The following is a 57,671-nucleotide window of genomic DNA, read 5'->3' as shown; positions in this document are numbered from 1 at the left end:
AACGTCTTCGCACCGCGCAACGGGCCGGAGATCCGCCGGGTGCTGCGCCCCGGCGGCACCCTGCTGCTGGTCTCGCCGACCGCCCGCCACCTGCGTGAACTCGTCGGCGCTCTGGGGCTGTTGTCGGTGGACGAGGAGAAGCAGCGGCGGATCGACGAGAAGCTCGGGCCGTACCTGGAGCCCGCCGGGCGGCGCGAGGTCGAGTTCACCCTGCGGCTCGGCCCGCAGGACGTGCGCACCGTCGTCGGCATGGGGCCGAGCGCCTGGCACACCGACCCGGAACGGCTCGCCGCCGCGCTCGCGGAACTGCCGGAGCCGGTCGAGGTGACGGCCTCGGTGACGGTGGCCGCGTACCGGCGCTGAGCCCCACGTTGGGATGAATCTGCCGCGCAGGCACGTTTCTGCCGGTCGGCCTGCGGCTAACGTCCGACAGGTGAACCGCGACGCCACCGTGCCCGCAGGGCCGTCCCACCTCCGACCGGGCGCCTCGGGGCCCGACCGGCCGCCCGTGCCGCGACCCACCGTCGAGGAGCTCCGACTCACCTCGTTCAAGTCCTACCGGCGCGCGGTGCTGCCGCTCGCGCCCCTCACCGTGCTGCACGGGCCCGCCGGCGTCGGCAAGTCCAACGCCCTCGACGCGCTGGCCGTGCTGTCCCGGCTCGCCCTCGGCGAGGAGATCGCCGACTCGCTGGACGGACTGCCCGAGCGCACCGGCCCGCTCGCCGCACCCGTCCGCGGCGGCCTCGACGGGTGCGTCCCGCACGGGCGGCACGCGATCAACCTCGGCTGCACCGTCCGCTCGCCGCACGGCCTGATCCGGCTCGACGTGGTGGTCCGCACCGACGGCCCGGTCCGGATCGCCCGGGAGTCGCTCACCCTAGACGGCCGGACCCTGATGGACACCGGCGAGCAGGACGTCCGCAACCGGCGGGTCAACGTCTGCTGGCACAACGACACCCGCCAGGGCGACATCCGGGCACCCTTCCCCAGCGGCACGATGATCACCGCACAGCTGCCGCTGCGGGTCGCGGGCTCCTCGGCCGGGGAGTGCCTCGTCCTCGCCGCCACCGAGGACCTCCTCACCGCGCTGCGCGAGGTCTTCCCGCTGCACCCCGTCCCCGCGCTGATGCGCGGCTGGGCCCGGGCCGACCCGCAGGCCCGGCTGCGCAGCAACGCCGCCAACATCTCCGCCGTCGTCGCCCGGCTGAGCAACGAGTGCCCGCGCCGGTACGGGCAGCTGCTGCGCGCCGTGCAGGCCGCCGCGCCGCACCCGCTGCTCGGGCTCACCCTGGCCGAGCGCGAGAGCGCGGGCGTGAAGCGGGTCCTCGCCGTCTTCGACGAGGGCGTCCTCGGACGCACCGGGGCCGACCAGGCCTCCGACGGCATGCTGCGCCACCTCGCCTTCGCCGCGGTGCTGCTGACCGGGGCCGGGGTGCTCGACCTCGACGTGGCCGCCGAGGTGCCCTGGGCGCACCGGCAGCTCACCGTGCTGGCCGAGGACCTGGGGGCGGGACTCTCCGCCGAGCAGACCGGCACGCTGCTGCGGCTGGCGCGGGAGATGGCGGAGCGCAGCCAGCTGCGGGTGGTCGCGGCCCTGCAGGAGCCGGCGGCGGCGCGGGAGGTGCTGGGTTGCGGGCCCGGGGGCGGGGTGGTGCTGGTCGAGTGCCGGCGGGACCCGGACTCGGGGTTCACGGTGCTGCGGCCGGAGACGGCGCGGGTGCCGGTCCAGGGCGGGCGCGGGGAGGCGGCCGGGGGCGCGGCTGGTGCGGTGGACGGGGAGGCGGTCGGGGAAGCGGTCGGGGAGGCGGTCGGCCTGGGGGCGGAAGCGGGCGGGGGCGGGTCGGAGGAGCCGGCGGGGGCGGCGGGGGTGGCCGGATTCGCGGTGGGCGGTGGGGCGGCGGGCCGGGATGCGGTAGACCTGGAGGGGTGAGCGAACGAGTGACGGGGCCGGCAGAGCCCACGGTGGATGTCCTGCGGCAGCGGTTGGTGGACTTCGCGTCGGCCCGGCGGTGGGAGCCCTTCCACACCCCGAAGAACCTGGCGGCGGCGCTGAGCGTGGAGGCGGGGGAGCTGCTGGAGATCTTCCAGTGGCTGACGCCCGAGCAGGCGGCCGCGGTGATGTCCGACCCGGAGCGCGCGCACCGGGTGCACGACGAGGTCGCGGACGTGCTGGCGTACCTGCTGCAGTTCTGCACGGCGGTCGGGGTGGATCCGCTGGAGGCCCTGGCGGCCAAGATCGAGCGGAACGAGCTCCGCTTCCCGGTGCCGACGGACGCGGGCGCCGCCAGCCAGGACGCGGGCGGTGCCGACCCAGGGGCGGGTGAGGCCGCCGGGAGCGTGGCCCGCGCGCCCGAGAGGGCGACCTCTGTCAACCCGGACGTGGACGACCAACCCGTGTGAGGGACGAAAGTTATCCACAACCCCGGACTTGTCCACAGCTTCTGACAACGTGGATGCGCGCTCGCGCACTTCCTCGCACGCTTTCGCCGTGACCAGCCGTCACCACGCGGACCGCCCCTCCCGGCGGCCCGGGTCGACGGCGACAGCGAGCGGGAGGAGCGGTGGCCATGGAGGCGCTGCGACTGATCAAGACGGCCCGGTACGCCCTGGCCGAGGCCAGGCACGTACCGGACGTGCTGGCCGAGGCGCGGCAGGCCGCGCTGCTCACCGAGGCGGTGGGCGCCAGGCTGGCGGAGTCGGAGGACGAGGATCTCACCGGGCTGGGGCAGCAGCTGTCCGAGGCCGGGGCGCACGCGGCGGTCTGCCTGGACCGCTCCGTCGTCCGGGCCGCCCTGGTGAGCGGCGGCCGGGCCGCGCGGCTCACCGACCTGGGGGACTTGGCGCCGGCCCTGGGGGCGCTGGACGGGCTGCTCCAGGAGGTCGGCGAGACGCTGGTGGTGCTGGCCTGCGGGGCGGACACCGAGAGCCTCTACTGGACGTGCATCGACGGCGTGGACGCGGTCTCGGAGTGCAAGGACCTGACGGTACGGCTGCGTGCGGCGGCGCTCCGGGCCGGGGCGGCGGAGCCCGCCGCGCTCGGCGGTGCGGAGCGGGAACGCGAGCGGGCGGGTGGCGGGGCGCCATTACTGGTGGTCCGGCTCGGCCCTCCGGGCGAGACCGGTCCGCCGGGCGGTGACGGTGGCGGTGCGGCGAGCGGCGGTCCGCCCTCCGGCGGCGGCCCGCCCGGTGCGGGCGGGCCGGCCGAGGAGGACCGGGTGGTCGGCTACCGGGCGCCCGGTGCGTCCGAGGCCTCGGACGCACCGGAGGTGTCCGTGCCGGTCGGATAGGCGGTGGAGTCGGCGCCCCCGGGGACGGAGCCCTGGAGTTCGGCGAGGTCCGCGCTGACGGAGGCGAGCAGTTCCTGCATCTGCTCCAGCAGGCTCTTGGGGGTGGCGGGTCCGGCCGAGGTGCCGTCGGCCGAGCCCGTCGGGCTGCTCGGGAACTGCGGCGTGGCAGATGGTTCGGACATTGCGGGACCTCTTCGGATCGGTGGTGCGGTGTAGGGCGGCCGACGGTGGCTCGGACCGCACGGCGGGAGGCGGAAGTGCCCGCTACCGGGGCACCCACCCCCGCCGTAGCACCCAACGAACCGGTCCGGATGCCGTCACCCGGACACCACCCGATGCGGTCCAACTCCGCTGTGCGGTAAGCCTCCCGGGTGAGCCGGGGTTGCCGTCGCGGCGCCGCCTCGGCTAGGCGCGGCGCGGCCCGGGGAGCCTGAGCGGCGCGGACGGTGCGGGTGGACCGGGCGGCGCGGAGCGGGGGCGTGAGCGGCGGTGCGGAGCGCGGCGCGGTCGAGCGCGCCCGGAAAGGAGCCGGGGATGATTCGGAGACGAGTAGGAGACGAACCGGAGACTGGCCGGGGGAGAACCCACCCCTTGCCACTCTCAACGTATAGCGCATGGGGGGTCTTGCGGCAAGGCCCCCGTGGTGGCGCACAATCGCAGGCCTCAGATCGGAGCTGATGCCATGAACAGCCGCACCACCAGCGCGTTCGACCTGCCCGCCCGCCTCGTCGCCAAGGCCGACCCGGCGCTGATCGGTGAGGACGAGCGGCACTTCGCGGCCGTCGCGGAGAGCCTGGAGCAGTCGATCGCGGAGCTGTCCGACCGCCTCGACGCGCTGCGCCGCGCGCCGGGCGGCCTCGGCCGGGAGGCGATGGACCGGGACATCGAGGTGCACAAGCTGACCGGTCGGCTGCGCGCCCTGCGCCGCTTCGGCCTGGACCTGTGCCTCGGGCGGGTCGTCCACGCGGACGACCCGGAGCCGGTGTACATCGGGCGGCTCGGCCTCACCGACAGTGGGGGGCGCCGACTGCTGGTCGACTGGCGCTCGCCCGCGGCCGAGCCGTTCTTCGGGGCCACCCACGCCGACCCGATGGGCCTGGTGAGCCGGCGCCGGTACCGCTGGACCGGCGGCCGGATCGGCGACTACTGGGACGAGGTGTTCAGCGCCGAGGCCCTGGAGGGGCACGCCGCGCTGGACGACCAGTCCGCGTTCATCGCGAGCCTGGGCGGCAACCGGTCGGCCCGGATGCGGGACGTGCTGGCCACCATCCAGGCCGACCAGGACGCGATCATCCGGGCGGGGTCCCGGGGCGCCCTGGTGGTGGACGGCGGCCCGGGCACCGGGAAGACGGTCGTCGCGCTGCACCGCTCCGCGTACCTGCTCTACTCCGACCCCCGGCTCGGCCACCGGCGCGGCGGCGTGCTGTTCGTCGGCCCGCACCAGCCCTACCTGGCCTACGTCGCCGACGTCCTGCCCAGCCTCGGCGAGGAGGGGGTGCGCACCTGCACCGTGCGGGACCTCGTCGCAGAGGGGGCGAAGGCCGGGCCCGAGAGCGACCCCGAGACGGCCCGCCTGAAGTCCTCGGCCGACATGGTGGGGGCGATCGAGAAGGCCGTCCGGTTCTACGAGGAGCCGCCCGCCGAGGGGATGGAGGTCACCACCCACTGGGCCGACCTCTGGCTGAGCGCCGAGGACTGGTCCGACGCGTTCGACGCGCCGGACCCGGGCACCCCGCACAACGAGGCCCGCGAGCAGATCTGGGAGGAGCTGGCCACGATCCTGATGGACAAGCTGGACGAGGACGCGGGGGTCTCGCCCGAACTGTTCCGCCGGTCGCTGCGGCAGGACCGGGAGCTGGCCGAGACGCTCAACCGGGCCTGGCCGCTGATCGACGCGGCTGACCTGGTCGGCGACCTCTGGTCGGTGCCCGCCTACCTGCGGATGTGCGCGCCCTGGCTCGCCCCCGAGGAGGTCCGCAGGCTCCAGCGCAAGGACGCGCCCCAGGCCTGGACGGTGTCCGACCTGCCGCTGCTGGACGCGGCCCGGCAGCGGCTCGGCGATCCGGAGGCGGACCGGCGCCGGCGCCGTCGGGAGGCCGCGGCCGCCGCCGAGCGCGCGCGGATGGCCGACGTCATCGGCGACCTGCTGCAGGCCGACGACGACGGCGAGGGCGCGGTGACGATGCTGCGCGGGCGCGACCTCCAGGACACCCTGGTCGACGAGACGGCCCTGCCCGGCGCCGACCCGGAGCCGCTCGCCGGGCCGTTCGCGCACATCGTGGTGGACGAGGCCCAGGAGCTGACCGACGTGGAGTGGCAGATGCTGCTGCTGCGCTGCCCGTCCCGGAGCTTCACCATCGTCGGGGACCGGGCGCAGGCCAGGCACGGGTTCACGGAGTCCTGGCAGGAGCGGCTGGAGCGGATCGGGCTCGACCGGAGCACGGTGGCCTCGCTGAGCATCAACTACCGGACGCCGGAGGAGGTCATGGCCGAGGCCGAGCCCGCGATCCGGGCCGCGCTGCCGGACGCCAACGTGCCGACCTCCGTCCGCAGCAGCGGCATCCCCGTCGTGCACGGGTCGGTGGCGGAGCTGGACGCCGTCCTGGACGGCTGGCTCGCCGAGCACGCCGAGGGGGTCGCCTGCGTGATCGGTGCCCCCGGCTTCGAGGCGCGGCCGCGGGTCCGGTCGCTGACCCCGGAGCTGTCCAAGGGGCTGGAGTTCGACCTGGTCGTGCTGGTCGACCCGGAGGCGTTCGGCGGGGGCGTCGAGGGGGCGGTCGACCGCTACGTCGCGATGACCAGGGCCACCCAGCGGCTGGTGGTCCTCAGGAGCGTGTGAAGCGTCAAGCGTCAAGCGTCGGAAGAGACGGCGAAGAGACGGCGAAGGGAGCGGGGTGCGGACGGAGGGAGCGGAGGGGCTGGAACGCGCGTCGCCCGGTCGGGTGACGCAGGTGTCGGGTGGCGGCGTCGGGAGGCCAGACTGGGGCGATGGACGAGGAGGAACCGCTGGCGTCGTGGGCGGCCAGGCGGGAGCAACGGCTGCGGCCGGTCGGGCAGTTGCGGGTCGTACGGCTCATGGTCGGGCGGCAGCGGGGCGCCCATGTGCTGCCGGGCGAACCGAGGCTGATCGTGCGCTGGGACGGCTACCAGTGGCTGCCGGAGACGGTGGCCGAGGACTACGCCACCGCCCAGCGGATCCTGTACGGGGCCGAGGGCGCGGGAGCGCCGCGGCCCGGGCGCCAGGCGCGGCGGCCGGGGAAGGCGCCGGGGCGCCACCGCAAGCCCTGAGGCCCGCGCGGGCCCGGGCCGCGACCCGGATGCCGGGCCGTAACGGGACCCCGGGCTGTAACCGGACCCCGGGCGGTAACCGGCCCCCGAGAGGCGACCGGACCCCGAGAAGCGGGCGGGGTCCGGCGCCACCCGGGCGCCGGACCCCAACGACCTCCGACCGGAGGTCAGTTGTGGGCGTGCAGGTCGGCGTTCAGGCCGCCCCAGGAGCCGGAGCGGGCGATGACCTCGACCGCGCCGCTCTGCGAGTTGCGACGGAACAGCAGGTTGTCCTGGCCGGACAGCTCGACGGCCTTGGCCACCGTGCCGTCCGGGGTGGTGACCCGGGTGCCGGCGGTCACGTACAGGCCGGCCTCGACCACGCAGTCGCTGCCGAGCGAGATGCCGATGCCCGCGTTGGCGCCGAGCAGGCAGCGCTCGCCGACCGAGACGACCTGCTTGCCGCCGCCGGACAGGGTGCCCATGATCGAGGCGCCGCCGCCGATGTCGCTGTGGTCGCCGACGACGACGCCCGCGCTGATCCGGCCCTCGACCATGGAGGTGCCCAGCGTGCCGGCGTTGAAGTTGACGAAGCCCTCGTGCATCACGGTGGTGCCGACGGCCAGGTGGGCGCCGAGCCGGACGCGGTCGGCGTGGGCGATGCGCACACCGGTCGGGGCGACGTAGTCGGTCATCCGCGGGAACTTGTCGATCCCGTAGACGGCCAGCTGGCCGCCCTGGGCGCGCACGGCGAGCCGGGCCTGCTCGACCTTGTCCACCGGGACGGGGCCGATGCTGGTCCAGGCGACGTTGGCCAGCAGGCCGAAGACGCCGTCCAGGTTCTGGCCGTGCGGCTTGACCAGGCGGTGGCTGAGCAGGTGCAGGCGCAGGTACACGTCGTGGGTGTCGAGCGGCTTCTCGTCCAGCGAGGCGATGGTGGTGCGCACGGCGACCACCTCGACGCCGCGGCGGGCGTCGACGCGCAGCGCCTCGGCCGCGCCGGCGCCGAGCTCGGCCTCGGCCTGCTCGGCGGTCAGACGGACGGTGCCGGCCGGGCCGGGCTCGGCGGCCAGCACGGGGGCGGGGAACCAGGTGTCGAGGACGGTGCCGTCGGCGGCGATGGTGGCCAGACCGGTGGCCACGGCGCCGTTCGCCGGGGAGGTGGATTCGAGCGAGGTGGATTCAGCAGTCACACCGTGCACGTTAACCAATGCGGGGCCCCGGTGCCGAACACGCCCACCGGGCGGACGCGCCCGGCGAACGCGCCGGTCGGCGGCCCGCGGGGCGGGAAAACCCGGTGCCCGGCGTTCGGGCGCTGGGCAATACTTCAGCGGGTGTTCATGTCGATCTCCACCACCGGCAGCGCCGAGGACCCGGCCACGGACCTCGGGTTCCTGCTGCACAAGCACCCCGACAAGGTCCAGCGGTTCACCACGTCGCACGGTGAGGCCCACGTCTTCTACCCCGAGGCGGGGGACGAGGTCTGCACGGCGGCGCTGCTGCTGGACGTCGACCCGATCGCGCTGGTCCGCAAGGGCCGGGGCGACGGCAGGGGGCGCGGCGGCTCGCCCGACTTCGCGCTCGCCCAGTACGTCAACGACCGCCCGTACGCCGCCTCCTCGCTGCTCGCGGTGGCGCTGCGGACGGTGTTCCGGTCCGCGATGAAGGGCGACTGCCCGGCCCGGCCCGAACTGCCCGGGCGGGCCCGCCCGCTGCGGATCGAGCTGCCCGCCGTGCCCGCGAACGGTGCGAACGGTGCGGGCGGGGGCGGCGGCCCGGCCCTGGTGGTCCGGCTGTTCGAGCCGCTGGGCTGGCGGGTCGAGGCGACGGCGGTCCCGCTGGACGAGTCGTTCCCCGAGTGGGGCGAGTCCCGCTACGTCCGGATCGCGCTCTCCTCCGGGACGGTCCGGCTCGCCGACGCGCTCCAGCAGCTGTACGTGCTGCTGCCGGTGCTGGACGGCGCCAAGCACTACTGGGTCGCCCCGGACGAGGTGGACAAGCTGCTCGCGGCCGGTCAGGGCTGGCTGGCGGCCCACCCCGAGCGCGCCCTGATCACCCGCCGCTACCTGGCCCGGCGCTGGTCGCTGACCCGCGCCGCGATGGAGCGCCTGGAGCTGGCCCGGCTGGCGGAGGCCGACGACCGCGAGGTCGAGGAGATCGACAACGCGGTCGACGACCGGTCCGAGGAGGAGGTGCGGGACGATCCGGAGCTCCGGCGGCCCTCGCTCGCCGAGCAGCGCCGCACCGCGATCCTCGCCGCGCTGCGCGAGACCGGTGCCGCCCGCGTCGCCGATCTCGGCTGCGGCCAGGGCGAGTTGATCGGCGAACTGCTCAAGGACGCCCGGTTCACCGGAATCCTCGGCGTGGACGTCTCCGCCCGGGCGCTGCGGTCGGCGAGGCGCAGGCTGGGCCTGGAGCGGATGCCGGAGCGTCAGGCGGCCCGGGTGACGCTGGCGCAGGGAGCGCTCACCTACACCGACGCCCGGCTCAAGGGCTTCGACGCGGCGGTGCTGTGCGAGGTGATCGAGCACCTGGACCTGCCGCGGCTGCCCGCGCTGGAGTACGCGGTGTTCGGCGCCGCCCGGCCGACGGCGGTCGTGGTCACCACGCCGAACGCCGAGTACAACGTCCGCTGGGAGAGCCTGCCGGCGGGCGCTGTCCGGCACGCCGACCACCGCTTCGAGTGGTCCCGGGCCGAGTTCCGGGCCTGGGCCGGGAAGGTCGCGGCCGCGTACGGCTACACCGTGGAGCTGCGCCCGGTCGGCCCGGAGGACGAGGAGGTCGGTGCCCCGACCCAGCTGGCCCTGTTCACCGCGACCACAGCACCCACCGCGACCGCGACGCCCACCACACCCACCACGACCCCCGCGCCGGACCCGACCGCGACGCCCGAAGGAGGCGAGCCCCGATGACCGATGACCCGACCGACACCCCCGGCGAGAGCCGGGACCAGGATCGCGCGGAGAGCACCGCCCCCCGCCGCCTCCCCGTCACCGACGTCTCCCTCGTCGTCCTGGTCGGCACCAGCGGCGCGGGCAAGTCCACCTTCGCCCGCCGCCACTTCCTGCCCACCCAGGTGGTCTCCTCCGACTTCTGCCGCGGCCTGGTCGCCGACGACGAGAACGACCAGTCCGCCTCCGCCGAGGCCTTCGACGTCCTGTACTACATCGTCGGCAAGCGCCTGGCGGCCGGCCGGCTGACCGTCGTGGACGCCACCAACGTCCAGCCCGAGGCCCGCCGCCGGCTGGTCGAGATCGCCCGCGAGCACGACGTGCTGCCGATCGCGATCGTCCTGGACGTCCCGCCGGGGGTGTGCGCCGAGCGCAACCGCTCCCGCCCGGACCGGCAGCTGCCGGCCCATGTGGTCCCCCGCCAGCACCGGGAGCTGCGCCGCTCCCTCCGGGGGCTGGAGCGCGAGGGCTTCCGCAAGGTGCACGTCCTGCGCGGCGAGGCCGAGGTGGCGGCCGCCGGGATCGAGCTGGAGAAGCGCTACAACGACCTGCGCCACCTCACCGGCCCGTTCGACATCGTCGGCGACATCCACGGCTGCCGCTCCGAGCTGGAGACCCTGCTGACCCGGCTCGGCTACACCCTGACCCGGGACGCCGGGGGCCGCCCGGTGGACGCCGTGCACCCGGCGGGCCGCACCGCCGTCTTCGTCGGCGACCTGGTCGACCGCGGCCCCGACACCCCGGGCGTGCTGCGCCTGGTGATGGGCATGGTGGCGGCCGGCCACGCGCTCTGCGTGCCGGGCAACCACGAGAACAAGCTCGGCCGGGCGATGGACGGCAAGAAGGTCAACGTCGCCTACGGCCTCCAGGAGTCGCTGGACCAGCTGGCGGGGGAGAGCGAGGAGTTCCGGGCCGAGGTCCGCGCGTTCATGCGCGGCCTGGTCAGCCACTACCTGCTGGACGGCGGCGCCCTGGTGGTCTGCCACGCAGGCCTGCCGGAGCGGTACCACGGCCGCAACTCCGGCCGGGTCCGCTCGCACGCGCTGTACGGGGAGACCACCGGCGAGACCGACGAGTACGGCCTGCCGGTGCGCTACCCGTGGGCGGAGGAGTACCGGGGCCGGGCGCTGGTGGTCTACGGCCACACCCCGGTGCCGGCCGCGAGCTTCGTCAACAACACCGTCTGCCTGGACACCGGCTGCGTCTTCGGCGGCAGCCTGACCGCGCTGCGCTACCCGGAGCGCGAGCTGGTGGGCGTCGAGGCCGAGCGCGAGTGGTACGCCCCGGTGCGCCCGCTGATCACCGACGCGCCGGGCGCCCGCGAGGGCCGTCCGCTGGACCTCGGCGACGTGGCCGGGCGCCGGACCGTCGAGACCGGGCTGCACGGGCGGGTGGCCGTCCGGGAGGAGAACGCGGCCGCCGCGCTGGAGGTGATGAGCCGCTTCGCGCTGGACCCGCGGCTGCTCGCCTACCTGCCGCCGACCATGGCACCGAGCGCCACGTCCCGCCGGGACGGCTACCTGGAGCACCCGGAGGAGGCCTTCCTCGGCTACCGGGCGGACGGCGTGCGGCACCTGGTCTGCGAGGAGAAGCACATGGGCTCGCGCGCGGTGCTGCTGGTGGCCCGGGACGGGGCCGCGCTGGAGCGCCGTTTCGGCGTGGCCGGCCCCGGCGCGATCTGGACCCGGACCGGCCGCGCCTTCCTCGCCGACGAGGAGTTGACCGGCGCCGTGCTCGACCGGGTCCGGGCGGCCGCCGAGCGCGCCGGGCTGTTCGAGGAGCTGGCCACCGACTGGCTGCTGCTGGATGCCGAGCTGATGCCCTGGTCGCTGAAGGCGGTGGAGCTGCTGCGCCGCCAGTACGCGGCGGTCGGCGCGGCGGCGGGCGCCGCCCTGCCGGAGGTGCTGTCCGCGCTGGAGCGGGCGGCCGGGCGCGGCCTGGACCTGGCCCGGCTGACCGACCGCCAGCGGCAGCGCGCGGCCGACGCGCGGGCGTTCACCGAGGCGTACCGGCGCTACTGCTGGCCGACCGAGGGCCTGTCGGGCATCCGGCTCGCGCCGTTCCAGCTGCTCGCGGCCGAGGGGGCGAACCTCGCGGTGCGCCCGCACGACGAACACCTGGCCTGGATCGACCGCCTGGCCGCCGCCGACGAGACCGACGAGACCGACGAGACCGACGAGACCGACGAGACCGACGGGATCGACGGGACCGGCACCGCCGGCCCGGCCGAGGGGACCGGCACGGAGGAGCCGGAGCGCCGCAAGGAGCCCCTGCTGCAGCGCACCCGCCGGATCCTGGTGGACACCGAGGACGAGGCCTCGATGGCCGCCGCCACCGCCTGGTGGGAGGAACTGACCGAGGCGGGCGGCGAGGGCATGGTGGTGAAGCCGCTGGTCTCGCCGGTGCGCACGGCGCGCGGCAAGGGCCGGCCGGGCGGCCTGGTGCAGCCCGGGGTGAAGGTGCGCGGCCGGGAGTACCTGCGGATCGTCTACGGCCCGGACTACACCGAGCACCTCGACCGGCTGCGCCTGCGCGCGCTGGGCCACAAGCGCTCGCTGGCGCTGCGCGAGTACGCGCTGGGCCTGGAGGCGCTGGACCGGCTGGCGGCGGGGGAGCCGCTGTGGCGGGTGCACGAGCCGGTCTTCGCGGTGCTCGCGCTGGAGTCGGAGCCGGTCGACCCGCGGCTGTGACGGAGGCGGAGGCGGAGGCGGGGAGCCCACGGAGCCCACGAGTAGGGGGCCCACGGAACCGACGGAGCCCCCGTGGGCGCCCCTCCTCCGCCCAGCATCCGTATATAAATTCCGAGTATCGTATAGACTTGCCGCTTTCCGCAGTCCGTCAGTCCCGTCACCCCAGGAGCCCGGCATGGCCTTCAACCTCCGGAACAGGCACTTCCTCAAGGAGCTCGACTTCACGCCCCAGGAGTTCCGCTTCCTGGTGGACCTCGCCGCCACGCTCAAGGCGGCGAAGTACGCGGGCACCGAGCAGCCCCGGCTGCGCGGCAAGAACATCGCGCTGATCTTCGAGAAGACCTCCACCCGCACCCGCTGCGCCTTCGAGGTCGCCGCCCACGACCAGGGCGCCACCACCACCTACCTGGACCCGGCGGGCTCGCAGATCGGCCACAAGGAGTCCGTCAAGGACACCGCCCGGGTGCTCGGCCGGATGTTCGACGGCATCGAGTACCGCGGCCACGGCCAGGAGATCGTCGAGGAGCTGGCCGAGTTCGCCGGCGTCCCGGTCTGGAACGGCCTGACCGACGAGTGGCACCCCACCCAGATGCTGGCCGACGTGCTCACCGTCACCGAGCACACCGCCAAGCCGCTGCCGGAGGTCGCGCTCGCCTACCTCGGCGACGCCCGCTCCAACATGGGCAACTCGCTGCTGATCACCGGCGCCCTGCTCGGCATGGACATCCGGATCGTCGCCCCGCGCGCGCTCTGGCCGACCGAGGAGGTGCAGGAGTCGGCGAAGGCCCTGGCCGGGACGACCGGCGCCCGGATCACCCTGACCGAGGACGTGGCCGAGGGCGTGGCCGGCGCCGACTTCCTCTACACCGACGTCTGGGTCTCGATGGGCGAGCCCAAGGAGGTCTGGGCCGAGCGGATCGAGCTGCTCAAGCCGTACCAGGTCTCCATGGACACCGTCCGGGCCACCGGCAACCCGGACGTGAAGTTCCTGCACTGCCTGCCGGCCTTCCACGACCTCGGCACGGCGGTCGGGCGGCAGATGCACGAGGCGACCGGCATGACCGAGCTGGAGTGCACCGACGAGCTGTTCGAGTCGGCCCACTCCATCGTGTTCGACCAGGCCGAGAACCGGCTGCACACCATCAAGGCGGTGCTGGTCGCCACCCTCGGCTCCTGAGGTACCGGCTCCTGAGGCGCCGGCTCCTGAGCGCCCGCCCCGGCGGCCGCGCGGCTCAGCCGTCCAGCCTGACGCAGGCCGCCCGGTCGCCCGCCGCGTGCGGGCCGGCCGGGGTGCCCGCGTGCAGCACCAGCGAGCGCGCCTCGCCCGGTCGCGGCTGCCAGCCCACCACGGTGGTGGCGCTGCCCCGGCCCCGCCCGTCGGTGCGCAGCGCCAGCCGCAGCTCGTTGCGCTCGTTGGCGTACGCCGGGTCGGTGGACGGCTGCACCGGGTCGACCTCGTCCTGGTAGTGCGGCCCGGAGGAGGCCGGGTCGGCCCCGCAGCGACCGGTGTGCAGGTGTGCGGGGAACTCGTGGCCGGGGGCGAGTCCGGAGGCCTTCAGGGTGAGCACCGTCCGCCCGGGTACCGAGCGGTCGGTGACGATCCGGACGTGGGCGCCGTACGGCACCAGGTCGCTCGCGTAGCTGATCGCCGCCGGGGGGACGAAGGCGGTGGCCGGGTCGAAGTCGGCCTCGACGACCGAGACCGGTGAGGCGGCGGGGGCGAGCAGGGCCAGCGGCAGCAGGGCGGCGGCGAGCGGAGCGGTCATCGGTCGGGCCTTCCGGGGGCGGGGCGACGGGTCCCCCTGCTAACGGCGCCCCGGCCCGGAGGACACCGCTCCGGCCCGGAGGACACCGCTCCGGGCTCCCGGGGCCTCGGTGCGTCAGGCGGACGGCCCGCGCCGGACCCAGACCGGACCCCGCACCGGACCCCGCGCCAGACCCCGCACCGGACCCCGACCGGACCCCGTGCGGGCGAGCCGCCACACCCGCCCGGGCCCGGGCGCGGGGGTGAACCGGGTCCGGACGCGAACCGGGCGCGAACAGAGGGGAAAGAGTGTGGACGGCCCCGCCGGCCGACGCCGCCCCCTCGCCGACCGGCGGTTCCGGTGGTGAGCTAGTGGTGGTGCCGCTGACGGCGGCCGCCGTCGTGGCCGGTGCGGTCCGGCCGAAGGGGCCGGAGCGCGAGCGGTGCGGCCCGGACGATCGGTGTGCCGAGGCATGCACTATGGTTTATCTCGACATCGAGATAACTGCCGCCTAGGATATATCTCGACATCAAGATACTTGCCGAGAGGCGCTCGCCGGCGATGCGGGCAAGGCAAGCCTAAGTAAGGCTGACCTTACCACCGCGTGACGGCCGGATACCGCACGAAGCACCCAGAAGGAGTCAGTCGTGTCCGCGAACAGCTTCGACGCCCGCAGCTCGCTGCAGGTGGGCGACGAGTCGTACGAGATCTTCAAGCTCTCCGCCGTCGAGGGTTCCGCTCGGCTGCCGTACAGCCTCAAGGTGCTGCTGGAGAACCTGCTCCGCACGGAGGACGGCGCGAACATCACCGCCGACCACATCCGCGCCCTCGGCAACTGGGACGAGAACGCCCAGCCGAGCCAGGAGATCCAGTTCACCCCGGCCCGCGTGATCATGCAGGACTTCACCGGTGTGCCGTGCGTGGTCGACCTCGCCACCATGCGTGAGGCCGTCAAGGAGCTGGGCGGCGACCCGGCCAAGATCAACCCGCTGGCCCCGGCCGAGCTGGTCATCGACCACTCGGTCATCGCCGACAAGTTCGGCACCAAGGACGCGTTCACCCAGAACGTCGAGATCGAGTACGGCCGCAACAAGGAGCGCTACCAGTTCCTGCGCTGGGGCCAGACCGCCTTCGACGAGTTCAAGGTCGTCCCGCCGGGCACCGGCATCGTCCACCAGGTGAACATCGAGCACCTGGCCCGCACCGTCATGGTCCGCGGCGGCCAGGCCTACCCGGACACCTGCGTCGGCACCGACTCGCACACCACCATGGTCAACGGCCTGGGCGTGCTGGGCTGGGGCGTCGGCGGCATCGAGGCCGAGGCCGCGATGCTCGGCCAGCCGGTCTCCATGCTGATCCCGCGCGTCGTCGGCTTCAAGCTGACCGGCGAGCTGCCGGCCGGCACCACCGCCACCGACCTGGTGCTCACCATCACCGAGATGCTGCGCAAGCACGGTGTGGTCGGCAAGTTCGTCGAGTTCTACGGCGACGGCATCGGCTCCATCCCGCTGGCCAACCGCGCCACCATCGGCAACATGTCGCCGGAGTTCGGCTCGACCTGCGCGATCTTCCCGATCGACGCCGAGACCATCAACTACCTGAAGCTCACCGGCCGCGACGAGCAGCAGCTCGCCCTGGTCGAGGCGTACGCCAAGGAGCAGGGTCTCTGGCACAACCCGTCGCACGAGCCGGTCTACTCCGAGTACCTCGAGCTGGACGTCTCCACCGTCGTCCCGTCGATCTCCGGCCCGAAGCGCCCGCAGGACCGCGTGATCCTGGCCGAGGCCGCCGAGCGGTTCGCCGAGGCGCTGCCGACCTACTCCGCCGAGGCCTCGAAGCCGACCGCCGTCACCGCCCCCGACGGCTCGTCCTACGAGATCGACAACGGCGCGGTCGTGATCGCCTCGATCACCTCCTGCACCAACACCTCCAACCCCTCCGTCATGCTGGGCGCCGCCCTGCTGGCGAAGAAGGCCGTGGAGAAGGGCCTGCACGTCAAGCCCTGGGTCAAGACCACCCTGGCGCCGGGCTCCAAGGTCGTCATGGACTACTACGAGAAGGCCGGCCTGCTCCCGTACATGGAGAAGCTGGGCTTCAACCTGGTCGGCTACGGCTGCGTCACCTGCATCGGCAACTCGGGCCCGCTGCCCGAGGAGGTCTCGGCCGCCGTCAACGAGGCCGACCTCGCGGTCGTCTCGGTGCTGTCCGGCAACCGCAACTTCGAGGGCCGGATCAACCCGGACGTCAAGATGAACTACCTGGCCTCCCCGCCGCTGGTGGTCGCCTACGCCCTCGCCGGCAACATGAACATCGACATCACCCGGGACGCCCTGGGCCAGGACGCCGACGGCAACGACGTGTTCCTCGCCGACATCTGGCCGTCGGAGCAGGAGGTCGCCGACACCGTCGCCGGCTCCATCGACGAGGCCATGTTCGACAAGGGCTACCAGGACGTCTTCGCCGGCGACCACCGCTGGCAGTCGCTCCCGGTCCCGACCGGCAACACCTTCGAGTGGGACGCCGAGTCCACCTACGTCCGCAAGCCCCCGTACTTCGAGGGCATGGCCAAGACCCCGAGCCCGGTGACCGACATCGCCGGCGCCCGCGTCCTGGCCAAGCTGGGCGACTCGGTCACCACCGACCACATCTCCCCGGCCGGCAACATCAAGCCGGGCACCCCGGCGGCGCAGTACCTGACCGCCAACGGTGTCGAGAAGCGCGACTTCAACTCCTACGGTTCCCGTCGTGGCAACCACGAGGTGATGATCCGCGGCACCTTCGCCAACATCCGCCTGCGCAACCAGATCGCGCCGGGCACCGAGGGCGGCTACACCCGCGACTTCACCCAGGCCGACGCGCCGGTGTCGTTCATCTACGACGCCTCGCAGAACTACCAGGCCGCCGGCGTCCCGCTGGTCGTCCTGGCCGGCAAGGAGTACGGCTCCGGCTCGTCCCGCGACTGGGCCGCCAAGGGCACCGCGCTGCTGGGCGTCAAGGCCGTCATCGCCGAGTCGTACGAGCGCATCCACCGCTCGAACCTGATCGGCATGGGCGTCCTGCCGTTGCAGTTCCCGGAGGGCGAGAACGCCGAGTCCCTCGGCCTGACCGGCGAGGAGACCTTCTCCTTCACCGGCGTGACCGAGCTCAACGAGGGCCGCACCCCGAAGACCGTCAAGGTCAAGGCCGGTGACAAGGAGTTCGACGCGGTCGTCCGCATCGACACCCCCGGTGAGGCGGACTACTACCGCAACGGCGGCATCCTGCAGTACGTGCTGCGCTCGCTGATCGGCTGAGCATGAGCCTCTGAGGAGGCCGGACCGCATCCCGCGGTCCGGCCTTCTCTTTTTGCGACGGCTTCTCGCACCAGCTTTTTGCATACTGCGCCGGTTGCGGTCGCCCCCTTGTGCGGTGAACGGCGGATGGACTAAACCTCTGTGCCATCTGGTCCAGACCATTTGACGCCGCTTCAGAGAACAGGTCCGGTATGCCCACTCGCGCCTCAGCCCTGCTCGCCGCCGCCACCGTCGCCGCGCTGCTCGCCGCCCCCGCCACCGCCAACGCCGCCGACGGACGGCACGGCCCGAAGCTGAAGGGCCAACGGGTCGGCTACTTCACCCAGTGGGGCGCCGACAGCTCCGCGAAGAGGGTCCAGGAGTCCGGCCAGGCGGCCAGGCTCACCGTCATCAACTACGCCTTCGGCAACGTCTCCGCCGAGGGCACCTGCTTCGAGAGCAACGAGGCCGGCCAGGGCGACGCCCGCAACGACTACCAGCGCTCCTTCTCCGCCGCCGAGTCGGTGGACGGCGTGGCCGACGCCCCGGGCCAGAAGCTGAAGGGCCACCTCAACCAGCTGCGCAAGCTCAAGGCGAAGAACCCCCAGCTGCGCACGGTCATCTCGCTGGGCGGCTGGTCCTGGTCCAAGTACTTCTCCGACGCGGCCGCCACCGACGAGGCCCGCAAGAAGTTCGTCTCCTCCTGCATCGACCTCTACGTCAAGGGCGACCTGCCGGTCCTGGCGGACTCCCCGGAGGGCGGCAAGGGCGCCGCCGCGGGCGTCTTCGACGGCATCGACATCGACTGGGAGTACCCGGGCGGCGGCGGGGACGCGGGCAACGTGGTCCGCCCCGAGGACGGGCACAACTTCACGCTGCTGATGCAGGAGTTCCGCGACCAGCTGGACGCGCTGAGCGGCCGGAAGGGCAAGAAGTACCTGCTGACCGCCGCCGTGGCCGCCAACGAGACGGTCGCCGACCGGCTCGAACTGCCGCAGCTGAGCGAGTCGGTGGACTGGCTGAACCTGATGACCTACGACCTGCACGGCCCGTGGGAGGGCAAGGGGCCGGCCAACCACCAGGCCCCGCTGTACTCCGACCCGGCCGACCCGGACCCGCGCCGGCGCAGTGCCGACCAGGCCGCCGACCACTACCAGGAGCGCGGCCTGCCCGCCGAGCAGCTGGTCCTCGGCGCCCCGCTGTACGGCCACGGCTGGACCGGCGTCGCCCCCGGCAAGCGCGGCGGCCTCTTCCAGAGCGCCACCGCGTCCGCGCCCGACCACTCGTACCAGGAGATCAACGCGCTGCCGGGCAAGGTCTACCTGGACCGCGACCACGGCGCGTCCTGGAAGTACGACGGCACCACGTTCTACAGCTACGACACCGCCGAGGTGCTCACCCAGAAGGCGCGGTACACGCGCTGGAACGACCTGGCCGGGGTGATGGTCTGGTCGCTGGACGGCGACGACGCCCGGGGCAGCGCGATCGCCGCGCTGGACCGCGGCCTGAGCCGCGACTGACCGCTCCCCCCGCCCCGTACCCAGGGCCCGCCGCGGACGCCCCCGCGGCGGGCCCTGCTACGCCGTGGGGCCGGTCGGCCCGGCCGGCTGCTCGTGCGGGCCCCGGGGCTGCCGGGCGGGCGGCGGGGAGCCGTCCAGGATGCCGCTCTGCGCCGTCAGGTAGGCGAGCTGGGCCCGGCTGTTGCTGCCGAGGATCTCCGACACCCGCTTGAGGTGGCTCGCCACGGTCCGTGAGCTGATGCCGAGCCGGCTGGCGATCGCGGCGTCCGTGTAGCCGTCCACCATGAGCTGGAGCACCCGCAGCCGGGTCTCGTCGGTGAGCAGCGGCGGGCGCTGCTGGTCGCTCTCGTAGACGACCGGCGCGGCCCGCTCCCAGGCGTGCTCGAAGACCGAGGCCAGGAAGTGCACCACGCCGGGGTCGGTGACCTTGAGCGCGTGGTTGTGGTGCTCGAGCTCCTTGTCGGGGATGAACGCCACCGAGCGGTCGCAGATGATGAGCCGGTCGAAGACCTCGTCGACGGTCCGCACCTCGATGCCGGCCTCGGTGACGGCCTTGATGTAGTCCAGCGTCGGGTAGTGCGCCCGGACGGAGTGCTGGTAGAGCGTGCGCTGGCGGACGCCCCGCTTCTGCGCGTCCAGGGCGAGGACCAGCGATCTGGCGAGGACGTCGGTCGGCCGGCTGCCGCCCGGGTGCGCGGTGAGCAGCTCCCGCTCGGTCGCCTGGGTCGTCTCGGCCACCGCGGCGGCGATGACCGCCGCGCCGCTGAGCCGCTGGACGTTGTCCCGGCCCTCCCGGCGCAGCGTCCGGTAGACGCTCTCGACCTGGGACATGGCGGTCCGGATCGCGGCCACCTGCTGCTGCTGTTCGAGGATCTGCTGCTCCATCGGGTGCAGCAGCGCCGTGGTCGCGACCTCGGGCGGGACCGGCACCAGGACCGAGGGGTCGCCCAGCGCCGCCGTCAGCAGCCCCAGCTCGGTCAGGCAGGCGGGCGGCTCCGCCGTCGGGGCCCTCCCCAGCAGGACGGCCTTGCGGTAGAACGTGATCCCCTCGTCACAGGGCCCGGGGTGGGCCTCCGGGCCACTGACGTCCGATATGTCGCACATGTGCCACCCCCTTCGGAATCTTGCAGTGCACGATCCTGAGCCATCGGATCTCTTCTGGCAAGGACCCATTCCCAGGCATTCTCTCTGTGTGCGGGGAAACCCCCCAGCACGAACGGATAGGTCTATCTAGGGGTGGAAATGAAGATCATGCGGTTCCCGGGTCGAATCCTCGCGTCCTTCGTTATGGCCGCCGTCGCGGTGATCGTCGTTTCCGCCGCGCCGGACGCCCCCAGCAGCGCCCCCACCGCTGCCGCCAGCGACGTGGCGCTCCTGCCGGGCGACCCCGGCTGGGCCTGATCGGCCGGGTGGGAATCCGCCACCCCTGGACAGTAGCGCCGATCCGCCGACCTGCGGGAGTGCTGCGAATCACGTTTCGCGGATATCGGCGCGCCGACATTCAGAAGGAGAGAGAAATGACCGCTGCGATTGCCGTACCGAAATGCCTGGTGTGCGACACCGACTTCGAGGTCGACGAGGCCTGGGAGCGGGGCGAGGTGACCGAGTGCGCGGCCTGCGGCCAGGAGCACGAGGTCGTCGAGAAGTCCGAGGCCGGCGTCCGCCTCGACCTGGCCCCCGAGGTGGAAGAGGACTGGGGCGAGTGACCTCCTCCGGCCGCGTCCTGCTGTCGGCCACCATGCTGCGCCCCGAGGAGAAACTCCTCCTCGGGGCGTTGCGCGGGGAGGGTCTGACAGCGACTCCACTGCTCATGGAGGATCTGGCCGACGTGGTGGCGGGTCGTACCGACCCGCCGGCCCTGGCCCTGATCCGCAACCTCTCGCACCGGGACGCGATCAGCGTCTCGTGCCGCCTGGAACACGCCGGGATCACCACCCTCAACCGGGCGTCGACCATCGAGACCTGCAACGACAAGGGCCTGCAGGCCCTGCTCTTCGCCCGGCACGGCATCCCCCACCCGCACACCCGGCACGCCTTCAGCTACGACCAGGTGCGCGCGATCGTCGCCGAGCTGGGCATGCCGGCGGTGGTCAAGCCGGTCAGCGGCTCCTGGGGGCGCGGTGTCACCAAGCTCGCGGACGCCGCGTGCCTGGAGGCCTGGGCCGCCGGGCGCGAGTCCGTCGACGCCGCGGGGAAGCTCTTCCCCGTCATCGTGCAGGAGTACATCGACAAGCCCGGCCACGACCTGCGCGTGGTCGTCGTCGGGACCACCCCGGTCGTGGCGATCCAACGGGTCTCGGACGACTGGCGCACCAACACCCACCTCGGCGCCGAGGTGCGGCGCGTCGACATCACCCCGGAGATGGAGAAGCTCTGCGTCCAGATCGTCGACGTGCTCGGCCCCGGCTTCTACGGGGTCGACCTGGTGGAGGACCGGACCACCGGTGACCTGCTCGTCCTGGAAGTGAACGCCAACCCCGAATTCGCCCGCTCCTCCGCCCTGCACGGAGTGAACGTCGCCGGCCACCTCGCCTCCTACGTGGCGGGGCAGCTGACGGCCGCGGCCGTGTGACCCGGAGAGGAACCATGGAACTGTTCGACACCGCGACGGTGCTCGCCCGCGTGCTCACCTCGGGCGTGGTCATGAGCATCGAGAAGAGCGACCGTGAACTGCCCGCCCTGGAGCGGCTGCTGACCAAGCGGACCGGCCGGGCCAAGGCCGTCCTGCTGAACAGCCGGACCGGGGCCCTGCACGCGGCCCTGGCCGGCCAGGGCATCGGCCACGGCGACACCGTCGCCCTGGCCGGGCCGGACGAGGCCACCACGGCCTTCCTGGCCTGGCTCGGCGTCACCGTCGAGGGGCAGGCCCCGGCCGCCTTCGACCTCGTCTCGCTGACCCCCGAGAACGCCGGCCGGCTGGACGAGCTGACCGCCGAAGCCACCGCCCCCGCGCTGGTGGTGGACCTGAGCGGGCTCGGCTTCGGCCCGGCCGCCGCCGTGCTCACCGACGACGAGCGGCTCTGGGCCCGGGCCGAGCGGCTGAAGATCTTCGGCGCCTACGACCTGCGCACCATGTGGACCCAGCAGGAGGCCGACGAGGACCTGGTGCCGGGGGTGCAGTTCAACTACCGGCTGAGCCCCCTGGTGGCCGGTTGCGTACGGATGGCCCTGACCCACGCGGCTCGCCCCGCCGCCGCAAGCTCCGGAGCACGCTGATGATCACCGACTTCCCGAACTCGCCCCTGCCCCTGCCCACCGAAGCCGACCTCGCCGACGAGCTCGCCGCCCTCGGCGGCGGCGCGATGATCCCCAAGGCCCAGCGCCGCACGCTCTTCCCGATCATCACCAAGGAAGACGTCTTCAACCTGATGCTCGCCCAGCGGCAGTCGCCCGACAAGGTCGTGGCCGACTTCGCCGAGGCGTACCGCGCCTACGTCGGCGCCGAGTACGCCCTGCCCACCGCCAGCGGCACCTCCAGCCTGCACATGGCCCTGGTCGGCGCCGGCGTGCAGCCCGGTGACGAGGTGATCGTCCCGGCGTTCACCTTCATCGCCACCGCGCAGGCCGTGGTCGCCGCCCACGCGATCCCGGTGTTCGTCGACATCGACCCGGACACCTACTGCATGGACCCGCGGGCCGCGGCCGCCGCGATCACCCCCCGGACCAGGGCGCTCATGCCGGTGCACGTCCACGGCCTGCCCGCCGACGTGCCGGCCCTGCGCGCCCTGGCCGACCAGCACGGCATCGCCCTCGTCGAGGACGCCTCGCACGCCCACTCCGCGAAGATCGGCGACCGGGTGGCCGGCTCCTTCGGCGACGCCGCCGGCCAGAGCCTGATGGCCGACAAGAACTTCCCGCTCGGCGGCGAGGGCGGCATCGCCTTCTACGCCACCGAGGAGGCGTACGGCCGGGCGGTCGCCTACCTGGAGCGCCACGCCATCGACTACGGGATGTCCTGGGTGGCCGCCGCCTTCGGCACCAGCCAGCTGGCCCGGCTGCCGTACTACGACGAGATCCGGGCCCGCAACGCCGCCCTGCTCGGCGAGGCCCTGGCGGGGACCGGCCTGTTCACGCCGCCGCACGTCCCGGACGGGCACGTGCACGCGTACAACATGTACCGGACCACCCTGCACCCGGAGGCCGTCGGCCTGGAGGACCTGCCGGTGCACGCCGTCAAGGAGGCGGTGCACGAGCTGCTGGTCGCCGAGGGCGTGCCGGCCCGCGAGTGGCAGAACACCCCGATCCCGTGCCACCTGCCGTTCCGGCACCGCGACGGCTTCGGCAACGGCTACCCGTTCTCGCTCAACCCGGACGCCGTGCGCGACCACCGCCCGGAGGACTTCCCGGTCACCCTGGGCATGCTCGACAGCACCCTGGTGCTCTGCCGCGAGCTGCGCTCCCCGGTCGAGTACGAGCGGATCCTGCGCTACGCGGACGCCTTCCGGAAGGTCGCCCGGCGCCCGGACGCCATCCGCAAGCTCGTCGAGAGCGGCGACCACCGCCGTCCGTGGGAGAAGGCGGCCCGCCTTGGCTGACCAGAAGATCCGCGTCGCCGTCATCGGCGCGAGCGGCTACACCGGTGGCGAGGTCATCCGGCTGCTGCTCGAACACCCCGGGGTGGAGCTCGCGTTCCTCTCCGCGGAGCGCAACGCCGGTGCCACGGTGGGCAGCGTCCACCCGTGGCTGCGCAACCACCCCAGGGCCGGCTCGCTGACGCTCCGGCCGCTGGCGCAGCTCGCCGAGGCCGGCCCCGTCGACGTCGCCTTCGGCTGCCTGCCGACCGGCACCCTGCCGGAGCAGCTGCCGCTGATCGCCGACAACGCCAAGCGGGTGCTCAACCTGGGCGGCGACTTCCGGCTCCGCGACGGCGACGACGTCCGCACCCACTACCCGAGGACGGCCGCGAACCCGCCGAGCGAGGATTTCGCCTACTACATACCGGAGTTGAGCCCCGAGGTCCCGCAGGAGCGGTTCATCAGCCTGCCCGGCTGCATGGCCGTCACCACCATCTACGCGCTCTACCCGATGTTCGCCGCCTCGCTCGCGACCGACCGGGTCGTGGTCGACGCCAAGACCGGCTCCACCGGGAGCGGTCGCGGCGGCGGCGAGCCGCACGCCGAGCGCAGCGGCAACATCCGGGTGCACAAGCTGCACGGGCACCGGCACGCCCCGGAGGTCCAGCAGGCGATCGCCGACCTGACCGGCGCCGCCGTGGACCTGCGGTTCTCCACCCACAGCCTGGACGTGTCGCGCGGCATCATGGTCACCGCGTACACCGAACTGCGGGACGGCGTCACGGCGTTGGACGTCAAGCGGGCCTACGCCAAGGCGTACCTCGGCAAGCCCTTCGTCCGGGTCCGGCCGGCCCCCAAGGCGGCGCAGGACTTCCCGATGCTCAAGGCGGTCGTCGGCTCGAACGTCGCCGAGGTGGCGGTCGCGGTGCGCGGCGACCAGTGCGTCGCGGTGGCGGCCCTGGACAACCTGATCAAGGGCGCGGCCGGCCAGGCGATCCAGGCGATGAACCTGATCTCCGGCCTGGACGAGACGACCGGACTGCCCACCACGGCGGTGTCGCCGTGAGCCGTCCGCTGTACGTGATCAAGGTCGGCAGCGCCACGCTCGACCACGGCACGATCCACAAGGAGCTGGCCGACCTGGTGGCCCGGGGCGCCCGGGTGCTCCTGGTCGCCGGCGGTGCCACCGGCATCGAGGCCCACTACCGCGCGATCGCCCGCCCGATGCCGCAGCTGCGGCTCGCCAACGGCGACGAGGTGCGCTACTGCCCGCCCGAGGAGATGACCCACCTGGTCGACGCCTACGAGCGGGTCACCCTGCCCGCCGTGGAGCGGGAGGCCCGGGCCCTCGGGCTCGGCGTCTTCACCGCCGTCGCGGCGCGCGGCGCCCTGGTGACCGGCCGGGCCAACCGCCCGCTCAAGGCGCTGTCCGCCGAGGGCCGGCCGATCGTGGTCCGCGACCACCGGGCCGGCGTGCCCGCCCAGGTGGACACCGCCCGGCTGAACGCCCTGCTCGACACGTACGACCTGGTCTGCCTGTCCGCGCCGGTCGCCGACCCGGACGGCGGCGCCCCGCTCAACGTGGACGCCGACGTGCTCGCGGCGGTCCTCGCCAACGCGCTGGACGCCGACCACCTGCGGCTGGTCACCGGCACCGCCGGACTGCTGACGGACAAGGACGACCCGCGCTCCACGCTGGCCGACGCCTACCCGGGCGACGGAGCGCGGTACGCCGCGGGGCGCATGCGGCAGAAGGTCCGCGCGGCCGAGATCGCCCTGGAGGGCAGCGCCGACGTGGCCATCACCGGGCCGCACACCATGTCCGAGCCGGCCAACTGGACCAGGTTCTGGCGGGTGCGCGAGCCCTCCGCCGACCTGAGCCTGCTGACCCGGGTGGTCTCGGTGCCCTCGGTCTCCGGTGACGAGGCCGAACTCGCCACCCTGCTGGCCGAGTGGTGCCGCGAGCGCGGCATGGACGCCGCCGTCGACGAGGCGGGCAACCTCGTCGCCAGCCGCGGCATCGGGCCCCGCCGGCTGCTCCTCCTCGGCCACCTCGACACCGTGCCGCACCGCTGGCCGGCCGAGTGGCGCGAGGGCGAACTGTGGGGCCGCGGCAGCGTGGACGCCAAGGGCTGCCTCGCCAACTTCCTGGAGGTGCTCGCGCACGCGGACATCCCGGAGGACGGCCAGCTGTGCGTGGTCGGCGCGGTCGAGGAGGAGATCTCCTCCTCCAAGGGCGCGTTCCACGTCCGCGACCACTACCCGGCCGACGCGGTCGTCATCGGCGAGCCCAGCGGCTCGGAGAAGCTGACGCTCGGCTACTTCGGGCTCTTCAAGCTCAAGGTGACCGCCTCGGTGTCCAGCGGCCACTCGGCCGGACAGGACGCGGTCTCCGCCCCCGACCTGCTGATCGAGGCGCTCGGCGGCATCCGGACGGCCGTGCTGGCCCACGCGACCGACGCGCTGAGCGCGGTCATCGAGATCAGCAGCCGGACCGGGCGCGAGCACCACCACGCCACCGGGATCCTCAACTTCCGGGTGCCGCCCACGGCCGACCTCGACGCGCTGCGCTCGGCCGCGCTCGACCAGGTCCGGCCCGGGGTGGAGATCGAGGTGCTGCGGGCCACCCCCGGGTACGTCGGAGGCCGCTCCAGCTCCCTGGTCAAGGTCTTCAGCCGGGCCTTCGCGGACACCGGCATCCGGCCCCGCTTCGTCGTGAAGAAGGGCACCTCGGACATGAACACCCTGGCCACCACCTGGCGGGACGTGCCGATGGTCGCGTACGGCCCCGGCGACTCCTCGCTGGACCACACCGACGAGGAGCGGATCGGCGCCATGGAGTACCGCACCGCCCGCTCGCTGCTCGCGGACGCCGTCAACCGGTGGTTCGCCCTGCCCGAGGGGAGCCGTCGATGAGCACCCTGCTCGCCCCGCCGCAGACCGGGGACGACCTGCTGGCCACCCTGGCCGACCGGGCCGTACGGGCCCGCCGGCTGGTGGTCGACATGGCCGCCGGGCCGCGCGGCTGCCACCTCGGCGGCAGCCTGTCCGTCCTGGACATCCTGATCGCCGCGCTGCACCGGGCCTCGGCCGGGGACGGCACGGAGGTCGTGCTCAGCAAGGGCCACGCCGCCGCCGGGCTCTACGCGGCCCTGCACGTCAGCGGCGTCCTCCCGGAGGACCCGACACCGCGCTACGGTCTGGCGGGCGAGCCGTTCACCGGCCACCCGGGCCCCAAGGTCCCGGGCGTGCGCTTCCCCACCGGGAGCCTCGGCCACGGCGTCCCGTACGCCGCCGGCTGGGCGATGGCCCGCCGGATCGGCGGCCGGAGCGGACTCGGCATCGCCGTCGCCGGCGACGGCGAGCTCCAGGAGGGCCTGGTCTGGGAGACCTGCCAGGTCGCCGTGGCCCAGGAGCTGGGCAACTTCGTGCTGGTGGTCGACCGCAACGGCGGCCAGAACGACGGCATGGTGGCCGACATCTCGCCGCTGCCCCGGCTCGCCGAGCGGTTCGCCGCCTTCGGGTTCGAGGTCGCCGAGACCGACGGGCACGACCTGGCGGCGCTCACCGGGCTGCTCGCCGGGGACCGGGCCGGGGCCCGCAGGCCGCTGGCCGTCATCGCGAACACCGTCAAGGGGAAGGGCGTGCCCGCCGTGGAGGGCAAGGCCGGCTCCCACTACGTGACCATCGACGCCACGCGCGCCGCCAAGTGGAAGCGAGCGATCCGATGACCCTCTCGGGCCGTGACGCCTACCGCGACGAGCTGACCGGGCTCGCCGCCGAGGACGACACCATCCTCTGCCTGGAGGCGGACCTCGGCGGCAAGGGCCACCCGTTCCAGGCGGCCCACCCCGACCGCTTCTTCAACCTCGGCATCGCCGAGGGCGCCATGGTCGACATGGCGGCGGGCCTCGCCGCGGGCGGGTACAAGCCCTTCGTCAGCACCTTCGCGCCCTTCGCGGCGCTGCGCGCGGCGGAGAGCCTCAAGCTGACGCTGGGCTACCTGAACGCCGGGGTCACCGTGGTGGCGCCGTACGCGGGCGTCTCCGGCGCCTGGTTCGGCACCACCCACCACTGCCTGGAGGACCTCGCCGTCCTGCGCAGCATCCCGGGCGTGGTCATCGCCGCCCCCTACGGAGAGGCGGAGATGCGCGCGGTGGTCCGCGAGGCCGTGCGCTCCGGCCGGCCGCACTACATCCGCACCGGGCGCAACGCCCAGTACCGCTCGCTCGACCGGGAGGGCGAGCGGGCGCCGCTGGTCACCTGGGAGTCCCGGGCCGAGCCGGGCGAGGTCTGCCTGGTGTCGGTCGGCGAGGAGGGCACCCGCCTGGCGCTGGCCGCGCGGGAGGCCCGCCCCGGCACCGGCCACGCCCACCTGGTCTACCTGGACCACCCGAACCTGGCCCGCGCCGCGGCCGAACTCTCCCGCCACCACCGGCGGTTCGTCGTGGTCGAGGAGCACCGCGCCCAGGGCGGGGCGGCCGAGGCCCTCGCGCTGCTGATGCCCGGGTGCGAGGTCACCGCGGCGAGCGCGGACCTGACCTGGCCGTCCACCGGCGGCGACCACGAGGAGGTCATGGCCGCGGTCGGGCTCACGCTGCCCGCCGTGCTCGCCGCGGTGGCCCGGGCCGGCGGCGCCGGCCGGCTGCCGGCCGCCGCCGGAGCCTGCGTCCGCTGAGCCGCCGGGGCCCGCGTCCGCCGCGCCCCCGCCCCCCGTCATCCCCTGATCCGCCACAGTCCGAAAAGGAGCACAGCCATGCACATCCTCATGATCGAGTGCAACCCGAACGGGATCGCCGGTATCGCGAACGCCCTGGAACTGGGCCACGACGTCACCCTGGTCTCGGTCGACCCCGACTTCTACCTCAGCGTCTCGCCGCTGACCGAGGCCGCCTACGCCCACCCGAACTGCCAGGTCGTCAAGAGCGAGCAGGCCTTCTCCCTCGACGAGCTGACCGACCTGGCGCGGCGGCTGCACGAGGCCAAGCCGATCCACGGCGTCACCACGTACAGCGAGTACCACACCGTGCACACCGCCGCCGTCGCCGAGGCGCTCGGCCTGCCCGGCATGAGCGTCGACGGCGCCCGCAACGCCCGGCACAAGCACCTGACCCGCACCACCCTGGCCGGCACCGGCATCCGCCAGCCGCGCTTCGCGGTGGCCACCGACCCGGCCGAGGTGGAGGCCGCCGTCCGCGAGGTCGGCTTCCCCTGCGTGGCCAAGCCCTCCGACGGCACCGCCAGCCTCCACGTCCTGCACCTCAAGGACGAGGCGGACCTGCGCGAGTACCTCGCCGAGCTGGCCCAGGTCGCCGACTACGGGCGCGGCGTCGTGCGCATCCCGGAGATCGTCATCGAGGAGTTCGTCACCGGCGAGCTGATCTCCGTCGAGTCCTGCGTGCTCGCCGGGGGAGAGGTGGTCAACCTCGGCCTGACCGACCGCTCGCTCAGCGGGTTCCCGTACTTCATCGAGATGGGCCTCACCTACTTCAGCGGCCACCCGCTCCAGGAGGAGCTGTTCGCCGCCACCACCGCCGTGCTGAACGGGCTCGGCGTGGACTTCGGCTTCATCCACACCGAGTGGCTGCTCGGCCCGGACGGCCCGGTGCTGTGCGAGGTCAACGGCCGCCTGGCCGGCGGGATCGTGCCGACCCTGATGGAGATCACCTCCGGCGTGGACCCGTACCTGGAGGTCATCCGCCAGGCCCTCGGCGAGCGGCCCGAGCTGGCCTTCCCCCGCGAGACCACGGCCAGCGGCCACTGGTTCGGCTCCCCGGTCGCCGGGACGGTCGAGGCGATCGGCTTCGACGCCCTCACCGACCTGCCCGGCTTCCACAGCGCCCTCGGCTACAAGAAGCCCGGCACGGCCGTGAACCGGCTGTCCCGCAGCAACTTCGACTGGATCGGCCACATCATCTTCACCGGCGGCGACCGGGACGAGGCCGCCAAGCGCTGCCAGGACGGCCTGGACCGCATCGACCTGCGCCTGTCGGTCGAGGTGGCCCGGTGAGCGCGGCCACCCCCGAGCAGCGGCGGCCCGCCGTACTGTCGGGCGTGGCCGTCCCCGCCCTGGACGCCGAGGCGCTGTTCGACGTGACCGTCGAGGACGGGGTCTTCACCCGGATCGAGCCCTCGGGCACCCGTCGCGGCGACGAGCCGGAGCTGTGGCCCGGCTACACCGAGACCCACGCCCACATCGCCCTGCCCGCCAACTTCGACGACACCGCCGAGGACCCGCGGATCATCGCCCTCCAGTACCTCTACCACGGCGTCACCCACGTGGTGGACATGTTCGGCTACCCGATGGTGGCCGACGCCTGGGAGGCCGGCCGGGCCGCTTCGGACCTGCCGTACCCCGAACTGGTCCACTGCGGCTACGCGGTGACGGCGATGACCAACGCGGCGGGCCTCTCCGGCCACGGCGTGGAGTTCCCGACCCCGGTGTACATGCTCGCGGTCGAGGCCGACCTCGACCAGGCGCTGCGCAACAACGCCGAGCGCGGCGCGACCTTCCTCAAGGTCATGTTCACCGACGGCACCGAGCAGCCGGGCTCCAAGGTGCGCTTCTCCCGGCTGTCGGAGCGGGTGCTGCGGTTCACCGCGCGGATCGCCGCCGAGCGCGGCATCACCGCGGTGATCGACTGCAACACGCTGGAGGAGACCCGCTGGGCCTACGACTGCGGCTTCCGGCTCTTCGCCCACACCGTCCGCGACCGCACCCTCGGCGACGCCGAGTGGAAGGACCTGGCCGGCGCCCGGTTCGTCTCCACCCTCTCCGGGCTGCGCCCGATGGTCATGACGGCCGACGACTTCCTCGCCGCGTACGGCCGCGAGGGCTTCGCCGAGACCCAGGACGTCCGCAACCTGGACGCCGTCCGCGGCCTGGAGCAGCCGTACGGGATCACCTACGGCCTCCAGGAGACCCGCACCGGCGCGCTGGGCGACATGCGCCGCAACGCGCTGGCCGCGCTGCGCGAGGGCAACCTGCTGGTCGGCACCGACTCGGGCAACACCGGTGCCTACCACGGCTACTCCCTGCTCGGCGAGCTCGACCTGCTGCGCGGGGACGACCCCTCGCTCGCCGACGCGCTGCGCCACCAGGCCACCGTCGGCGGCCGGCGCTACTTCGACGAGCTGCGCGGCGAGTCCGGCGCCGCCCACCCGATCAGCGTCGGGGCACCGGCCACCTACAACCTGCACGCGCCGGGCCGGCCGCTCTCCGCGCTGCCCACCGCCACCGTCGTGCGGGGGACACCGATCGACCGCGAGGCGGTCGCCCGGGCCATCGCCGGGCTCCGCGCCGCCGCGGCGGCCGGCACGACGACGCACGACACGAAGGAGGGGGCGGCCCTGTGACCGTCGACCGCAAGCGGGCGCTGATCGGCGTCAACGCCGGCATCCTGCTCGCCAACACCGGCAGCTACATCTGGTTCCCCGTGCTGGTGGCCTCGCTCGGCGGGGTGGACAGCGGCTTCTGGGCCGGCGTCGTGATGGCCATGACGTACGTCGGGCGGCTGCTCGCCACCTTCTTCTACGAGGGCGTGGCGCTGCGCATCGGCATCCGCGGTGCGGTCTTCCTCGGTACCGCCCTGGAGGCGGTGGCGCTGGGCCTGATGGGCTTCGGCACCGGGGTGCTGGTCTACGCCGTGCTCGCCTTCTTCATCGGCTTCGGCTCCGGCACCTCCTTCCCCGGCCTGAAGAACGTCCTCGCCTCCTACCCCGACGACGAGCGCCCCAAGGCCTTCTCGACCTTCCAGATGGCCGGTCAGGTGGGCGTGTTCGGCGGCGCCATGCTGGGCGCCGTGCTCGCCGACGTCGAGCTGCGCACCCTGTTCTCGGTGGTGTTCGCGATCTTCCTCGCGTTCTGCCTGGCGGCCTCGTCCTTCATCCCCCGGGACGGCTTCCAGCCCCCGGCGCCGGTGGAGCCCGGGGCCGGGGCGGCGGCCCGCAAGCCGCTGTTCTCCACCGCGGTGTTCAAGGGCATCGACATCCGGGGCGCCACCCGCTACTTCCTGCTGTCGGCGGTGTTCTGGTTCCTGTCGATCGGCTTCATCGTCGGCATCCCGCTGCACATGGAGCGGTACGTGCCGCAGTGGGCGCCGTCCTCGCCGTTCTGGATCACCGGGCTGAGCATCCTGGTGCTCCAGTACCCGGTGTTCAAGTTCCTGATCGGCCGGTTCAGCCCGGCCGTGGTGATGGCGATCGGCCTCACCGGCATGACGGTGGCGTTCACCGCCCTCGGCGCGGGGCGCGGCGCGGCCTGGGTGGTGGTCGGGGCGCTGACGGTGGTGCTGGGCGAGATCCTCTTCGTGCCGTCCTTCGACATGTGGATCGCCCGCAAGGTCCCCGAGCGCCAACTCGCCAAGGCGATGGGGGCGATGCACTTCTTCCGCAGCGCCGGGAACATGGCCGGCTCGGTGCTCGCCGGTGTGCTGTTCGACCTGTCGCGCTCCGCCGGGGTGCCCGGCGCGAACTGGTACGTCGACGCGGTGGTGGCCGCCGGCTGCGCGGTGGTCTGCCTGGTGGGCCGGGCGGAGGGCACCGAGACCGCGGCGGCCCAGGAGGCGGAGGCGGGCAGCTCGGACGCCGTGGGCGCCGCGTCCGCCTGACAGAACCCGAGCGGTCGCGCGTCGCGGGGCCGCGGACGGAACGAGAGAGAAAGAGACAGGAAAGAGCAGATGGCAGACATTTGCGTCATCGGCGGGACCCGCTACTTCGGCAAGCTGCTGGTGCGCCGGCTGCTGGCGGCCGGCCACCGCGTCACCCTCGTCACCCGCGGCCGGACCCCGGACCCGTTCGGGGACTCCGTCCGACGGCTGCGCGCGGACGTCAACCGTCCCGGCGAGCTGGCCGAGGCGGTCGCCGGGGAGCGGTTCGACGCCGTGGTGCACCAGATGTGCTACACCCCCAACGCCGCCGTGGAGGCCTGCGAGGCCTTCGGGGACCGGGCCGGGAAGCTGGTGCTGACCAGCACCATCGAGGTCTACAACCGGGACACCTTCCGCGGGCCGGTCGCCGCACCGGAGTTCGGCGCGCTCGCCCGCGAGGAGGAGCTCGACCCGGCCGGCTACCCGTACGACCTCACCCTGCCCTGGCAGGACGACGACTACCTGGAGGCCAACTACGGCGAGGGCAAGCGCCAGGCCGAGGCCGCGGTGACCGACCGCGCCCGGGTGCCGGTGCTGCTGGCCCGGGTGGCCCACGTGCTGGCCGAGGAGGGCGACTTCACCGGCCGCTACCGCTTCCACGTCGACCGGATCCGGGACGGGCGGCCGATCGTGGCCCACGCCGGGCCGGGCCGAACCTCGCTGGTGCGGGCCGAGGACGCGGCCGGCTTCCTCGCCTGGGCGGCCGTGAACGAGGTGACCGGAGCGGTCAACGTGGCCTCCCCGGACACCGCCGACGTCTACGATGTCGTTGCCTCGGTGGAGGGGGCGACCGGGCTGACGGCCCAGGTCATCGAGAAGGAGGACCCGGCGGGCGACCCCGACCTGTCCCCGTTCTCCTGCCCGGCCGACTTCGCGATGTCGGCCGACCGGGCCGCCTCGCTCGGCTACCGGTTCACCCCCATCGCCGAGTGGCTGCCCGCGCTCGGCCGGGCCGCCGCCGCCGACACCGATCCCACCACCGCCAAGGAGCAGTGATGTTCGACCTCATCGTCATCGTCAGGGTCACCGAGCCGGACGGCGTCCCGGCGGTCGCCGACGCCCTGGCCCGGATGCGGCCGCTGTGCCTCGCCGAGGACGGCTGCGTCAGCTGGGAGGCGTACCACTCGCAGGACGACCCGGGCCGCTTCGTCCTGGTGGAGCGCTGGGCGACCCGGGAGGCCTGGGAGGCGCACGACGGCGGCGACGCGATCCAGAAGGTCTACATCCCGGACATCCTGCCGCGGGTCGAGCGCGAGGTGCACCCCAGCGTTCCGGTCTCCGTGAGCGCCGGCTGAGCGCCGGCTGAGCGCGCCGGCTGAGTGCACCGGCCGCGCCGGAGAACGACCGTGGGCCCCGGCCCGCCCCTGGTTTCCAGGAGCGGGCCGGGGCCCACGGCCTCTACCGCGTACGGCTGTCGCGGCGCGGTCGGTGCGGCGTACGGCGGCCCGTCAGATCCGGTCGCAGGCCTGCGCCCGCAGCGCGCGGGCCAGGTCGTCCCGGCGCTCCAGCACCAGGCGGCGCAGCGCCGGCGCGGCCTGCGGGTGCCCGGCCAGCCAGCCGTCGGCCTCGGCCAGGGTCTGCTCGGAGGCCTGGGCGAGCGGGAAGAAGCCGCCGACGATCCGGATCGCGATCTCGATGGTCCGGTCGGCCCAGACCCGCTCCAGCAGCTTGAAGTACGGCGCCGCGTAGAGGGCCGTCAGGTCGCGCTGGGAGGGGATCGAGAAGCCCCCGGTGTTGGCCTCGACCAGGGCGCTCGGCAGCTCGTCCGAGTCGATGACGGCCGACCAGGCGGCGGCCTTGGCCTCCGCGGTGGGCCGGGCGGCCAGGCACTGGGTGTGGTGCCGCTTGCCGCTCGCGGTGTTGTCGGCGGCCAGCTCGGCGTCGAGCTCCTCGTCGGCGGCCTGGCCGGCCGCGGCCAGCGCCAGCCACAGCGACCAGCGCAGGTCCTGGTCGACCTCCAGGCCGTCGATCCGGGCGCTGCCGGACAGCAGGCCGCGGACCAGGCCGAGGTGCTCGGCGCCGCCCGCGGTCTGGGCGAGGAAGCGGGCCCAGGCCAGCTGGTGGTCGCTGCCGGGGACGGCCTCGCGCAGCTCGCGCAGGGCGCCGTCGGCGAGCAGCCGGCCGCCCTCGCCGCGCCAGGCCGGGTCGGCGTACAGGTCGACGGCGGTCTTGGCCTGGGCGTGCAGCGACTGGAGCACGCCGATGTTGCCCTCCTGGCCGGCGAAGCGCAGCACCAGGGCGACGTAGTCGCGGGCCGGCATCAGGCCGTCCCGGGTGAGGTTCCAGACCGCGGACCAGGTCAGCGCCCGGGCCAGCTCGTCGCGGATCTCGCCGAGGCCGGCCCGCAGGGTCTCCAGCGACTCCTCGTCGAAGCGGATCTTGCAGTAGGTCAGGTCGTCGTCGTTGAGCAGCACCAGCGCCGGGCGGGGCAGGCCGGCGGCCTCGGTGACGACGGTCCGGGCGCCGGTGACGTCCAGCTCGATCCGCCCGGTGCGCACCAGGGCGCCGTCCGCGTCCCGGTCGTACAGGCCGACCGCGATCCGGTGCGGGCGCAGCACGTCGCCGTCCTGGAGCACGGCCAGCTCGGTGATCCGGCCCTCGGCGTCGGTGGTGACCTGCGGGGTGAGCGCGTTGACCCCGGAGGTCTGCAGCCAGGCGGCGGCCCAGGCCTTGAGGTCGCGGCCGCTGGTCTCCTCCAGCACCTCCAGCAGGTCGCCCAGCTCGGTGTTGCCGAAGGCGTGGCGCTTGAAGTAGCGGCGGGCGCCCTCGAAGAACGCCTCCGAACCGACGTACGCCACCAGCTGCTTGAGGACGGAGGCGCCCTTGGCGTAGGTGATGCCGTCGAAGTTGAGCTTGGCGTCCTCCAGGTCCCGGATGTCCGCGGTGATCGGGTGGGTGGTGGGGAACTGGTCCTGCCGGTAGGCCCAGGCCTTGCGCTGGTTGGCGAAGGTGACCCAGGCCGAGGAGTAGCGGGTGCGGGCGCCGATCAGGCCGTAGGAGCCCATGAAGTCGGCGAAGGACTCCTTCAGCCACAGGTCGTCCCACCAGCGCATGGTGACCAGGTCGCCGAACCACATGTGCGCCATCTCGTGCAGGATGACGTTGGCCCGGGCCTCGTACGCGGCGTCGGTGACCTTCGAGCGGAAGACGTACTCCTCGCGGAAGGTGACGCAGCCGGGGTTCTCCATCGCGCCGATGTTGTACTCGGGGACGAAGGCCTGGTCGTACTTGCCGAAGGGGTACGGGTAGTCGAACTGCTCGTGGAAGAAGTCGAGTCCGAGCTTGGTGACGCCGAGGATCTCGTCCGCGTCGAAGTACGGGGCCAGCGACTTGCGGCACATCGCGGAGAGCGGGATCTCCAGTGCGGTGCCGTCGGCCAGTTCGCGGCGGTAGTGGTCGCGGGCGACGTGGTACGGGCCGGCGACGACGGCGGTGAGGTAGGTGGAGATCGGCCTGGTCGGCGCGAACTCCCAGGTGCGGGCGCCGTCCTGCTCGGTGACGTCCTCGTGCGGGGCGTTGGAGCGCACGTCCCAGGCGGCCGGGGCGGTCACGGTGAAGGTGAACGGGGCCTTCAGGTCGGGCTGCTCGAAGTTCGCGAACACCCGGCGGGCGTCGGCCGGCTCGTAGTGGGTGTAGAGGTAGGTCTCGCCGTCCACCGGGTCGACGAAGCGGTGCAGGCCCTCGCCGGTGCGGCTGTAGGCGCAGTCCGCCTCGACGGTCAGCACGTTCTCGGCGGCCAGGCCGTCGACGTGCACCCGGGCGCCGTCGTAGGCGGTGGCCGGGTCGAGGGCGCGGCCGTTGAGGGTGACCGAGCGGACGGCGGGGGCGAGCAGGTTGAGGAAGGTGTCCGCACCGGGCTGGGAGCAGCGGAAGGTGACGGTGGTGGTGGAGCGGAAGGTGCCGGCCTCCCGGTCCGGGGCCGAGGTCACGTCCAGCCGGACCTGGTAGCCGTCCACGGCCAGGATGCTGGCCCGCTGCTGCGCCTCGTCGCGGCTGAGGTTCTTGCCCGGCACGGCGGTACTCCTTTGTCCGGCTCGCACGGTGGTGCGCCTGTGGGTGGTGCGGTCTCGGCGCGGGGTGTGCCCCGCGCACGCGGGGTCATCCTTTCACGCCCCGCGGCGTCAGTACCATTGCACAGGCCGCCGCGTTCGCACCGGAATCAGCGGTGCGGGGCGGGTGTTGGCGTTCCCGGGGCGGAACTCCTCCGTGTCCCGGACCACCTCACGAAGGGCACCCGCAGTGACGACTGCCGCTGAGCGCAAGACCGCCGACTTCTGGTTCGACCCGGCCTGTCCGTGGGCGTGGATGACCTCCCGCTGGCTGATCGAGGTCCAGCAGGTGCGTCCGGTCGACGTGCGCTGGCACGTGATGAGCCTGTCGGTGCTCAACGAGCACCGGGACCTCCCGGAGAACTACCGGGAGCTGCTGGACAACGCCTGGGGCGCGGTGCGGGTCTGCGTCGCCGCCGCCGAGCAGCACGGGCCGGAGGTGCTCGGCCGGCTCTACACGGAGCTGGGCGTGCGCTTCCACAACCAGGGCCTGCCGCAGAACCGGGAGACCGTCGAGGCCGCCCTGGTGGCCGCGGGCCTGCCCGCCGAGCTGGCCAGCGCGGCCGACACGGACGCGTACGACGAGGCCCTGCGCGCCTCGCACCAGGAGGGCATCACCCTGGTCGGCGAGGACGTCGGCACCCCGGTGATCGCGGTCGAGGGCGCGGACGGCGAGCGGGTGGCCTTCTTCGGCCCGGTGGTCACCCCCGCCCCGAAGGGCGAGGCCGCGGCCCGGCTGTGGGACGGCACCCTGCTGGTGGCCTCCACCCCGGGCTTCTACGAGATCAAGCGCACCCGTACGGCCGGCCCGTCCTTCGAGTAACGGCGCCGGACACGCGGCAGGGCCCGGTACCGCTCGGTACCGGGCCCTGCCGCGTGCGCGGGGAGGTCAGCGGAGCGCGGCGGCGTCCCGGCGCTGCTTGAGCAGCCCGGCGACGGTGAGCGCCGCGACCAGCACGCCGGCCGCGTACAGCTGCTGGCGGTTGCCCTCGGTGGTGGTCATCAGGGCGAGGATGCCGGCCACGGCGGCCATCGCGATCCAGGTCAGGTACGGGTAGCCCCACATCTTCACGGTGAGCAGCTCGGGGGCCTCGCGCTCCAGTCGGCGGCGCATCCGCAGCTGGACCACGCAGATGAACAGCCAGACCACCAGGATCGCCACGCCGGTGGTGTTCATCAGCCAGGTGAACACGGTGTCCGGCCAGAACTTGGCGGCCAGCACGGCGCCGAAGCCGAACAGACAGGAGGCCAGGACGGCTCTGCGCGGCACCCCGCCGCCGACCTTGGCCAGCGCCTTGGGGCCCTGGCCGCGGCCGACCAGCGAGTACGCCATCCGGGAGGCGCCGTAGATGTTGGCGTTCATCGCGGACAGCAGCGCGACCAGCACCACCACCTGCATGATCAGTCCGGCGGCGGGCACCCCGAGGTGGCTCAGCACGGTGACGTACGGGCCGTCCGCGACGACCTTCGGGTCCTTCCAGGAGACCAGGGTGACCACCAGGGCCATCGAGCCGATGTAGAAGATCGCGATCCGCCACACCGCGGTGCGCACGGCGTTGGCGACGTTCTTCTTGGGGTCGTCGGACTCGGCGGCGGCGATGGTCACGGTCTCCAGACCGCCGTACGCGAAGACCGAGGCGAGCAGGCCGACGATCAGCCCGCTGACGCCGTTGGGCAGGAAGCCGCCCTCGCCGGTGAGGTTGTGCGCGCCGGGGGCGCCGGGGCCGATCACCCCGGCGATGCCGAGCCCGCCGAGGACCAGGAAGGCGATGATCGCGGTGATCTTGATGGCGGCGAACCAGAACTCGAACTCGCCGAAGTTCTTCACCGCGGTGAGGTTGCTGGCGCAGAAGAAGGCCATGAACAGGGCGACCCAGACCCAGGCGGAGACGCCGGGTATCCAGCCGTTGACGATCTTCCCGGCGGCGGTGGCCTCGGCGGCGACGCCGCAGCAGAGCATCACCCAGTACATCCAGCCGGCCGTGATCCCGGCCCAGGGGCCGATCTCCTTCTCGGCGTGCACCGAGAACGAGCCGGAGGCGGGGCGGGCGGCGGACATCTCACCGAGCATCCGCATGATCAGCATGACCAGGAGGCCGGAGAGCACGAACGCCAGGATGATCGCCGGGCCGGCGGCCGCGATGCCGGCGCCGGAGCCGACGAAGAGGCCGGCGCCGATCACGCCACCGAGGGCGATCATGGACAGGTGGCGCTGCTTCAGGCCGTGGGTGAGCTGCTGGCCACCCGGCGCCGGGGCCGCGGCCGGTCGGGTGCCGTCGGGGGTCCCGGGCGCCGTAGGGGCGGAAGTGGGGGCCATAGGGGTGGTTCCAGACTGTGCGGTATGCGACATGAGCTGTCCAATATCCGGCGCCGCCGCTGTCCATGCCAAAGATGATCGGTTCGGGCCCAGTATGCGGACCATGCCGAAACCCAAAGTGATCATGTTGTGACCAGGGGTTGTCCGGAGTCGGTTCCGACAACGCCCGAGGGCGGGGGTTTGTCCGAAACCGTGCCGTTCGCCCAGTGGATCACCGCGTAGGTTCACAGGTGTTCACTCACCTGGACTCTCACGGAGGAGCCCCGATGGCCACTGCCACCACCCCGATACCGCGCCGCGCCGTCCTCGCCGACCTGCTGCCCGCCGCCTCCACCCGCCTCGGCGCCCAGGCCCGCGACCTGGCCCTGGTGGCCGGCGGCGCCGCGCTGACCGGCGTGGCCGCCCAGCTGTCGGTCAACGTCCCCGGCTCGCCGGTCCCGGTCACCGGCCAGACCTTCGCCGCCCTGCTGGTCGGCACCGCGCTCGGCACCCGCCGCGGCGCCGCCTCGCTGGTGCTGTACCTGCTGGCCGGCATGGCGGGCCTGCCCTGGTTCACCGGCGGCGCCACCGGCTGGGCGTTCCCGACCTTCGGCTACGTGCTCGGCTTCGTCGTCGCCGCCGCCCTGACCGGCGCGCTGGCCCGCCGCGGCGCCGACCGCACCCCGGTCAACACCGCCGTCACCATGGTCCTCGGCAGCCTCGCCATCTACGCGGTCGGCGTCCCGTACCTCGCCCTGTCGCTGCACGTCCCGCTCGCCCGCGCCGCCGAGCTCGGCCTCTACCCGTACCTGGTCGGCGACGCCCTCAAGGCCGCCCTCGCCGCCGGCGCCCTGCCGCTGGCCTGGAAGCTGCTCGGCCGGCGCTGACCACCCCCGCCGCGCCGACCGCTCCCCGTCGGCGCCCCCGTTGTCGGGCCCGGGCGCACGCGCATGCCACACTCATGGCATGCGCGTGTACCTGGGCTCAGACCATGCCGGATACGAACTGAAGAACCACCTCGTGGAGTGGCTCAAGGGGGCCGGCCACGAGCCGGTCGACTGCGGGCCGCACATCTACGACGCCGAGGACGACTACCCGCCGTTCTGCCTGCGCGCCGCCGAGCGCACCGCCGCCGACGAGGACGCCCTGGGCATCGTCATCGGCGGCTCGGGCAACGGCGAGGCGATCGCCGCCAACAAGGTCAAGGGCGTCCGGGCCGCGCTGGCCTGGAGCGCGCAGACCGCCGAGCTCGGCCGTCAGCACAACAACGCCAACGTGATCTCCATCGGCGGCCGCATGCACACGGTCGAGGAGGCCACCGGCTTCGTCGAGGTCTTCCTCAAGACCCCCTACAGCGGCGAGGCCCGGCACACCCGCCGGATCGAGATGCTGAGCGAGTACGAGACCACCGGCGAGCTCCCGCCGATCCCGGCCCACCACCCGCAGGGCTGATCCCGCCACCCACCCTCTCCGGCGGCCGGCCGCACGCTCCCGTGCGACCGGCCGCCGCCGTCTCCGGGCCCCCGGAAGCGCGTGACGCGCCCGGAACGGCCCCGCGCCGCCTGTGGGATCGGCCACAGGCCCCCGCGCGCCGGAACCCCCGCGCGCGGGGCGCACGCGCCGCCCGCACGGTTCGTACGCCCAACCCGCGCAGGCCTCCTGACGGCACGCCCGCAACCGTTCCGATCGGCCGAAACCCGGTGGACGCCCCGCACTCCGGCGCCACCGCCCGCCCCCGTCCCGTCGACGCCGGGCGGTGCCCGTGGATAGGGTCGGACCCCATGGCTGGCAGAGCGCCGGGCACACCGCCCCAGACGACTGCGACGAGGCCCGGCGCCGCCCCGGCGTCCGAGTCCGTGACGGCCCGGTTGCGCAAGAGGCTCCGCCGGGTCCGCCGAAGGCTGCGCACGGCCGGGGTGGACTACTTCCGCGGCGGCGCCGCCGACTGGCCGGTGCTCTGCGCGCTCGCCCTGCTCGTCCCGCTGCTGATCATGCTCAACATCTGGATCCCCGGCTGGGCCCCGCCCACCTCCCTGGTCCTGCCGATCCTGGCCGGCGCCCTGCTGCTGCGCCCCGGCAGCCTGGTGGTGCTCTACGCGCTGGCCGCCCTCGGCCTCTCCTCCGAGTCCGTGATCCACACCGGCCAGCGGGTCGCCAGCAACAACCCCGAGGCGTACCTCTACGGGGTGACCCCGGGCGCGGCCCTGGTGGTCGGCGCCGCCGGCGTGGGCGGCCTGCTGCTCGCCCAGTTCCGGGCCCGGGTCGGCGTGCCCTGGTGGGGCGGCTCCACCATGCTGTTCGACTTGCGCGAGCGGCTGCGGGTGCAGAGCCGGGTGCCCGAGCTGCCGGACGGCTGGCACGCGGACATGGCGCTGCGCCCGGCCGGCGGCCAGTCCTTCTCCGGCGACTTCGTGGTCGCCGCGCGCACCGGCCCCGGCCAGCGGCTGCTGGAGGTGGTCCTCGCGGACGTCTCCGGCAAGGGCATGGACGCCGGCTCCCGCGCCCTGCTGCTCTCCGGCGCCTTCGGCGGCCTGGTCGGCTCGCTGCCCGCGCACGACTTCCTGCCCGCCGCCAACGGCTACCTGCTGCGCCAGTCCTGGGAGGAGGGCTTCGCCACCGCCGTCCACCTGGTGCTGGACCTGGACACCGGCGAGTACGAGCTGCTCTCGGCCGGGCACCTGCCGGGCATGCAGCGGCTGGCCGGGGAGGGGCGCTGGGAGGTGAAGCAGGCCGAGGGCCCGCTGCTGGGGATCTACGACGGCGCCAAGTTCGAGGGCGTGCGCGGCCGGCTGAACCGGGGCGACGTGCTGATGCTGTGCACCGACGGCATGGTCGAGGCGCCGGGCCGGGACCTCGGGGAGGGCATGGACCGGTTGATGGGGGAGGCGGACCGGCTGGTGCCCGGCGGCGGACCCGGCACGGGCGCGGGCGCCGCGGGCGCGCTGATCGAGACGGTCGCCCGGGACATCAACGACGACCGCGCCGTGCTGCTGCTCTGGCGCGACTGACGCCCGCCGACGCCCGCCCGGCCCCCGTCGCCGGGGCACATGCCGGAGGCAGCCGCGGCTGTCAAGCCTGGCAGCTGATCTTCAGCCAAATCGGACGCCCCGTCGACTGACCGGACCACTGGCTTCCGTTACCCGCCCCCGACGGTTTCCCGGCCGCTCAGCACGGCCCCGCCGACGATTCGTCAGGACGGCTCCGCTATCGTCCCGGTCGGCGGAAACTCGTCTCGCATCGCAGGATATCGGCGTTGGGCTGACTTTCAGACCTTTACGCAATCGGCACGGTCGACCACACTGAGTCCGGGCGGGACTGTTCAGGATTCGGGGGATAGGGGGCGTCACGTGCGGCACGACAGACAGCGGTCGACCGCGGGCTCCCTCACCGGCGGTGTGCCGGACGGTCCGCGATTCCGCCTCGGGACCGTCGGACAGGCCGGGGTCCGGCTTTCGCAGGTGCCGCCGGGCGGCGGCACCACGCTATGAAAACGAGGAAGTGAGTCCGGGTGGCACTCTCCGTCTCCGCACTGGTCCTGTTCGCGATCCTGTGCATCATCTTCATCCGCAACAAGCAGATGAAGATCCCGCACGCGATCGTCGCCGCCCTGTTCGGCTTCATGCTGCACGAGACCACGGTCGCGACCTCCATCAACTCCCTGCTGGCCAACCTCGCGCACAGCATCTCCGGCATCACCGGAGGCTGATCCGGCCGGGCCGTCCGCACCCCCGCCGCGGGGCTACCGGCCGGCCCGTCTGGCTTCCCGCCAGCGAGCGAACAGTCCCCGGGGGCGCGCGGCCGCCGGGGCCGGGACACGCATCGGTGCGGGTGCCACGGCACCCGCCGACGTGTGCTGCCCCGACGCCGCCGGCTCGGCCGTCAGCAGGACGAACAGCCGGGCCCAGCACAGCCGTTCACCCCGCGGCCAGTCCAGCGCGCGCAGCGCCGCCGAGGCCGCCTCCGACACCTCGCCGCCCACCCGGACCTCGGCGACGTCGTCCCCCGCCTTGCCGCCCAAGAAGAGCTTGACGCCCACCGGCCCGGTCCCGGTCAACTCCGCGCGCAGCGCGGGCGCGAGCGCCGGCAGCACCCGGTGCTCGGCCAGCCAGCCCGCCAGGTGCTCGTTGCCGAAGCCGAACACCGCGGCCGGCCCCTGCACCGCCCGCCAGCCCGGGAGTTCGGGCAGGGCCGGGCGGTCGGCGTGCACCCCGCGGCCCTCCGCGAACTCGACCAGCACCGGGGCGGTGGTGGTCGCCCACATCTTCACCGCGTTGGCGAGCTTCTCCTCCTCGGTCTTGCCGAGGCCGGCCGCGCAGTCCCACACCACCGGGGCGTCCGCCCGGCCCAGGTGCAGCACGAAGCCGAGGTCCACGTGCCCGGCGCCGTCGTCCCCGGGGTGCTCGCGGACCGCCACCGCCGTGGTGCCGGGGCCGCGGACCACCTCGCCGTCCGGGCGGAACACCTGGCCCAGCCGCGCCATCTCGCGGACCACACAGCGCTGTATGACGGCCAGCCGCTCCTGAGGACCCACCGGGACTCCTCCACCTCGGGAGCGCGCGGATGAGGTCGCGCTCGAACTCCGCTCGAACGCCGCCGAGGCTATCGGCCTGGCAGCCCACCGGGAAACCGTGCGGACCCCGCGGCCCTCCGGTCGCGGAAATGTCCGGCATGCCCCATTTTGGGCAGCGGAACCTGAAGGCCGTCCGCCCGGAGGACCCGCATGCCCCGCAGTACCGCCCCGCCCCCGCCCGTCCTCCTCGCCCCCGGTCCGCCGCCGTTCGGCCCCGCGGACTCCGGACTGGTCGCCGAGATCGAGGCCTACCTCGCCTCGCTGCCCGCCCCCGCGCGCACCCCGGTGCCGTACGTCTGCCCGTACGGCAGCACCACGCGGCCCTGGCAGGCCGGCCACCCCGAGCCCCGGGCCACCCTGCTCGACCGGGCGCTGGGCCGGCCCGCCCGGCCCGTCCCGGTCGCCGCGGCCGACCACCTCAGGCTCGCCTCCCGCTACATCGGGGCGCACGGCTGGCTCCAGGGCGCGATGTGGGACGAGGCCGGCCGGGTCTGCCTGCTCGGCGCGCAGGCCGCCGTCCTGGCGCACGGCTACGGCACCCCGGCCACCGTGCGCACCGCCCGGGTCCAGCTGATGGAGGTGCTGCACGCCACCGGCCGCCCGGCGCGCTCCCCGGACGAGTACAACGACCGCCCGACCACCCGGGAGGGCGACGTCCACCAGCTGCTGGACCGGGCCGCCGCCCGGGCCGCCCGGCTCGGGCTCTGAGGCCCCGCGATGCCTCCGGGTGGCCCCGCGACGCCTCCGGGGGTTTCCGGGCGGGAAAACGTCGACGGCCCCGGTGTGCTGGGCACACCGGGGCCGGACCGGAGAGCGGGCGACGAGAATCGAACTCGCGTGACTAGTTTGGAAGACTAGGGCTCTACCATTGAGCTACGCCCGCACGACCTTCCCAGCCGTCACCGGCCGGAAGTTCGGGGGACAGCCTACCTGGTCCGGCCGCCCGCGTGCACACCGGATCGCGCACACCCCCTGCGCGCCCGCGCGGTATATCCCGCGTCGCGCCCGGGCGGATTTTGTCGGCGAGCCGCCCAGGCCCGGCGTGTACGCTTCCTCTCGGCACCACGGGGTGTGGCGCAGTTTGGTAGCGCGTCCGCTTTGGGAGCGGAAGGCCGTCGGTTCGAATCCGGTCACCCCGACAGTGCGGCAGGGTCTCGTCCGTAGGGGCGGGGCCCTGTTCTGTCTCGGCGCTCCCGGACGGCGGTACGGTGGCGCCTGGCGTCCGCCTTTGGTGGTACCGGTAGGATGGGGCGCTGGCGGTAGTCCCTGTGGCGTCAACCCAGGTCAACCGCACGAGGGCGAGGAGTCAAGCTCACCGTCCACCCCACGGGAGATGCAGCTCCAACCGCCCATCGCCCGTCTCGTCCGACCCCCCTTCCGGCTCCGTCCGGACGACGGGGACGGGCGGAGACAACCTGACCGCAAGCCCCTAGGAGACCTAACCGTGAAGAGCGCCGTCGAGACTCTGAACCCGACCCGGGTTCGACTCACCGTCGAGGTGCCCTTCGAGGAGCTCAAGCCCAGCCTCGACGCGGCGTACAAGAAGATCAACCAGCAGGTCTCGGTCCCGGGCTTCCGCAAGGGCAAGATCCCGAACCGGGTCATCGACCAGCGCTTCGGCCGTGGCGCCGTGCTGGAGGAGGCCGTCAACGACGCCCTGCCGCGCTTCTACACGCAGGCCGTCGACGAGGGCAAGATCGAGGTCCTCGGACAGCCCGACATCACCAACATCGAGGGTGTCGAGAAGATCGCCGATGGCGGCGACCTGAAGTTCACCGCCGAGGTGGACGTTCGTCCCGAGGTCACCCTGCCGGAGTTCTCCTCCATCGAGGTGACCGTCGACCCGATCGCCGTCTCCGACGAGGACATCGAGAAGTCGCTGGAGCAGCTGCGCGAGCGCTTCTCCTCGGTCAAGGACGTCGAGCGCGCCGCCGCCGCCGGTGACATCGTGGTCGTCGACCTGGTGGCCAAGGTCGACGGCGAGGTGCCGGAGGACGGCACCGCCAACGGCGTCAGCTACGAGATCGGCTCGGGCCGTCTGATCGACGGCATCGACGAGGCCGTCATCGGCCTGTCGGCCGGCGAGGAGAAGACCTTCGAGACCGAGCTCAAGGGTGGCACCCAGGCGGGCAAGACCTCCGAGGTCTCCGTCACCGTCACCGCCGTCCAGGAGAAGGAGCTGCCCGAGCTGGACGACGAGTTCGCCCAGCTGGCCAGCGAGTTCGACACCCTGGAGGACCTGCGCGCCGACTCCCGCAAGCGCCTGGAGCGCATGAAGGAGTACGACCAGGCCACCCAGGCCCAGGAGAAGGTCCTGGACGCGCTGCTCGCGCTGGTTGAGATCGAGTACCCCGAGAAGCTTCTCAAGGACGAGGTCGAGACCCGCAAGCACAACGTGGAGCACCACCAGCTCCAGCCGATGGGCCTCACCATCGACGCGTACCTGGAGACCCAGGGCAAGACCCGCGAGGAGTGGGACGCGGAGATCGAGGAGCAGGCGAAGAAGGGCATCAAGACCCAGTTCGTCCTGGACCAGATCGTCGCCAACGAGGAGCTGGGTGTTAACCAGGAGGAGCTCACCGAGCACCTCATCCGCCGCGCCGCCGGCTCGGGCCTGACCCCGGACCAGTTCGCGCAGCAGGTCGTCCAGGGCGGCCAGGTTCCGCTGCTGGTCGGCGAGGTCGCCCGCGGCAAGGCGCTGGCCACCGTGGTCGAGGCCGCCAAGGTCGTCGACACCGAGGGCAACGAGGTCAACTTCGACGACGAGGACGAGACGGCCGAGACCGTCGAGGCCGCCGCCGAGGAGACCGCCGCCGAGGAGAAGACCGAGGCCTGAGTGCCCCGGTAGCCCCTTCCGGCCGCAGCGGGCCCGGACGCCGTACGGTGTCCGGGCCCGCTGTCGTCCGGCCCGGCGGCCGCCGCGACCCTGCGCTCACAGCGAACAGTTCTGCGTGAGGGATTCTGCGGCCGGGCCTGCGCGTTAGGGTCCTTGGACAGCAACAATCACGACGTGATACCCGGAAGCTGTGCGACACCGCGACGGCCGTGGAGCGACCGTCCAAATCGACTGAGCAGGTGGCTAAGTGACGTTCCCGCAGATGCAGATGCCTGGCCCGATGGCACCGCACGCCGCCGCTGGTGACGTGCTCGGCGGCCTTGGCGACCAGGTCTACAACCGGTTGCTCAACGAGCGGATCATCTTCCTCGGCCAGGCGGTGGACGACGACATCGCCAACAAGATCACCGCGCAGCTGCTGCTGCTGGCCGCGGACCCGGAGAAGGACATCTTCCTCTACATCAACTCCCCGGGCGGCTCGATCTCGGCCGGCATGGCGATCTACGACACCATGCAGTACATCAAGAACGACGTCGTCACCATCGCGATGGGCATGGCGGCCTCGATGGGCCAGTTCCTGCTCACCGCGGGCGCCCCGGGCAAGCGCTTCTCGCTGCCGAACTCCACGATCCTGATGCACCAGCCCTCCGCGGGCCTCGGCGGTTCCGCCACCGACATCCGGATCCAGGCCGAGCAGCTGCTCCGCACCAAGAAGCGGATGTCCGAGCTGATCGCGCACCACAGCGGCCAGTCCTTCGAGCAGATCACCGCCGACTCCGACCGCGACCGCTGGTTCACCCCGGAGGAGGCCCTGGAGTACGGCCTCATCGACGCGATCATGCACAGCGCCGCGGACGTCCCCGGCGGCGGCGGCACGGGCGCTGCCTGAGCCTCGGCCCGGCCCGCGACACCACAGCCCCAACGCCTCGGAGGACAAGGACCCCCATGAACATCCCCAGCCTGTCGGCCGCCCAGGCCCGCGTCGAGGACATGCGCGCCGAGGGCCGCTACATCGTCCCGCGCTTCGTCGAGCGCACCACGCAGGGCATCCGCGAGTACGACCCGTACGCCAAGCTGTTCGAGGAGCGCATCATCTTCCTCGGCTCGCAGGTCGACGACGTCTCGGCGAACGACATCATGGCGCAGCTGCTGTGCCTGGAGTCGATGGACCCGGACCGCGAGATCCAGATGTACATCAACTCGCCCGGCGGCTCGTTCACGGCCCTGACGGCCATCTACGACACCATGCAGTACGTGAAGCCGGACATCACCACGGTCTGCATGGGCCAGGCGGCCTCCGCCGCGGCCGTGCTGCTCGCGGCCGGCACCCCCGGCAAGCGGATGGCGCTGCCGAACGCCCGGATCCTCATCCACCAGCCGTACACCGAGACCGGCCGCGGCCAGGTGTCCGACCTGGAGATCCAGGCCAAGGAGATCTTCCGGATGCGCGAGCAGCTGGAGGAGATGCTGTCCAAGCACTCCAACCGGACGGCGGAGCAGGTGCGCGAGGACATCGAGCGCGACAAGATCCTGACCGCCGAGGAGGCCGCCGAGTACGGCCTGATCGACCAGATCATCTCCACCCGCAAGACCTCGCTGACCTCCTGAGGTCGGCTCCCTCCGGCCCGCGAGCGGGTCGGAGGGGCCCGTCGGGGCGGGGTGCGCACACGGGTGCGCACCCCGCCCCGGCCCATCGGCGGGCCCGTGCGACGGCATCTGTTCGGTATCAATTCGCCCAGGGCGTAGGGCAGACCTGGCGAAGAGGACGGAATCACGGGCCCGGCAGAGTACCGTCGGATAGCGAGACCGAGCGCCGTCGGCGTTGACGGTCCACAGCACCAGGCCCCGGAACCCCTGCGGGGCCCCTGGCGAAGGGGAAGCACCTCGTGGCACGCATCGGAGACGGTGGCGACCTGCTCAAGTGCTCGTTCTGCGGCAAGTCGCAGAAGCAGGTGAAGAAGCTGATCGCCGGCCCAGGCGTGTACATCTGCGACGAGTGCATCGACCTGTGCAACGAGATCATCGAGGAGGAACTCGCCGAGACCTCCGAGGTGCGCTTCGAGGAGCTCCCGAAGCCGCGCGAGATCTACGAGTTCCTGGACCAGTACGTGGTCGGCCAGGACCTCGCCAAGAAGGCGCTGTCGGTCGCCGTCTACAACCACTACAAGCGGGTCCAGGCGGGTGAGGCGGGCCGCAGCGGGGGCAACGGCCGCGAGGACGCCATCGAGCTGGCCAAGTCCAACATCCTGCTGCTGGGCCCCACCGGCTCCGGCAAGACGCTGCTGGCGCAGACCCTGGCCCGGATGCTGAACGTGCCGTTCGCGATCGCGGACGCCACCGCGCTGACCGAGGCCGGCTACGTCGGCGAGGACGTCGAGAACATCCTGCTCAAGCTGATCCAGGCGGCCGACTACGACGTCAAGAAGGCCGAGACCGGGATCATCTACATCGACGAGATCGACAAGGTCGCGCGCAAGAGCGAGAACCCGTCGATCACCCGGGACGTCTCCGGCGAGGGCGTGCAGCAGGCCCTGCTGAAGATCCTGGAGGGCACCACCGCGTCGGTGCCGCCGCAGGGGGGCCGCAAGCACCCCCACCAGGAGTTCATCCAGATCGACACCACGAACGTGCTGTTCATCGTCGGCGGCGCGTTCGCCGGCCTGGAGCGGATCATCGAGGGCCGCGCGGGTGCCAAGGGCATCGGCTTCGGCGCCAACATCCGCTCCAAGCGGGAGTCGGACGCCAGCGACCACTTCCGCCAGGTGATGCCCGAGGACCTGGTGAAGTTCGGCATGATCCCCGAGTTCATCGGCCGTCTGCCGGTGATCACCAGCGTGCACAACCTGGACCGCGAGGCGCTGCTCCAGATCCTCACCGAGCCGCGCAACGCGCTGGTCAAGCAGTACCGCAAGCTGTTCGAACTGGACGGCGTGGAGCTGGAGTTCTCCCGGGACGCGCTGGAGGCGATCGCCGACCAGGCGATCCTGCGCGGCACCGGCGCGCGCGGGCTGCGGGCCATCATGGAGGAGGTGCTGATGTCCGTGATGTACGAGGTCCCCTCGCGCCAGGACGTCGCCCGCGTGGTGGTCACCGGGGACGTCGTCTCCAAGCACGCCATCCCCACCCTGGTGCCGCGCGACATGATCAAGCGCGAGCGCCGGGAGAAGAGCGCCTGACCCGAGGCCGACGCCACGAGGAGGGGCCCCGCACCGGATCCGGTGCGGGGCCCCTCCTCGTGGCGTGCGCGCTACTTGGCGACGACCATGGCGTCGCGGATCGCCCTGGTCTGGTCGGCCGCCTGGGTCAGGGTGGTCTCCTGGCCGCCGGTGAGCTGGCCGTGGCTGTTCACGTTCATCCTGCTGAAGGTGACCCGGCCGGTGGTGGACCTGTCCGCCCACACGCAGACCGTCGGACCGGGCTTGCCCGCGATCCCGGCCACGCCGCAGGAGAGCTTCGCGGAGGAGTTCCTGGAGTCGCGGGCCGGGAAGTCGGTCAGCGGGGTGGTCCAGGTGACGTCGTCGTCGCCGGTGCTCTTCTTGGCGTCCGCGATGATCTTCCCGGGGTCGTTGAGCTTCCCGTAGACGCCGAGCACCGAGAAGGTGTCGAGGTCGGTGCCCCGGCTGTAGCTGGCCGCGATCACGTGGAGGTCCTTGCCGAAGTCCGCCGCCTCCGGCTTGTTCGGGTCGACGGCCTTGTCCTCGGCCGACTTCTGGGAGTAGCCGTCCGGGATGGTGTCCGGGGCGGACATCCGGTACCGGCCGCCCTGGTCGCTCCCGCCGAGGAACTTCCAGGCGGCGAAGCCGCCGCCGCCCAGCAGCAGGGCGCCGACCACCAGCCCGATCACCAGGCCGCCCCTGCCCTTGCGCTGCTGCGGCTGCTGGGGGTAGCCCGGCTGGCCGTACGGGGCCTGCGGAGGCACGCCGTACGGCTGCTGCGGGGGCTGGCCGTACTGCGGTTGGCCGTACGGGGGCTGCGGCTGGGGCTGGCCGTACTGCGGCCGGCCGTACGCGGGCGGGGGCGGGGGCGCGCCGTACGGCTGCTGCGGCGGCGGGCCGTACGGCGGCTGACCCCCGTACGGCTGCGGCTGTCCCTGCGGGTACTGCTGTCCCTGGCCGTACATCTGCGTCCGTGCTCCCCCGCCGCACCCGCGGCCTGTCGTCTGTCCGGTCGTCCGTGCCCGTCCGGTCCACCGGACGAGTGCCCGGGCACGCTACCGCACGGCGCCGGGCCGGGACCCGTCCGGTCCGCGCCGGGGCCGCGGGCCGGAAAGCGGTTCGTGACCCACCCCCCGGTTACGTAAACTGTGCGTCGTGACCGACACGACGAACCAGCGCCCCGTGAGCACCTTTGCCGGGGACGAAGCAGCGACCCTCCCGACGACCTACACCCCCGCGGACGTAGAGGGCGAGCTGTACGAGCGCTGGGTAGACCGTGGCTACTTCACCGCGGACGCGAAGAGCGACAAGCCCGCGTACACCATCGTCATCCCCCCGCCGAACGTCACCGGCGTCCTGCACCTGGGCCACGCCTTCCAGCACACGCTGATGGACGCGCTGACCCGCCGCAAGCGCATGCAGGGCTTCGAGACGCTCTGGCTGCCCGGCATGGACCACGCCGGCATCGCCACCCAGAACAAGGTCGAGCAGCAGCTCGCCGAGGAGGGCCTGTCCCGCCACGACCTGGGCCGCGAGGCCTTCGTCGAGAAGGTCTGGGAGTGGAAGAAGAGCTACGGCGGCCGCATCCTCGGCCAGATGCGCCGGCTCGGCGACGGCGTGGACTGGTCGCGCGAGCGCTTCACCATGGACGAGGGCCTGTCCCAGGCCGTCCAGACCATCTTCAAGCGGCTCTTCGACGACGGCCTGATCTACCGCGCAGAGCGCATCATCAACTGGTGCCCGCGCTGCCTCACCGCGCTGTCCGACATCGAGGTGGAGCACGAGGACACCCCGGGCGAGCTGGTCTCGATCCGCTACGGCGAGGGCGACGACTCGATCGTCGTGGCCACCACCCGGGCCGAGACGATGCTGGGCGACACCGCGGTGGCCGTCCACCCGGAGGACGAGCGCTACAAGCACCTCGTCGGCCGGACCATCAAGCTGCCGCTGACCGACCGTGAGATCCCGGTCGTCGCCGACGAGCACGTCGACCCGGAGTTCGGCACCGGCGCCGTCAAGGTGACGCCCGCGCACGACCCGAACGACTTCGCCATCGGCCAGCGCCACGACCTGCCCAACCTGTCCGTCATGGACGAGTGCGGTGCGATCACCGTGCACGGCCCCTTCCTCGGCATGGACCGGCTGGAGGCCCGCTCGGCCGTCGTCGGCGCGCTGCGCGAGCAGGGCCGGATCGTCGCCGAGAAGCGTCCGTACATGCACGCGGTCGGCCACTGCTCGCGCTGCCACACCGTGGTCGAGCCGCGGCTGTCGCTGCAGTGGTGGGTCAAGGTCGAGCCGCTGGCCAAGGCCGCCGGCGACGCCGTCCGCGACGGCAAGGTGGAGATCCACCCGAAGGAGCTGGAGCGCCGCTACTTCGACTGGGTCGACAACATGTACGACTGGTGCATCTCGCGCCAGCTGTGGTGGGGCCACCGGATCCCGGTCTGGTACGGCCCGGACGGCGAGGTCGTCTGCGTCGGACCGGACGAGCAGCCGCCGACCGGCGAGGGCTGGCACCAGGACCCGGACGTCCTGGACACCTGGTTCTCCTCCGGCCTGTGGCCGTTCTCCACGCTCGGCTGGCCGGAGAAGACCGCCGACCTGGAGAAGTTCTACCCGACCGACGTCCTGGTGACGGGCCACGACATCATCTTCTTCTGGGTCGCCCGGATGATGATGTTCGGCCTGTACGCGATGGACGGCGAGGCGCCGTTCAAGACCGTCGCCCTGACCGGTCTGGTGCGCGACGAGTTCGGCAAGAAGATGTCGAAGTCCTCCGGCACCGCGGTCGACCCGCTGGACTGGATGGACGCCTACGGCGCCGACGCCGTCCGCTTCACCCTGGCCCGCGGCGCCAACCCGGGCGCCGACGTGCCGATCGGCGAGGACTGGGTCAAGGGCTCGCGCAACTTCTGCAACAAGATCTGGAACGCGACCCGCTTCGCGCTGATGAACGGCGCCACCGTCGAGGGCCCGCTGCCCGCGCCGAAGGAGCTGACCGCGGTCGACCGCTGGATCCTGTCGCGGCTGAACGCCACCGTCGCCGAGGTGGACGGGCTGTACGAGGACTACCAGTTCGCCAAGGCCACGGACGCGCTGTACCACTTCGCCTGGGACGAGGTCTTCGACTGGTACGTCGAGCTCTCCAAGACCACCCTGGCCAAGGGCGGTCCGCAGGCGGACGCCTCGCGCCGGGTGCTGGGCGAGGTCCTGGACGTCACCCTGCGGCTGCTGCACCCGGTCGTCCCGTTCGTCACCGAGGCGCTGTGGACGGCGCTCACCGGCGCCGAGTCGCTGGTCGTGACCGAGTGGCCGAAGGACAGCGGCTACCGTGACGCGGCCGCCGAGTCGGAGATCGCCACGCTGCAGCAGGTGGTCACCGAGGTCCGCCGGTTCCGTTCGGACCAGGGCCTGCAGCCCGCGCAGCGCGTCCCGGCCCGGCTGGAGCTGGCCGGCACCGTGCTGGCCGTCCACGAGGACGCGATCCGCTCGCTGCTGCGGCTGACCGCGCCCGAGGAGGGCTTCGCGGCCACCGCCTCGCTGCCGGTGGCCGGTGCCACCGTGTCGCTGGACCTCTCCGGCACCATCGACGTCGCGGCCGAGCGCAAGCGCCTGGCCAAGGACCTCGCGGCCGCCGAGAAGGAGAAGGCCCAGACCACCGCCAAGCTCGGCAACGAGGCGTTCCTCGCCAAGGCGCCGGACGAGGTGGTCGCCAAGATCCGGGGCCGCCAGGAGGCCGCCGAGGCCGACATCGCCCGGATCACCGCCCAGCTCGCGGCGCTGCCGCAGGGCTGACCGCCCGTCCCCGCCGAAGGGGCCGTACTCCGCGACGCGCGGGGTGCGGCCCCTCGGCGTTTTCCGGGTTCCGGTTCCGGTTCGGCTTCCCCGGCCGCTTTCCTTACACCAAATAGCCCAGGAACATTGCTCCCTTCCGGCGAATTATCATCCTGCGACCGGGTGAGGTCCTATTCCGAGCGAATTGATTCCGGTCTTGCCCGCGCGGGTTCGCGGAAGTTTGCAGGTCCGCTGTGTACCGTGTGCACGGAGTTTCCGAATGGGCGTTTCCGCTGAGCGTTCCTGCTGAGCGACGGACGGGAGGGCATGGCGTGGTGGTGACCGAGGAGTTGGCCGACGAACTGCCTCTGGAGGCGGTCGAGGAGGCCAAGGCCAGGGCGGCGACCCTGCTGCTCGCGTTCCGGCACGGCAACCAGATCGCGTTCGACCACGAGCTGGACCTGCTGTTCGCCGAGCACGCCGAGCGCGAGGTGACCACCCTGCTCGCCTGGATCGCCGCCGAGGCCGTCCGCAAGGCGTACGCCCCCGAGGTCGGCGACCGGGTGCTGCGGGCGATGGCCCGGCGCGCCCCGGAGGACACCGGCGGGGTCGCGGTGGACGAGGAGACCGCGAGCGCGGCCCAGCTGATCGAGGCGGTGGCGGCCGGCGAGGTGGCCGAGGTCCGCGGCCTGGTGGCCGCGACGCCCGACACCACCTTCCTGCTCGGCGGCCTGCTGCAGGGCGTCGCGATGATGCTGCCGCTGCTGCCCGACGGTGAACTGGCCGAGATCACGGCCGAGTTGCGCCGTCGGCACGGCGGCGCCGCGCACGTCCCGGAGGCCCGGGCCGGGGTCTGAACCCGGGCCTCCGGCAGACCGGCCGGGCCGGTTACGGCATGGCGTGCAGGTGCGAGCCGATGGTGCCGGCCACCGGGTTGCCCGCCTTGGCGTCCCAGTTGGTCGACCAGGTCATCGCGCCGCCGATGCCCGGCCAGGTGGTGTCCGGCTTGTAGCTGCCGCAGTTGGTGCCGGAGGCCAGGCAGTCCAGCGCGTTGTTGACGGTGCCGGCGGCGAGGTACCCGCCGCCCGCGGCGCTGGTGGAGGCCGGCACCCCGAGGCCCACCTGGTCGGGCCGCAGCCCGCCCTTGAGCTGGATGCAGGCCAGCGCGGTGAGGAAGTTCTCGGTGCCCTGGGAGTAGACGTTCCCGTCGCAGCCGTTCATCGCGCCGGAGTTGTAGTACTGCATGTTGACGATGGTGAGGATGTCCTTCACGTTCAGCGCCAGCTTGAAGTACTCCATGCCGGTCGACTGCATGTCGATCGTCTGCGGCGCCATGGTGAGGATGAATCCGCTCCCCGCCTTCGCCGCCAGGGCGTGCAGCGCCTGGCCCATGTAGGTGGAACTGATGCCGTTCTCCAGGTCGATGTCGATCCCGTCGAAGCCGTAGCTCTGCATCAGCGCCCAGGCGGTGCTGGTGAAGGTCGCGGCGGAGGCGGAATCGCCCACCCAGACCGTGCCGTTCTGGCCGCCGATGGAGAGCACCACCCGCTTCCCGGCCGCCCGTTTGGCCGCGATGTCGGCCTTGAACTGGGCGTCGGTGTAGCCGCCGAGGCGGGAGGAGAGCGCCGGGTCGAGGGTGAAGCTCAGGCCGCCGCGGGTGGCGGTGGCGTCCGCGAAGGAGACCGCGATGATGTCGTAGGCGGCCGGGACGTCGCTGATCCGCTGGACGGTGGCGCCGTTGTCGAAGTTCTGCCAGTAGCCGGTGAGGATGTGCTTGGGCAGGTCCGGCGGCTTGCCGGTGGAGGTGGGGGTGGGCGTGCCGCTGTCCGTGGGGGTGGCCGTCGGGCTCGGCGAGGCGGTGGAGGTGGCGGTGGCCGTCGGGCTCGGTGACGGCTGCGGTCCGCCGGGGCCGAGCAGCGAGACGTCGTCGGCGGCGAAGGCCGGCTGCCCGTACCAGCCGTGCAGGTAGACGGTGACGCTGGTGGTGTTGGGGCCGGTGGTGAAGCTCGTGGTCAGCTGGGTCCAGCCGCCGGCGCCGGGGGTCCAGGTGCTCGGATCGGTGCCGCCGGTGCCGCGGGCGCCCAGGTAGACGTACGAGCCCTGCACCCAGGAGCTCAGGGTGTACGCGGAGGAGGGCTTCACCTGGACGGTCTGGGTGCACTCGCCGGTGTCGCTCCCGGCCGGGGTGGACTGCAGGGCGTACGTGCCGGAGTGGACGGTGGTGCGCTGGACCGTACCGCTCGAACAGGTCCAGCCGGACAGGTTCCCGGTCTCGAAGCCGCCGTTGACGATCAGGTCGGTGTCGGCGGCGTGGGCGCCGGTGCCGCCGGCCAGGACGAGTCCGCCCAGGCCGATGACCAGGGCGCTCGCTCCGGCGAGCAGGGAGTGGACGGCGCGCGGGCGCCGGTGTCGGGCAGGTGGCATGACTCCGTCTCCAGTGGGGGAGGCCCGGCGGGCGCCTCGTGGGGGAGGAGCGCCGTCCGGGGTGTCGATGGTGCGCGTGCGGGAGCTACCGACAACTCAAGTCCCGGTCGGGAACGGAGACTTGCCTCACAAGGTGGAGTAGACCAATTCTGCTGTCAAGAGGACCTAGGCCGCTGACGGCAACGCCTGCCGGCCGGCCGGGCCGGCGAGTGCCGCGGTCAGCGCGGCGATCCGGGCCGAGGCCAGGCCGTCGCCGTACGGGCTCGGGGTGGCCGCCAGCCGGGCGAGCCGCTCGGGGGTGTCGGCGAGCCAGGCGCGGGCCAGGGTGCCCAGCTCCTCGCCGGGCCGCACCAGCGCGGCGAAGCCGGCCGCCACCGCCTCCGGACGCTCGGTGGAGCGGCGCACCACCAGCAGCGGGCGGCCGAGCACGGTGCACTCCTCCTGCACGCCGCCGGAGTCGGAGACCAGCAGCGCCGCGTGGCACGCCAGGCCCAGGAAGTCGCCGTAGCCGACCGGGCCGGTGACGGCGAGGCGCTCCAGCAGGCCGTCCAGGCCGAAGCGTTCGACGGCGGCCCGGGTGCGCGGGTGCATCGGGAACAGCACGGGGGTGCCGGCCCGGGCGATCCGGTCCAGCTCGGCGAGCACCGCGCCGAGCGCCTCGGCGGTGTCGGTGTTCTCCGGGCGGTGCACGGTGGCCAGCACATACGCGTCCGGGCGCAGGCCGTGCGCGGCGAGCAGCGCGGCGCGGGCGGCCCCGTCCGGCAGCTGACGGCGGACCACCTCGACGACGGTGTTGCCGGTGAGCTCGATCCGGTCCTCGGCCAGCGACTCGGCGCGCAGGTTGGCGACGTTCTCCCCGGTGGCGGCGCAGAGCAGGTCGGAGACGTGGTCGACCATCACCCGGTTGTGCTCCTCGGGCATCGCCCGGTCGAAGCTGCGCAGCCCGGCCTCGACGTGGACCAGCGGGATCTCCCGGGCGTTGGCGGCCAGCGCCCCGGCCAGGGTGGCGTTGGTGTCGCCCTGGACGACCACGGCGGCGGGGCGGTCCTCGGCGAAGGCGGCGTCCAACTGGCCGAGGGACTGGGCGATCTGACCGGCCCGGGGGCGGCCGCCGACCCCGGTGAGCAGCTCCGGCCGGGGCAGGTCCAGGTCGCGCAGGAAGCGGCCGGACATCGCCTCGTCCCAGTGCTGGCCGGTGTGCACCAGCCGGGTGGCGTCGCCGAGTTCGTGGATCAGCGGGGCGAGCTTGACCAGCTCGGGGCGGGTGCCGAGGACGACGGCGACGCTGGACGGGGGCAGGCACATGCTCATGCGGGGCTCCGGTGGCGTGGGGGAGGGGCGGCGCGAAGGGAGAGGGGCGGGCTCAGGATTCGAGCGCGGTGGGGGCGCCGAGGGCGGTCTTCTCGGCGTTGCGGCGGGTCTTGGCCCAGCCGTTGCGGCCGAGCAGCATCCGGACCGCGGCCCGGGTGGCGACCACGAACAGGTGGTAGGCGTAGAGCCAGACCAGGACGCCCCAGAGCAGCCCGGTGAGCCGGCCGCGGTCGGGGTGGACGGCCCGGCGGTAGGCGAAGCCCCAGAACACCATCGGCAGTGTGGCGAGCACGAAGGCGAGCAGCATCCACGGGCCGAACCGGAGCTGGAACTCGGCGGTCTCCTCCGGGAAGAGCACCAGCCCGGCGCCGGTGATCCCGAGCGACACGGGGAAGAGCAGCACCAGCAGCACGCAGACCACCGGCTGGAGGAAGGTGTACAGCACCTCGGCCTTGCCGGTCGCCGTGTAGTGCGGCGAGCGCAGCACCCGGCCGGTGTAGCGCAGGCACTGCATGTTGCCCTGGGCCCAGCGGGTGCGCTGGGTGAGGAAGCGGCGCGGCGAGATCAGGCCCTCCTGGGAGACCTGGGCCTCGGTGACGTGGGTGAGCCGCCAGCCGGCCAGGCGCAGGTCGAGGCCGGACTCGTAGTCCTCCAGCAGGGCGCGCTCCGGCCAGGGGCGGCCGGCCCGGCCCTCCTCGGCGGTGAGCGAGTCGAGGGCGGTGAGCCGGACGAACTGGCCGTTGCCGCCGAGGCCGACGCTGCCGGTGCGGCGGCGCAGCAACTGCATGCCGGTGTTGGTGGCCTGGAACTCGACGTCCTGCATCCGCACCAGCGCGCGGGCCAGGGCGTTGGCGAGCCGGCCGCGGCCGGGCAGCGGGAGCTCGTCGTCGGCGTTGCGCATCCGGACGCCGATCTGGACGGCGCCGGTGTCGGGCCGGCCGAGGGCCTTGGGGTTGCAGACCCGGGCGAGGGTGCCGGGGTCGAGCTGCCCGTCGGCGTCGACCACGCCGATCACCACCCGGGAGCGGTCGGTGCCCTCGGGCAGCCGGGCGGAGATCTCCCGGTAGGCGGCGTTGAGGGCGGCGCCCTTGCCGATCCGGGCGTGCGGGCGGCGGCGCTGGACCAGGTGGATCCGCGGGTCGCGGGCCGCGGCGGCGAGGACCAGCTCGCGGGTGGCGTCCTCGCTGTCGTCGTCGATCACCCACAGGTGGGCCTCGGGCGCGCTGGTCCGCAGGCCGTCCAGGGTCTGGGTGACCACGGCCTCCTCGTCGCGGCAGGGGATCACCAGGTGCCACCGGAAGGCGGCGGGGTCGCCGGGCTCGGCGGGGCGGCCGTGCCGGAAGGCGTGGCGGGAGCCCGCCC

The 57,671-nt window shown here is 73.1% G+C and carries 47 protein-coding genes, 2 tRNA genes and 1 pseudogene (2 of these 50 only partly in view); 38 read left to right on the top strand and 12 right to left on the bottom strand.

The features are described from left to right. From ACFVU7_RS03955 to ACFVU7_RS03940, 4 genes and pseudogenes are all read left to right on the top strand, one after another. Positions 1-363, top strand: partial view of a putative RNA methyltransferase gene (locus ACFVU7_RS03955; protein WP_388044137.1) — the 3' end only. The gene continues 474 nt to the left of window position 1, outside the view; 363 of the gene's 837 nt are visible here — the last part of the coding sequence; the start codon falls outside the window, past its left edge; its stop codon occupies positions 361-363. Positions 364-433: 70 nt separating this feature from the next. Then, positions 434-1,930 carry an AAA family ATPase gene (locus tag ACFVU7_RS03950; protein WP_388044135.1) on the top strand — a complete coding sequence of 499 codons (1,497 nt, stop codon included), beginning with the start codon at positions 434-436 and terminating at the stop codon, positions 1,928-1,930. Between the two features lie 32 nt (positions 1,931-1,962). Further along, positions 1,963-2,268, top strand: a pseudogene (locus tag ACFVU7_RS03945) (nucleotide pyrophosphohydrolase); the annotation flags it as partial. Between the two features lie 299 nt (positions 2,269-2,567). Next, positions 2,568-3,287, top strand: a complete 720-nt coding sequence (locus ACFVU7_RS03940) for a DUF6099 family protein (RefSeq protein ID WP_388044133.1) — start codon at positions 2,568-2,570, stop codon at positions 3,285-3,287. Here ACFVU7_RS03940 and ACFVU7_RS03935 read toward each other — a convergent pair. Continuing rightward, positions 3,224-3,469, bottom strand: coding sequence for a hypothetical protein (locus tag ACFVU7_RS03935; protein WP_049648983.1), 246 nt, complete (start codon positions 3,467-3,469; stop codon positions 3,224-3,226). The two genes, ACFVU7_RS03940 and ACFVU7_RS03935, sit on opposite strands and share 64 nt — an antisense overlap. 500 nt (positions 3,470-3,969) lie before the next feature. On the opposite strand from ACFVU7_RS03935, the gene helR reads away from it, so the two are divergent. Together helR and ACFVU7_RS03925 are read left to right on the top strand one after the other, a co-directional pair. Next, a complete protein-coding gene (helR, locus tag ACFVU7_RS03930) occupies positions 3,970-6,126 on the top strand; it encodes an RNA polymerase recycling motor ATPase HelR (RefSeq protein WP_388044131.1) in 2,157 nt (718 codons plus the stop codon). 149 nt (positions 6,127-6,275) lie between these two features. Then, positions 6,276-6,575, top strand: coding sequence for a DUF6087 family protein (locus ACFVU7_RS03925; RefSeq protein ID WP_388044129.1), 300 nt, complete (start codon positions 6,276-6,278; stop codon positions 6,573-6,575). Positions 6,576-6,742: 167 nt separating this feature from the next. Here the strand turns inward: ACFVU7_RS03925 and dapD are convergent, their stop codons facing one another. Then, entirely contained in the window at positions 6,743-7,747 is a 1,005-nt protein-coding gene (dapD, locus tag ACFVU7_RS03920; protein WP_049648981.1) for a 2,3,4,5-tetrahydropyridine-2,6-dicarboxylate N-succinyltransferase, read from the bottom strand. 141 nt (positions 7,748-7,888) lie between these two features. Between dapD and ACFVU7_RS03915 the strand changes: the two genes are divergently transcribed. From ACFVU7_RS03915 to argF, 3 genes are all read left to right on the top strand, one after another. Continuing rightward, complete coding sequence (locus ACFVU7_RS03915) at positions 7,889-9,466, top strand: 3' terminal RNA ribose 2'-O-methyltransferase Hen1 (protein ID WP_388044127.1); 1,578 nt, start codon at positions 7,889-7,891, stop codon at positions 9,464-9,466. Next, positions 9,463-12,195, top strand: a complete 2,733-nt coding sequence (locus tag ACFVU7_RS03910) for a polynucleotide kinase-phosphatase (RefSeq protein ID WP_388044125.1) — start codon at positions 9,463-9,465, stop codon at positions 12,193-12,195. The genes ACFVU7_RS03915 and ACFVU7_RS03910 overlap by 4 nt, the downstream gene beginning before the upstream one ends. Before the next feature lie 175 nt (positions 12,196-12,370). Beyond that, the gene (gene argF, locus ACFVU7_RS03905; RefSeq protein ID WP_049648979.1) at positions 12,371-13,372 is read left to right on the top strand and encodes an ornithine carbamoyltransferase; all 1,002 of its coding nucleotides are present in this window, start codon (positions 12,371-12,373) and stop codon (positions 13,370-13,372) included. A gap of 55 nt (positions 13,373-13,427) precedes the next feature. Here the strand turns inward: argF and ACFVU7_RS03900 are convergent, their stop codons facing one another. After that, positions 13,428-13,961: a superoxide dismutase family protein gene (locus tag ACFVU7_RS03900; protein ID WP_388044123.1), complete on the bottom strand. Its 534-nt coding sequence runs from the start codon at positions 13,959-13,961 to the stop codon at positions 13,428-13,430. Positions 13,962-14,587: 626 nt separating this feature from the next. Here ACFVU7_RS03900 and acnA point away from each other — a divergent pair. Further along, positions 14,588-17,233, top strand: coding sequence for an aconitate hydratase AcnA (gene acnA, locus ACFVU7_RS03895; protein ID WP_049648977.1), 2,646 nt, complete (start codon positions 14,588-14,590; stop codon positions 17,231-17,233). Positions 17,234-17,424: 191 nt separating this feature from the next. Then, positions 17,425-18,732, top strand: coding sequence for a glycoside hydrolase family 18 protein (locus ACFVU7_RS03890; protein ID WP_074000673.1), 1,308 nt, complete (start codon positions 17,425-17,427; stop codon positions 18,730-18,732). A gap of 57 nt (positions 18,733-18,789) precedes the next feature. Here the strand turns inward: ACFVU7_RS03890 and ACFVU7_RS03885 are convergent, their stop codons facing one another. Beyond that, positions 18,790-19,836 carry a LuxR C-terminal-related transcriptional regulator gene (locus ACFVU7_RS03885; RefSeq protein ID WP_074000674.1) on the bottom strand — a complete coding sequence of 349 codons (1,047 nt, stop codon included), beginning with the start codon at positions 19,834-19,836 and terminating at the stop codon, positions 18,790-18,792. A 138-nt stretch (positions 19,837-19,974) separates the two neighbouring features. Between ACFVU7_RS03885 and ACFVU7_RS03880 the strand changes: the two genes are divergently transcribed. The 14 genes from ACFVU7_RS03880 to ACFVU7_RS03815 all read left to right on the top strand — a co-directional run bounded on the left by ACFVU7_RS03880 (position 19,975) and on the right by ACFVU7_RS03815 (position 33,189). Beyond that, a complete protein-coding gene (locus tag ACFVU7_RS03880) occupies positions 19,975-20,133 on the top strand; it encodes a hypothetical protein (RefSeq protein WP_158077651.1) in 159 nt (52 codons plus the stop codon). A gap of 116 nt (positions 20,134-20,249) precedes the next feature. After that, a complete protein-coding gene (locus ACFVU7_RS03875; RefSeq protein WP_049648974.1) occupies positions 20,250-20,438 on the top strand; it encodes a lysine biosynthesis protein LysW in 189 nt (62 codons plus the stop codon). Further along, positions 20,435-21,304, top strand: coding sequence for a RimK family alpha-L-glutamate ligase (locus ACFVU7_RS03870; protein ID WP_049648973.1), 870 nt, complete (start codon positions 20,435-20,437; stop codon positions 21,302-21,304). The genes ACFVU7_RS03875 and ACFVU7_RS03870 overlap by 4 nt, the downstream gene beginning before the upstream one ends. 14 nt (positions 21,305-21,318) lie before the next feature. After that, a complete protein-coding gene (locus ACFVU7_RS03865) occupies positions 21,319-21,948 on the top strand; it encodes a DegT/DnrJ/EryC1/StrS family aminotransferase (RefSeq protein ID WP_049648972.1) in 630 nt (209 codons plus the stop codon). After that, entirely contained in the window at positions 21,948-23,267 is a 1,320-nt protein-coding gene (locus ACFVU7_RS03860) for a DegT/DnrJ/EryC1/StrS family aminotransferase (protein WP_074000675.1), read from the top strand. Before ACFVU7_RS03865 ends, ACFVU7_RS03860 begins: the two co-directional genes overlap by 1 nt. After that, a complete protein-coding gene (gene argC / locus ACFVU7_RS03855; protein ID WP_074000676.1) occupies positions 23,260-24,312 on the top strand; it encodes an N-acetyl-gamma-glutamyl-phosphate reductase in 1,053 nt (350 codons plus the stop codon). Before ACFVU7_RS03860 ends, argC begins: the two co-directional genes overlap by 8 nt. Continuing rightward, the gene (locus ACFVU7_RS03850; protein WP_049648969.1) at positions 24,309-26,162 is read left to right on the top strand and encodes a M20/M25/M40 family metallo-hydrolase; all 1,854 of its coding nucleotides are present in this window, start codon (positions 24,309-24,311) and stop codon (positions 26,160-26,162) included. The genes argC and ACFVU7_RS03850 overlap by 4 nt, the downstream gene beginning before the upstream one ends. Continuing rightward, positions 26,159-26,977 carry a transketolase gene (locus tag ACFVU7_RS03845; protein WP_049648968.1) on the top strand — a complete coding sequence of 273 codons (819 nt, stop codon included), beginning with the start codon at positions 26,159-26,161 and terminating at the stop codon, positions 26,975-26,977. The genes ACFVU7_RS03850 and ACFVU7_RS03845 overlap by 4 nt, the downstream gene beginning before the upstream one ends. After that, positions 26,974-27,924, top strand: a complete 951-nt coding sequence (locus ACFVU7_RS03840; protein WP_117487770.1) for a transketolase family protein — start codon at positions 26,974-26,976, stop codon at positions 27,922-27,924. Before ACFVU7_RS03845 ends, ACFVU7_RS03840 begins: the two co-directional genes overlap by 4 nt. A 78-nt stretch (positions 27,925-28,002) precedes the next feature. Then, positions 28,003-29,256, top strand: a complete 1,254-nt coding sequence (locus ACFVU7_RS03835) for an ATP-grasp domain-containing protein (RefSeq protein WP_049648966.1) — start codon at positions 28,003-28,005, stop codon at positions 29,254-29,256. Continuing rightward, the gene (locus ACFVU7_RS03830) at positions 29,253-30,602 is read left to right on the top strand and encodes a hydrolase (protein WP_388044121.1); all 1,350 of its coding nucleotides are present in this window, start codon (positions 29,253-29,255) and stop codon (positions 30,600-30,602) included. Before ACFVU7_RS03835 ends, ACFVU7_RS03830 begins: the two co-directional genes overlap by 4 nt. Further along, positions 30,599-31,855: an MFS transporter gene (locus ACFVU7_RS03825; RefSeq protein ID WP_375877233.1), complete on the top strand. Its 1,257-nt coding sequence runs from the start codon at positions 30,599-30,601 to the stop codon at positions 31,853-31,855. Before ACFVU7_RS03830 ends, ACFVU7_RS03825 begins: the two co-directional genes overlap by 4 nt. Before the next feature lie 69 nt (positions 31,856-31,924). After that, complete coding sequence (locus tag ACFVU7_RS03820) at positions 31,925-32,890, top strand: NAD-dependent epimerase/dehydratase family protein (protein ID WP_049648964.1); 966 nt, start codon at positions 31,925-31,927, stop codon at positions 32,888-32,890. Next, a complete protein-coding gene (locus tag ACFVU7_RS03815; RefSeq protein WP_049648963.1) occupies positions 32,890-33,189 on the top strand; it encodes a putative quinol monooxygenase in 300 nt (99 codons plus the stop codon). The genes ACFVU7_RS03820 and ACFVU7_RS03815 overlap by 1 nt, the downstream gene beginning before the upstream one ends. Before the next feature lie 153 nt (positions 33,190-33,342). On the opposite strand, the gene pepN is transcribed toward ACFVU7_RS03815, so the two are convergent. Continuing rightward, the gene (gene pepN / locus ACFVU7_RS03810) at positions 33,343-35,907 is read right to left on the bottom strand and encodes an aminopeptidase N (protein ID WP_388044119.1); all 2,565 of its coding nucleotides are present in this window, start codon (positions 35,905-35,907) and stop codon (positions 33,343-33,345) included. Positions 35,908-36,133: 226 nt separating this feature from the next. Between pepN and ACFVU7_RS03805 the strand changes: the two genes are divergently transcribed. Further along, positions 36,134-36,766: a DsbA family protein gene (locus ACFVU7_RS03805; protein WP_388044117.1), complete on the top strand. Its 633-nt coding sequence runs from the start codon at positions 36,134-36,136 to the stop codon at positions 36,764-36,766. 66 nt (positions 36,767-36,832) lie between these two features. Here the strand turns inward: ACFVU7_RS03805 and ACFVU7_RS03800 are convergent, their stop codons facing one another. Continuing rightward, entirely contained in the window at positions 36,833-38,260 is a 1,428-nt protein-coding gene (locus tag ACFVU7_RS03800; RefSeq protein WP_387827178.1) for an amino acid permease, read from the bottom strand. Positions 38,261-38,526: 266 nt separating this feature from the next. On the opposite strand from ACFVU7_RS03800, the gene ACFVU7_RS03795 reads away from it, so the two are divergent. The 4 genes from ACFVU7_RS03795 (at position 38,527) to ACFVU7_RS03780 (ending at position 41,945) form a co-directional block, all read left to right on the top strand. Beyond that, entirely contained in the window at positions 38,527-39,126 is a 600-nt protein-coding gene (locus ACFVU7_RS03795; RefSeq protein WP_074000683.1) for a biotin transporter BioY, read from the top strand. A gap of 79 nt (positions 39,127-39,205) precedes the next feature. Beyond that, on the top strand, positions 39,206-39,691 hold the full coding sequence (locus tag ACFVU7_RS03790) for a ribose-5-phosphate isomerase (RefSeq protein WP_049648958.1): 486 nt from the start codon (positions 39,206-39,208) through the stop codon (positions 39,689-39,691). Between the two features lie 329 nt (positions 39,692-40,020). Then, the gene (locus ACFVU7_RS03785) at positions 40,021-41,247 is read left to right on the top strand and encodes a PP2C family protein-serine/threonine phosphatase (RefSeq protein WP_079271718.1); all 1,227 of its coding nucleotides are present in this window, start codon (positions 40,021-40,023) and stop codon (positions 41,245-41,247) included. Between the two features lie 500 nt (positions 41,248-41,747). After that, a complete protein-coding gene (locus ACFVU7_RS03780) occupies positions 41,748-41,945 on the top strand; it encodes a hypothetical protein (RefSeq protein WP_049648957.1) in 198 nt (65 codons plus the stop codon). A 33-nt stretch (positions 41,946-41,978) separates the two neighbouring features. Here the strand turns inward: ACFVU7_RS03780 and ACFVU7_RS03775 are convergent, their stop codons facing one another. Further along, positions 41,979-42,770 carry a DUF6348 family protein gene (locus tag ACFVU7_RS03775; protein WP_143204453.1) on the bottom strand — a complete coding sequence of 264 codons (792 nt, stop codon included), beginning with the start codon at positions 42,768-42,770 and terminating at the stop codon, positions 41,979-41,981. A gap of 189 nt (positions 42,771-42,959) precedes the next feature. Between ACFVU7_RS03775 and ACFVU7_RS03770 the strand changes: the two genes are divergently transcribed. Further along, the gene (locus tag ACFVU7_RS03770; protein ID WP_388044115.1) at positions 42,960-43,517 is read left to right on the top strand and encodes a hypothetical protein; all 558 of its coding nucleotides are present in this window, start codon (positions 42,960-42,962) and stop codon (positions 43,515-43,517) included. Positions 43,518-43,621: 104 nt separating this feature from the next. Here the strand turns inward: ACFVU7_RS03770 and ACFVU7_RS03765 are convergent. Next, positions 43,622-43,692: transfer RNA gene (locus tag ACFVU7_RS03765), tRNA-Gly, on the bottom strand. A gap of 182 nt (positions 43,693-43,874) precedes the next feature. Between ACFVU7_RS03765 and ACFVU7_RS03760 the strand changes: the two genes are divergently transcribed. The 5 genes from ACFVU7_RS03760 (at position 43,875) to clpX (ending at position 48,821) form a co-directional block, all read left to right on the top strand. Further along, positions 43,875-43,948 (top strand) — tRNA-Pro (locus ACFVU7_RS03760). 305 nt (positions 43,949-44,253) lie between these two features. Next, positions 44,254-45,645, top strand: a complete 1,392-nt coding sequence (gene tig, locus ACFVU7_RS03755; protein WP_049648954.1) for a trigger factor — start codon at positions 44,254-44,256, stop codon at positions 45,643-45,645. 268 nt (positions 45,646-45,913) lie between these two features. Further along, complete coding sequence (locus tag ACFVU7_RS03750) at positions 45,914-46,534, top strand: ATP-dependent Clp protease proteolytic subunit (RefSeq protein ID WP_049648988.1); 621 nt, start codon at positions 45,914-45,916, stop codon at positions 46,532-46,534. Positions 46,535-46,590: 56 nt separating this feature from the next. Continuing rightward, a complete protein-coding gene (locus tag ACFVU7_RS03745) occupies positions 46,591-47,253 on the top strand; it encodes an ATP-dependent Clp protease proteolytic subunit (protein ID WP_049648953.1) in 663 nt (220 codons plus the stop codon). Between the two features lie 278 nt (positions 47,254-47,531). Next, positions 47,532-48,821: an ATP-dependent Clp protease ATP-binding subunit ClpX gene (gene clpX / locus ACFVU7_RS03740; protein WP_045696864.1), complete on the top strand. Its 1,290-nt coding sequence runs from the start codon at positions 47,532-47,534 to the stop codon at positions 48,819-48,821. A gap of 71 nt (positions 48,822-48,892) precedes the next feature. Here clpX and ACFVU7_RS03735 read toward each other — a convergent pair whose 3' ends face one another. Then, positions 48,893-49,765 (bottom strand): hypothetical protein, encoded by an 873-nt coding sequence (locus tag ACFVU7_RS03735; RefSeq protein WP_388044113.1) that lies wholly within the window; start codon positions 49,763-49,765, stop codon positions 48,893-48,895. A 190-nt stretch (positions 49,766-49,955) separates the two neighbouring features. Here ACFVU7_RS03735 and ACFVU7_RS03730 point away from each other — a divergent pair, with 190 nt between their 5' ends. Next, entirely contained in the window at positions 49,956-52,595 is a 2,640-nt protein-coding gene (locus tag ACFVU7_RS03730; protein WP_388044111.1) for a valine--tRNA ligase, read from the top strand. A gap of 311 nt (positions 52,596-52,906) precedes the next feature. Further along, a complete protein-coding gene (locus ACFVU7_RS03725) occupies positions 52,907-53,431 on the top strand; it encodes a hypothetical protein (RefSeq protein ID WP_074000687.1) in 525 nt (174 codons plus the stop codon). 31 nt (positions 53,432-53,462) lie between these two features. Here ACFVU7_RS03725 and ACFVU7_RS03720 read toward each other — a convergent pair whose 3' ends face one another. The 3 genes from ACFVU7_RS03720 to ACFVU7_RS03710 all read right to left on the bottom strand — a co-directional run. Further along, entirely contained in the window at positions 53,463-54,998 is a 1,536-nt protein-coding gene (locus ACFVU7_RS03720; RefSeq protein WP_049648949.1) for a chitinase, read from the bottom strand. Between the two features lie 165 nt (positions 54,999-55,163). Beyond that, a complete protein-coding gene (wecB, locus tag ACFVU7_RS03715; RefSeq protein WP_388044108.1) occupies positions 55,164-56,309 on the bottom strand; it encodes a non-hydrolyzing UDP-N-acetylglucosamine 2-epimerase in 1,146 nt (381 codons plus the stop codon). Positions 56,310-56,361: 52 nt separating this feature from the next. Next, positions 56,362-57,671: the 3' portion of a glycosyltransferase family 2 protein gene (locus tag ACFVU7_RS03710; protein ID WP_380743963.1), read on the bottom strand. 124 nt of this gene lie beyond the right edge of the window; only the last 1,310 of its 1,434 coding nucleotides appear in the window; its start codon lies off the right edge, out of view; the stop codon is at positions 56,362-56,364.

The sequence above is a fragment of the Kitasatospora sp. NPDC058046 genome, from assembly GCF_042885595.1.
Classification (GTDB): Bacteria; Actinomycetota; Actinomycetes; order Streptomycetales; family Streptomycetaceae; genus Kitasatospora.
Note: the sequence above shows the minus strand (reverse complement) of the source record. Positions and strands in the feature narration are given on the sequence as shown.

What these genes read in the sequence shown, in the direction of transcription:
- ACFVU7_RS03720 (WP_049648949.1), bottom strand. Translation starts at nt 54,998, where the DNA reads ATGCCACCTGCCCGACACCGGCGCCCGCGCGCCGTCCACTCCCTGCTC.
- ACFVU7_RS03885 (WP_074000674.1), bottom strand. Translation starts at nt 19,836, where the DNA reads ATGTGCGACATATCGGACGTCAGTGGCCCGGAGGCCCACCCCGGGCCC.
- ACFVU7_RS03890 (WP_074000673.1), top strand. Translation starts at nt 17,425, where the DNA reads ATGCCCACTCGCGCCTCAGCCCTGCTCGCCGCCGCCACCGTCGCCGCG.
- ACFVU7_RS03845 (WP_049648968.1), top strand. Translation starts at nt 26,159, where the DNA reads ATGAGCACCCTGCTCGCCCCGCCGCAGACCGGGGACGACCTGCTGGCC.
- ACFVU7_RS03835 (WP_049648966.1), top strand. Translation starts at nt 28,003, where the DNA reads ATGCACATCCTCATGATCGAGTGCAACCCGAACGGGATCGCCGGTATC.
- ACFVU7_RS03795 (WP_074000683.1), top strand. Translation starts at nt 38,527, where the DNA reads ATGGCCACTGCCACCACCCCGATACCGCGCCGCGCCGTCCTCGCCGAC.
- ACFVU7_RS03815 (WP_049648963.1), top strand. Translation starts at nt 32,890, where the DNA reads ATGTTCGACCTCATCGTCATCGTCAGGGTCACCGAGCCGGACGGCGTC.
- ACFVU7_RS03865 (WP_049648972.1), top strand. Translation starts at nt 21,319, where the DNA reads ATGGAACTGTTCGACACCGCGACGGTGCTCGCCCGCGTGCTCACCTCG.
- ACFVU7_RS03735 (WP_388044113.1), bottom strand. Translation starts at nt 49,765, where the DNA reads ATGTACGGCCAGGGACAGCAGTACCCGCAGGGACAGCCGCAGCCGTAC.
- ACFVU7_RS03750 (WP_049648988.1), top strand. Translation starts at nt 45,914, where the DNA reads ATGCCTGGCCCGATGGCACCGCACGCCGCCGCTGGTGACGTGCTCGGC.
- ACFVU7_RS03900 (WP_388044123.1), bottom strand. Translation starts at nt 13,961, where the DNA reads ATGACCGCTCCGCTCGCCGCCGCCCTGCTGCCGCTGGCCCTGCTCGCC.
- ACFVU7_RS03790 (WP_049648958.1), top strand. Translation starts at nt 39,206, where the DNA reads ATGCGCGTGTACCTGGGCTCAGACCATGCCGGATACGAACTGAAGAAC.
- ACFVU7_RS03770 (WP_388044115.1), top strand. Translation starts at nt 42,960, where the DNA reads ATGCCCCGCAGTACCGCCCCGCCCCCGCCCGTCCTCCTCGCCCCCGGT.
- ACFVU7_RS03820 (WP_049648964.1), top strand. Translation starts at nt 31,925, where the DNA reads ATGGCAGACATTTGCGTCATCGGCGGGACCCGCTACTTCGGCAAGCTG.
- ACFVU7_RS03925 (WP_388044129.1), top strand. Translation starts at nt 6,276, where the DNA reads ATGGACGAGGAGGAACCGCTGGCGTCGTGGGCGGCCAGGCGGGAGCAA.
- ACFVU7_RS03840 (WP_117487770.1), top strand. Translation starts at nt 26,974, where the DNA reads ATGACCCTCTCGGGCCGTGACGCCTACCGCGACGAGCTGACCGGGCTC.
- ACFVU7_RS03940 (WP_388044133.1), top strand. Translation starts at nt 2,568, where the DNA reads ATGGAGGCGCTGCGACTGATCAAGACGGCCCGGTACGCCCTGGCCGAG.
- helR (WP_388044131.1), top strand. Translation starts at nt 3,970, where the DNA reads ATGAACAGCCGCACCACCAGCGCGTTCGACCTGCCCGCCCGCCTCGTC.
- ACFVU7_RS03745 (WP_049648953.1), top strand. Translation starts at nt 46,591, where the DNA reads ATGAACATCCCCAGCCTGTCGGCCGCCCAGGCCCGCGTCGAGGACATG.
- ACFVU7_RS03860 (WP_074000675.1), top strand. Translation starts at nt 21,948, where the DNA reads ATGATCACCGACTTCCCGAACTCGCCCCTGCCCCTGCCCACCGAAGCC.
- ACFVU7_RS03910 (WP_388044125.1), top strand. Translation starts at nt 9,463, where the DNA reads ATGACCGATGACCCGACCGACACCCCCGGCGAGAGCCGGGACCAGGAT.
- ACFVU7_RS03875 (WP_049648974.1), top strand. Translation starts at nt 20,250, where the DNA reads ATGACCGCTGCGATTGCCGTACCGAAATGCCTGGTGTGCGACACCGAC.
- ACFVU7_RS03785 (WP_079271718.1), top strand. Translation starts at nt 40,021, where the DNA reads ATGGCTGGCAGAGCGCCGGGCACACCGCCCCAGACGACTGCGACGAGG.
- ACFVU7_RS03935 (WP_049648983.1), bottom strand. Translation starts at nt 3,469, where the DNA reads ATGTCCGAACCATCTGCCACGCCGCAGTTCCCGAGCAGCCCGACGGGC.
- argF (WP_049648979.1), top strand. Translation starts at nt 12,371, where the DNA reads ATGGCCTTCAACCTCCGGAACAGGCACTTCCTCAAGGAGCTCGACTTC.
- ACFVU7_RS03880 (WP_158077651.1), top strand. Translation starts at nt 19,975, where the DNA reads ATGAAGATCATGCGGTTCCCGGGTCGAATCCTCGCGTCCTTCGTTATG.
- wecB (WP_388044108.1), bottom strand. Translation starts at nt 56,309, where the DNA reads ATGAGCATGTGCCTGCCCCCGTCCAGCGTCGCCGTCGTCCTCGGCACC.
- ACFVU7_RS03800 (WP_387827178.1), bottom strand. Translation starts at nt 38,260, where the DNA reads ATGGCCCCCACTTCCGCCCCTACGGCGCCCGGGACCCCCGACGGCACC.